Here is a 44,753-nt window from a genome sequence, read left to right on the forward strand (position 1 = left end):
GGCCGCGTGCATGTTGCGCGTACGAGCCAAGGTATCGATCAGCACCAGATGCTTGAACTTGAGCCAGTTACAGACCGTCGAGAACGAGATGTCGGACATAGTGAGCAGCCTTCGGACTTGATAACCCCATGTTATCGATAATTGAGCAGATGTCATTGGAGTTTATCGTGTTGGCTGGCTAGGGTCGGCAGCAAAAGCATAAGAACTTCCGAGGATCGCCCCATGTCAATTCGACTCACCCCTGAAAACACGCTGCCTGCCGACGGCCTCGATGGCACCTTGATTGGCCGCGCATGGGTGCCCGGTCAGGTCGCCGGTCCTTCGCCTGTTGTCCTGCGTCGCGACGGGGTGTTCGATCTGTCCGAGCGCTTTGCCACCCTGAGCGAATTGCTTGAATCCGCGTCGCCGCTCAAGGCCGTGCGCGAGACCCAAGGCGCGCTGATCTGCAGCGTTGAGGACTTGCTGGCCAACTCCGGCACCCACCCAAATGCCAATGCGCCCTTTCTCCTGGCCCCGGCCGACCTGCAGGTCATCAAGGCTGCAGGCGTGACGTTCGCGGCGAGTATGATCGAGCGCGTCATCGAGGAACAAGCGGCAGGCAACCCGACCAAGGCCGAAAGCGTGCGCGCGATCGTGCATGACATCATTGGCGACAACCTGCGCAGCATCCGACCGGGCTCGGAACAGGCGAGCGCCCTGAAAGCGCTGCTGATCGAACAGAAAATGTGGTCGCAGTACCTGGAAGTCGGCATCGGCCCGGATGCGGAAATCTTCACCAAGGCCCCGGTACTCGCCGCTGTCGGTAGCGGCAGTCAGATCGGCATCCACCCCAAATCCGAATGGAACAACCCCGAGCCCGAAGTGGTTCTCGCGGTGAACAGTCGCGGGGAAATTCACGGCGCCACGCTGGGCAACGACGTCAATCTGCGCGACTTCGAAGGCCGCAGCGCCTTGCTGCTGAGCAAGGCCAAGGACAACAACGCGTCGTGCGCGATCGGCCCGTTCATCCGCCTGTTCGACGAAACCTTTTCGATGGACGACGTGCGCAATTGCGTGGTCGACCTGCAGGTCAAAGGCCGTGACGGCTACGTGCTGAAGGGTTCAAGCTCCATGTCGCAGATCAGCCGGGACCCGGAAGACATTGCCGCCCAGACCCTCAACGAAAACCACCAGTATCCCGACGGTTTTCTGCTGTACCTCGGCACCTTGTTCGCGCCCACTGAAGACCGTGACCACGTGGGGGGCGGCTTCACTCACAAGCTTGGAGACGAGGTCAGCATCAGCAGCCGTTTGCTGGGCAGTCTGCACAACGAAGTGACGCATAGCAGCCAGGCCACTTCTTGGACGTTCGGTCTTGGCGCATTGTTCCGTAACCTGACGGCGCGTGGTTTGCTGACGCGGCAGTGAGTCCTGTGACGCAACGCCCCTCCTCGCCGATAACCGGTGCGCCGCGCGATGAGCGTCGCCCGTTACCCCGATAACAAGAGAAACCCGAACCATGTCCGAAGCCCCGAAACGCCCCCTGCGCAGCCAGCAATGGTTTGATGACCCAGACCACGCCGACATGACGGCGCTGTATGTCGAGCGCTACATGAACTACGGCCTGACCCGCGAAGAGTTGCAGTCCGGGCGGCCGATCATCGGGATTGCGCAGACAGGCAGCGACCTGACGCCTTGCAACCGTCACCATCTGGAATTGGCCCAGCGGGTCAAGGCCGGGATTCGCGATGCCGGCGGCATTCCGATGGAGTTTCCGGTCCACCCTATCGCCGAGCAGACTCGTCGCCCCACGGCCGCGCTTGACCGCAACCTGGCCTATCTGGGGCTGGTTGAAATTCTCCATGGTTACCCGCTCGACGGCGTGGTGCTGACCACCGGTTGCGACAAGACCACGCCCGCCTGCTTGATGGCCGCCGCCACCACTGACCTGCCTGCCATCGTGCTCTCTGGCGGGCCGATGCTCGACGGTCGCCACAAGGGTGAACTGATCGGCTCGGGCACGGTGCTGTGGCATGCCCGCAACCTGCTCTCGGCCGGCGAAATCAACTATGAAGGCTTCATGGAAATGACCACCGCGGCTTCGCCCTCGGTCGGCCACTGCAACACCATGGGAACGGCGCTTTCGATGAATGCGCTGGCAGAAGCACTGGGCATGTCGTTGCCAGGCTGTGCGAGCATCCCGGCGCCGTATCGCGAGCGTGGCCAGATGGCCTACATGACAGGCAAACGCATTTGCGACCTGGTGCGCGAGGACGTCCGCCCTTCGCAGATCATGACCCGCGAAGCCTTCGAGAACGCCATCGCCGTTGCCTCTGCCCTGGGTGCATCCAGCAACTGCCCACCGCACTTGATCGCCATCGCCCGGCACATGGGTGTCGAACTGAGCCTGGACGACTGGCAGCGCGTCGGTGAAGACGTTCCACTGCTGGTCAACTGCATGCCAGCGGGTAAATACCTGGGCGAAGGCTTCCATCGCGCCGGAGGCGTCCCGGCCGTGATGCACGAACTGCAGAAAGCCGGGAAGCTGCATGAGGCCTGCCATTCGGTATCGGGCAAGACGGTGGGCGAGATCGTGGCCGCTGCCGTCACCCATGACGCGGACGTGATTCGCTCCTACGAAGACCCGCTCAAGCACCGCGCCGGTTTCATCGTACTCAGCGGCAACTTCTTCGACAGCGCGATCATGAAGATGTCGGTGGTCGGCGAGGCTTTCCGCAAGACCTACCTGTCAGAGCCCGGCGCGGAAAACAGCTTCGAAGCACGGGCAATTGTCTTCGAAGGCCCGGAGGATTACCACGCGCGCATCAACGACCCTTCGCTGGACATCGACGAACGCTGCATTCTGGTGATTCGCGGCGCAGGCACCGTGGGTTACCCCGGCAGCGCCGAAGTGGTCAACATGGCGCCTCCTGCCGAATTGATCAAGCGAGGAATCGATTCGCTGCCCTGCCTTGGAGATGGTCGCCAGAGCGGCACCTCGGCCAGCCCCTCGATTCTCAACATGTCGCCGGAAGCGGCGGTGGGCGGTGGGTTGGCGCTGTTGAAAACCAACGACCGCCTGCGCGTGGACCTCAACAACCGCAGCGTCAACGTGCTGATCAGTGAGGAGGAAATGGCCGAACGCCGCGCCCGGTTCGAGCCGAAGATGCCCGCCTCGCAGACACCGTGGCAGGAACTGTATCGCCAGTTGGTGGGGCAGTTGTCCACCGGCGGCTGCCTTGAGCCGGCCACGTTGCACCTTCGGGTCATCGCCCGAAACGGCGAGCCAAGGCATTCGCACTGAAGATGACAAGGGGCCGGCGCTCAAGGCGCTTGCCCCCGTCCGATGCGGTTCATTTTCACCGCTGCCATGAAAGTGTTGCCGCATCAGGCCGGTGTTTTTCATCGCGGGAGGAGACCAAGATAGGCGCAACTCAAACCTCCCCAGAGAGATCGCCATGAAAGCCATCGCCTTCACCCAGCACGGCCTGCCTATCGAAGACCCAAACGCGCTCAAGGACATGGACTTGCCCAAACCGACGCCCGGCCCTCGGGATCTGTTGGTCGAAGTTCAGGCCATTTCCGTGAACCCGGTCGACACCAAAGTCCGGGCAGGCTCGGCCGCCACCGCCCCTAAAGTCGTGGGCTGGGACGCCGTCGGCGTGGTTCGCGAAACCGGCAGTGACGTGACGCTGTTCAAGGCCGGTGACGAGGTCTTCTATGCCGGGTCCATCGCTCGCCCTGGCAACTACAGCGAATTCCATTTGGTGGACGAGCGCATCGTTGGCCGCAAACCGAAATCCATCGATAACGCCCATGCCGCCGCACTGCCGCTGACCTCGATTACTGCGTGGGAACTGCTGTTCGACCGCCTCGGCGTAAAAGAAGGAGAAGGTGAAGGCGACAGCCTGTTGATCATCGGCGCAGGGGGTGGCGTGGGTTCGATCCTCGTTCAACTGGCCCGCCAACTGACCAAGCTGACGGTGATCGGCACCGCATCGCGCCCGGAAACTCAAGAGTGGGTCAAAGGCCTTGGCGCCCATCACGTCATCGACCACAGCCAGCCGATAGTGGCGCAACTGGAGGCCATTGGCGTCGGCCAGGTCAGCCATGTCGCGAGCCTGACCCACACCGACAGCTACTTTGCGCAACTGATCGAAGCGCTGCGTCCACAAGGCAAACTGGCGCTCATCGACGATCCCAAGACACTCGATGTGGTTCCCATGAAACGCAAGGCGTTGTCGCTGCATTGGGAGCTGATGTTCACCCGCTCGCTCTATGAAACCCCGGACATGATTGCCCAGCATGAACTGCTCAATCGCGTCGCGCAGTTGATCGATCAGGGCGTTTTGAAAACCACCTTGGGCGAGCATTTCGGTGCGATCAATGCTGAAAATCTGCGCCGCGCCCATGCCGTGATCGAAAGCGGCAAGGCCCGTGGGAAAATTGTGCTGGAAAGTTTCTGATCCCATTGTTCACCCGGCGTACAGCATGTGAAGATCGGCACCTTTCTGCGCCGATCCCCTGCAATGTCGGCCCCTTTTTTATCCAGGAATCACGTCATGCAACTCACTGCCATCGCCAAATCCCGCTACACCACCAAAGCTTACGACGCGACCCGCAAGATCCCACAAGAAACCATCGACACCCTGCTGGAGCAACTGCGCCACAGCCCGTCGTCGGTGAACTCCCAGCCTTGGCATTTCATCGTCGCGTCCGACAAGCAAGGCAAAGCCCGCGTTGCCAAAGGCGCAGAGGGCGCGTTCGCGTACAACGAAGCGAAAATCCTCAACGCCTCCCACGTGATCGTGCTGTGCACCCGCACTGAAATGACAGACGAGCATCTGAACGCCGTACTGGCGCAGGAAGAGCTGGATGGCCGTTTCGCCAACCCAGAAGCCAAGGCGGGCCAGGACGGTATTCGCCGTGGCTACGTGAATATGCACAAGTACGACCTGAAAGACGTGCAGCACTGGATGGAAAAACAAACCTACCTGGCCCTCGGCACCCTGCTGCTGGGCGCTGCGTCGCTGGAGCTGGATGCCACGCCGATGGAAGGATTCGACTTCAAGAAACTGGATGCCGAACTGGGCCTGCGCGAGAAGGGTTTCAGCAGCCTGGTCGTGGTTTCCTTGGGCTACCGCAGCGAAACCGACTTCAACGCCAAGCTGCCGAAATCACGTTTGTCGAATGAGGCCGTATTTACCCACCTGTAACAGCCGCCACATGCCCCTGAGGGAGCCGGCTTGCTGGCGAATGCGGTCTGTCAGTCAACGATGATGTGCCTGACCCGACGCTTTCGCCAGCAAGCCGGCTCCCACAGGTATGGCGTCGAATAAAAGGCTTGGGTCTGGCGCGGTCAATGTGGGAGCCGCCTTGGTGGTGAATGCGGTTGACCCGTCAACATAGATCTCCCACAGGTGCGGTACCTGGCGATAAATCGGTGTCTGCGCCCCTCCTCCCCTCTTCCATCCGGCACCTCTCATTTGCCCCAATGCCGTTGCTCTGCTAGTGTCGCGCCGGTTTAACGTCTACCGGGATAGCCGCCATGGCCCGCAAGAAAGCAGCACTGGATTTCGAACAGTCCCTCACGGATTTGCAAACGCTGGTCGAGCGTCTGGAGAACGGCGAGCTGTCGCTGGAAGATTCCCTGACCGCCTTCGAACAAGGTATCCGCCTGACCCGCGAGTGCCAAAGCGCACTGGCCCAGGCCGAGCAGAAGGTGCAGGTGTTGCTGGAGCGTGATGGCGAGCTGGCTGAAGAGCCCTTCGACGCGGAACAGCCCGAATGATCGCCGAGTATCAGGCCCTCAGCCAGGCGCGGGTCAACGCCGCGCTGGACACTCTGTTCGACGCCCCCGCCCCGGAATTGACCCGTCTTTACCAAGCCATGCGCTACAGCGTCACCAACGGCGGCAAGCGCGTGCGCCCGCTTCTGGTTTACGCCGCGTGCGAAGCGCTGGGTGGCAATGCTGAACACGCCGACGGTGCGGCCTGCGCGGTGGAGTTGATCCACGCCTATTCGCTGGTGCATGACGACTTGCCTGCGATGGACGATGACGACCTGCGTCGCGGCCTGCCGACCACTCACAAAGCGTTCGACGAAGCCTGTGCGATCCTGGCCGGTGACGGTCTGCAAACCATGGCCTTCAGCGTCTTGAGCGACAGTAAGCTGACCCCGCAGGACGCCGAAACCCGCCTGAAAATGGTCACCACCCTCGCCCACGCCGCAGGCCCGGCGGGCATGGTCGGTGGTCAGGCGATCGATCTGGGCTCGGTGGGCCTCAAGCTCGACCAGAAAGCCCTGGAGTTCATGCACCGGCACAAGACCGGCGCGCTGATCGAGGCCAGCGTCAGACTTGGCGCTCTGGCCAGCGGTCGTGCCAGCCAGGTCCAGCTCGATTCGCTACAGATTTACGCCCGGGCCATCGGCCTGGCGTTCCAGGTTCAGGACGACATCCTCGACGTTGAAAGCGATACCGCCACCCTCGGCAAGCGCCAGGGTGCCGATATCGCACGAGACAAACCGACCTACCCCGCCCTGCTGGGGCTGGAAGAAGCCAAACATTACGCACTGGAACTGCGCGATCAGGCGCTGGTGGCCCTGCGACCTTTCGACGCGGCGGCCGAACCTCTGCGAGCGCTGGCGCGTTATATCGTCGAGCGGCGTAACTGATCGCCACCCTCCCCATGTAGCAGTCCGGCTTGCCGGCGGCAGCGCTCTCACGGCCGCCACCGCCGGCAAGCCGCGCTGCTATAGCGAATTGCACCGCTCTGGCACGCTGATTTGAGCATCCATCGACTGCTGTTCATGGGCAGGTCGCGATGCATCAGGTAAACTGCCGCGTCTTTTACTTATAACGATTCGCCTGATGCCCACGACGTTCAAAGAGATTCCCCGCGAGCGCCCGTCCACGCCCCTGCTCGACAACGCAGCGACGCCGGACGGCCTGCGCCGGTTAGGTGAAGCCGAGCTCGAAGCCCTGGCTGACGAACTGCGCCTGGAGCTGCTCTACACCGTTGGCCAGACCGGCGGGCATTTCGGTGCCGGGCTTGGCGTCATCGAGCTGACCGTGGCTCTGCACTACGTCTTCGATACCCCCGACGACCGGCTGGTCTGGGACGTCGGCCATCAGGCGTATCCGCACAAGATCCTTACCGGTCGCCGCGAGCAGATGTCGACCCTGCGCCAGAAAGGCGGTGTGGCCGCCTTCCCGCGCCGCAGCGAGAGCGAGTACGACACCTTTGGCGTCGGCCACTCCAGCACCTCGATCAGCGCCGCACTGGGCATGGCCATTGCCAATCGCCTGCACGGCAAGGATCGCAAGGCGATCGCCGTCATCGGCGACGGTGCACTGACCGCAGGCATGGCCTTCGAGGCGCTGAACCACGCGCCGGAAGTCAACGCCGACATGCTGGTGATCCTGAACGACAACGACATGTCGATCTCGCGCAACGTCGGCGGGCTGTCGAACTATCTGGCGAAGATCCTTTCCAGCCGCACCTACGCCAGCATGCGAGAAGGCAGCAAGAAAGTGCTCTCGCGCCTCCCGGGTGCGTGGGAAATCGCCCGCCGCACCGAGGAATACGCCAAAGGCATGCTGGTGCCCGGCACGCTGTTCGAAGAGCTGGGCTGGAACTACATCGGCCCGATCGACGGCCACGACCTGCCGACTCTGATCGCCACGCTGCGTAACATGCGTGACCTCAAAGGCCCGCAGTTCCTGCACGTGGTGACCAAGAAAGGCAAAGGCTTCGCCCCGGCGGAAGTTGACCCGATTGGCTACCACGCCATCACCAAGCTCGACCCGGTCAATGCACCGGCGGCCCCTAAAAAGGCCAGCGGTCCGAAATATTCCGGCGTGTTCGGCCAGTGGCTGTGCGACATGGCCGCTGCTGATGAGCGTCTGGTCGGGATCACCCCGGCGATGAAAGAAGGTTCGGATCTGGTCGCCTTCAGCGAGCGTTTCCCGGAGCGTTATTTCGACGTTGCCATCGCCGAGCAACACGCGGTGACACTGGCGGCGGGCATGGCCTGCGAAGGCTCCAAACCGGTAGTAGCGATCTATTCGACCTTCCTGCAGCGCGGCTACGACCAGTTGATCCACGACGTCGCGGTGCAAAATCTGGACGTGCTGTTCGCCATCGACCGCGCAGGCCTGGTGGGCGAGGACGGCCCGACCCACGCGGGCAGCTTCGATTTGTCGTACCTGCGCTGCATCCCCGGCATGCTGGTAATGACGCCGAGCGACGAGAACGAACTGCGCAAGATGCTCAGCACCGGCCACCTGTTCAATGGCCCGGCGGCTGTGCGCTATCCGCGCGGCACTGGTCCGAACGCGGTGATCGAAGGCGGTCTGGAGCCGCTGGAAATCGGTAAAGGCATCGTGCGTCGCCAAGGCAGCAAAGTCGCCATGCTGGTGTTCGGTGTGCAATTGGCCGATGCGCTGAAAGTCGCCGAAAAGATCGACGCGACCGTGGTCGACATGCGCTTCGTCAAACCGCTGGATGAGGCGCTGGTTCGCGAAATGGCTGCCAGCCATGAGTTGCTGGTGACCATCGAAGAAAACGCCATCATGGGTGGTGCAGGCGCGGCGGTCAGCGAGTTCCTTGCGCGGGAGAACATTCTCAAATCCGTGCTGCACCTGGGCTTGCCGGATGTTTACGTCGAACACGCCAAACCGGCGCAAATGCTGGCCGAATGCGGGCTGGATGCGGACGGGATTGAAGCGTCGATCAGCGCACGCCTGAGCAAAATCTAAAGCCATGATCGTTCCCATGCACTGCGTGGGAACGATCATCATCTCGCTGAACATATGACCTTATCCCGTCTCGCCCTCGCGTTCTCCCTACTGCCAACCACCCAAGCCTTCGCCGATCTCCCGGACCGTGAAAACGCCCTGAAACTCCCCGACGTCCTGATCAGCGCCAACCGTCAAGTCGAACAGCGGGACGCGAGCACCGCCGCCAACACCGTCTTCACCCGCGCCGACATCGAACGCCTGCAACCCACCGGCGTCACCGACCTGCTCAACCGCGTGCCCGGCGTACAAGTAGCGCCGAGCGGTGGTCGTGGCAGCCTGCCGGGGATTTACATTCGTGGCACCAAAGCTGCGCAGAGCCTTGTACTGGTGGACGGCCAGCGCATTGCCAACGCCACCTCCGCTGACAGCGCGTTGCAGTACCTCAACGTCGATCAAGTCGAACGCGTCGAAGTGCTACGCGGCTCTCGGTCAGTGGTATACGGTGCAGACGCCATCGGGGGCGTGATTCAGATCTTCACTCGGCGCGGCGCCGAACAGGGCCTGCAAGCGCGGCTGCACACCGGTTTCGGCAATCGTGGCACGACGCAAAACAGCCTAGGCCTGTCAGGCGGCGACACGCAAACCCACTTCAACCTCAGTACCAGCCTCGATGAAACCGATGGTATCGACCGAACCGGCCCGTCCTTTGCCAGCGACGCCGATCACGACGCCTACCGCAACAAGGCGTATAGCCTGAACCTGAGCCATTGGCTGAACGATGACGTGGAAATCGGTTTCAACGCGCTGAATAACAAAGGCAAGACCGAGTTCGACAACCCGTTTGGCCTGTTCGACCCCGTAACCTTCGACAGCGTGGGACAACAGCCATACAGCGACTTCGAGTTGAGCAGCCTCGGCACCTACCTCGATGCACGCATCAACGAGCATTGGAAAACGCGGCTGGAGGTGGGCCACAGCGAGAACCGCGAGAAGACCTTCGACAAGCTCAGCGACGATCACTACGTATTCAACACCTACCGCGACTCGGTGAACTGGCAGAACGACCTGACGCTGGATGAGCGCAACAGCCTGATGCTCGGCGGCGATTGGTACGAGGATCGGGTCAATAGCAGCACGGCATTCGATGAAGACAGCCGCTGGAACCGCGCGGCGTTCATTCAGCACCGTTTCAAGGGTGACGGCTTTTCCACTGAACTGGGTCTGCGTCATGACCAGAACCAGCAATTCGGTAGCCAGAACACATGGAGCGGTACGCTGACCGTGCCGTTGAACGACGCCAACGATGTGCTGCTGTCCTACAGCGAAGGCTTTCGCGCCCCGACGTTCAACGATCTGTATTACCCGGACTTCAGCAACCCGAATCTCAAGCCCGAGCATTCAAAAAGCTACGAAGTGCAATGGCGCAGCCGCCTGAGCGAGACCAGCAAACTGGAAGCGTCGCTGTACCGCACCGACCTTGAAGACGCGATTGCGCTAGACAGTGACTTCCGCCCACAGAACATCGGCTCAGCGCGAATCAACGGTGTTGAAGCTTCGTTCGAGCAACAACTGTTTGGCTGGACCAGCAAGCTGGGCGCTTCGATCATCGACCCGCGCGACCGCGATACCGGCCACACGCTGAATCGACGCGCGCGTCGAACCCTGAATCTGGACCTCGATCGCCAGTTCGACCGCCTCGGCGTGGGCGCGAGTTGGCAGGCGGTGAGCAGCAGTTACAACGACGAAGCCAATACGCAGAACATCGGCGGTTACGCGCTGCTAGGGCTGCGTAGTAGTTGGAAGGCCAGTGACGAAGTGAGACTGGAATTCAAACTGGATAACGCTCTGGACAAGCGCTACAGCCGCACGTTGTACAGTTTTGATGGCAGCAACTACGGTTATCGCGAAGAAGGCCGCACATGGGTGATTGGCATCACTTGGACGCCCCAGTTGTAACTCCGAATATGGCGGCTTCTGCCGAAGGCGTGGGAGCCGGCTTGCTGGCGAATGCAGAGGGTCAGACACCGCAGCGGTGAATGATATGCCATATTCGCCAGCAAGCCGGCTCCCACGCCCTTTCGGGCAGAATCAAAAGCGGCGCATCAGCGATCAGGGGATAAGGTTTCACACAGCCTGGCCACCGCCTCGATCATCTGCCCACTCGGCCGCTCTATGCCTTTATCCGGCACCACCAACAGACGGGCCTTCAGTGACGGCCAGGCTTTCCAGACAGCGAGTTGAGATGCCGCCCCCGCCACGATCACGTCAGGATTGCGCTGTAACACTGATTCAAGGCTGACCTGCGGCGCAGGCTGACTCAGGTCGGCAAATACGTTGCGCGCCCCACACACGGCCAGAGCATCGCTGATGATCTGCCCGCCACCCACGGTGTACAGCGGCTGATCCCAGACCTGATAAAACACACTGATCGGCACATCCTGGTGATAGCGCTTTCGCAATTCGCTCAGGCGTTGACGAAACACCCCAGCCACCTGCCGCCCCCGCTCGGCACGCCCTAGCCGTTCGCCAATCTGCTCAATCTGATCAGCCAACTGGGCCAGCGAGTGCGGCTCGGCGATAAAGGTCGGGATGTTCAGACGCTGCAACTGGTCACGCTGGGAAGCGCTGACACTGCCCGGCCAAAGCAACAACAGATCCGGGCGCAAGCTCAGCAGGCGCTCCATTTCCAGTTGTCCGTAACGCCCCACTGACATCAATGCTGCTGCACCAGAGGGACGATCGCCGCCATCCAGCACACCGACCAACAGATCGGCAGCATCCAGTTCAACCACGATTTCGGTCAGGGAAGGCGCAAGGCTGATGACACGTTCAGCCGCGCTGGTGTGCCAGACGGTGAACGACAGCAGGCAGGCGATCAGCCGACGCATCAAGCCAACTGGCGAGGGATGCGATACAGGTACAGAAGGACGACGCTGGACAGCGCCAACAACGCGAGCGCTACAGCTTCGAGATTCGCGAGCACCGCCAGCGCCGCTATCCAGGCGGGCAATCCTGCTGCCAGAAACGCCATGCGCCGGTCAGCGGCCAGTTTGAGCCACGCAGCAGGTTCTTCAGGGGTATTGAGGGCCTTGCCGGTGGCCAGCAGTGAGCGCTTGTAGACGCCGAACGGTTTGAGGCTGACGAACATCGAGGCGATGCCCGCGATGAACAGGGGCATGGCGAACACCGACGGGCTGGCCGCTTCGTCGCTGCCGAAAAACATGCAGACCACCAGCAGCGGCGCCAGCGTCAATGCCAGTTGCCGCCACCATGCCAGCGCCAGACGACGGCGCACATTGCCCCGTGTCACGCGGGATCGACCTCGCTTTGATGTTCGTTGCCCATCATGTGTCCGAGCTTGCCTGCCTTGGTCGCCAAGTAGAGCTTGTTGTGCGGGTTCTGACCCGTGTGCAGCGGCACCCGCTCGGCGACCTTGATGCCCATGTCGGTCAGGGCTTTGACTTTGCGCGGGTTGTTGGTCATCAGGCGCAGCGATTTGACGCCCAGATGCTCCAGCATCGGCAGGCAAATCCCGTAGTCACGCTGGTCGGCGGCAAAGCCCAGACGCTCGTTCGCTTCAACGGTGTCTGCACCGCCGTCCTGCAATTCATAGGCGCGGATCTTGTTCATCAGGCCAATACCGCGCCCTTCCTGGCGCAGATACAACAGCACGCCACGACCTTCAGCGGCAATGGCGCGCAAGGCGGCTTCGAGCTGAGAGCCGCAATCGCAGCGCTGGCTGAATAATGCATCGCCGGTCAGGCATTCGGAATGCACGCGGCCCAGTACCGGCGCACCGTCCGAGACATCACCCAGGCTGAGAACAACGTGTTCACGACCGGTTTCCTGCTCCAGAAAACCGTTCATTTTGAAAGTGGCAAAAGGGGTAGGCAGCTTGGAAGCCGCGACAAATACGACGGGCACCGTGTGCTCCTGATCAGTATGAGGACTGGAATTTAGCAAGGCCGCATTGTAACAGCAGGTTCTGGCAGACGCTTAGGCTGAATTGTCGGCCATTCAGATCAGGAAGTTTGATCATTGCCTGACCCCTGTCTTGCTCGGACCATCGTCTGCATCGAACGGATAAGGCTGCTTCCAGTGAGCGAAGACGGGTCGCAGCTTGCCTGAGTGCACCAATTGCGCCACGCGCTGATCGAACAAGTCCCGCAGAAAGCGACCTCGCGCGTTGTCGGCAAAGCTTAGGTACAGCGGGATCGCCATCAAATAGGTCTTGCGAAAGCGCTGAGGCTCTTTGGTTTGAGCGAGGATGAAATCCACTTCCGGCTTGGCGTCGATGTACAGGTCGGCACGGCCATGGTCGAGCATCGTCAGGATATGATCGCGCCGCGCCACCTCATTGAAGTGAACCACATTGGGCAGGTATTGCTGGAAGTCGTAACCGCGCACCCAGGCCAGCCGATAACTGCCCAGAGACTTGAGCGTCGGTGCAGGATTGGAAGCCGGCCCCAGCGCATAGATCTCGTCGGTGTCGTAGTGCCATTTCGGGTAGAGCGTGCCTTCGACCTCATTCTCATAGGCCCCCACCCAGGCATCTGCTTCGCCACGCTGCACCAGACCGACGGCGCGAGTGTAAGGCTCGATCCGCGACGCGACCTTGATACCGGCAGGCTCGAAGATTTCCCGCATCAGGTCCCACCCCAGCCCCGTGCCGTCCGCCTCGGTATAGGCGTTCCATTGCTCGCTGACGAGGACGATGTCGGTCGGTTTTTCGGGCGAAGGCTCGGGATGTGCCAAATCGTCGGCCGCACAAAAGCCTGCGATCAGCATCGACAGGCCCAGCAGCCAATTCATCCCCACGCGCCCCATCGGTCGTTTCCTAAATGACGCCCCACACCCAGACTAGACCCTGCATCGCCAACCACGCAAAGACACCGGCCAAAACGTCATCGAGCATGATGCCGACGCCGCCGTGGACGTGTTTGTCGACCCAGTGGATGGGCCAGGGTTTGAGGATGTCGAAGAAGCGGAACATCAGAAAGCCCGCCAGCAGCCAGCCCCATCCCTCGGGCACCAGCCACAGCGTGATCCACATGCCGACCATTTCATCCCAGACGATGCCTTCGTGGTCATGCACGCGCAGGTCGTCCGCCACTTTGCCGCACAGCCAGAAACCGAACAGCATGGTGATGCCCAGCATCAACCAGTAGCCCCAATCCGGCAGCATCTGCCACAACGGGATGAACGGCACGGCGACCATTGACCCCCAAGTGCCCGGCGCCTTGGGCAAAGTACCCGAGCCGAAACCGAACGCCAGGAAATGCCAGGGGTTGGTCCACACCGATGGCGGAACGTTTTCCGCCGGGACCTGATTAGGATGATCTGTCACCGTGTCTCCCGAAAATGTTGGTAACCCCGAGTCAAAGGCGTGACGTCGCGCCCTTGCTCGTCGATCAATACCACGCCCCGCCCGTCGACCACCTGGCCGATCACGAAAACGGGCCAGCCCGCCTCGACGAGCTCAGCCAGGCATGATGCCGGGAGCGTGAAGGCCAGTCTGTAGTCGTCGCCGCCACTGAGTGCCGCATTCAGCGCCTCGTCAGCATCGAAAAACGCTCGCAGCGCGTCAGACATTGGCACTTTGTCGCGTTCAATTCGCAAGCCTACGCCCGAAGCCGTTGCAATATGCCCACAATCGGCCAACAGCCCGTCGGAGATATCCAGCGACGAGGTCGCCTTGCCCCGCAGCGCCATGCCCAGTTCAAGTTGAGGCTGTGGCGACCAGTAGCGCGCCAGCAGGGCCTGTGTGGTAGACGCCTCGGCACTGCGCTGGTTCAACACCAGCGGCAGCGCACCGGCACCATCGCCCAAAGGCCCGCCAACGCACAGCAGATCACCCGGTTTCGCACCGCTACGCGTCATCGCCAGCCCGATGGGGACCGAGCCGAACACCGTGACCGTCAGGCTCAGCGGCCCACGGGTGGTGTCGCCGCCAATCAGGCGCATCGAGCAGCCTTGAGCCATCTCGTTCAAGCCACGGGCGAACGCTTCCAGCCAGGCGGCGGAAACTTCAGGCAGGGTCAAGGCAAGGGTGAATGCGAGGGGGCTGGCGCCCATGGCCGCCAGATCGCTGGCGGAAACACCAAGGGCACGCTGGCCCAGCAGGAAAGGATCGCAGGCGTCGGGGAAATGCACCCCGGCAACCAGCGTGTCGGTGGAAATCGCCAATTGCTCGCCAGCAGCCACCGACAACAGGGCGCAGTCGTCGCCGATCCCCAATGCGACACCTTCGCCAGGCTGCGCACAGGGCGCAGCGGCGAAGTAGTTGCGGATCAGTTCGAACTCGCCCATGGCGTCAAGCACTCAAGGTTCTGGACAGCCAGACGCCTTAGCGCTTGTTGGCCTTGACTTCAGCATCGCGCAGACGCGGTGCCAGCTTGTCGAGTACGCCGTTGACGAACTTGTGGCCGTCGGTCGAACCGTAGACTTTCGCCAGTTCGATGCCTTCGTTGATGACCACGCGGTACGGCACGTCGATGCGCTTGAGCAGCTCGTAGGTCGAGAGGCGCAGAACCGCCAGCTCAACCGGGTCCAGCTCTTCAAGGGCCAGATCCAGGCAAGGCTTGAGCGCAGTGTCGACTTCGGTCTTGCTGGCGGCCACGCCGTGCAGCAGTTCGCGGAAGTACACGCCGTCAACGTCGGTGAAGTCGTTGTCGACACGGAATTGCGCTTCGATTTCGTTCAGCGAGTGACCTGCCATGTGCCATTGGTAAAGGGCCTGAGTGGCGAGGCCACGGGCCGCGCGACGCTTTTCGCTCTTCGATGGCTTGCCGGCATCGGCCGGGCGAGGTTCACGCGGGTTGAACTGATCGCTGTCGTCGTTAATCACTTGGCCTCCAACTGCGCCAACAGGCTGACCATCTCAAGGGCGGAGAGCGCAGCTTCGGCGCCTTTGTTACCGGCCTTGGTGCCGGAACGTTCGATGGCTTGTTCGATGGAGTCAACGGTCAGTACGCCGAAGGCGACCGGCACGCCGAATTCCATGGAGACTTGGGCCAGGCCTTTGGTGCATTCACCGGCCACGTATTCGAAGTGCGGAGTGCCACCACGGATCACGGCGCCCAGAGCGATGATCGCGGCGTATTCGCTGCGTTGAGCGACTTTCTGCACGACCAGCGGGATTTCGAACGCACCCGGTGCGCGGATGATGGTGATGTCGCTTTCGCTCACGCCATGGCGAACCAGGGCATCAACGGCACCGCTCACCAGGCTTTCCACGACGAAGCTGTTGAAACGGCCAACCACCAGGGCGTAGCGACCTTGTGGGGCGATGAAGGTACCTTCGATGGTCTTCAGGGTCATTCGGCTGAGTCTCGTAATTAAAGAGCAAGCGCGCATCAGGCGCGCGCTTTCAGGGATTTTAGGCCACGAATCGGCGACCGCAGGAACAAAAACCGGGAAAACACGGGGCTTTCACGGCGGCTGACCTGCCGGTCTTTATTCGGAGGGCACGTATTCTACAACTTCCAGATCGAAACCGGATATCGCGTTGAACTTCATTGGCGAACTCATGAGGCGCATTTTGCGAACGCCCAGGTCGCGCAGGATCTGCGAACCGGCGCCGACCGTGCTGTACGTGGTCGGTGTTTTAACCGGTGCGGCACCTGCGGTTTCCCGCACATGGGCCAACACCGCATCGCCATCCAGCGGATGTCCCAGCAACAGAACGACACCGCTGCCCGCCTCGGACACAGCAGCCATGGCGGCGCGCAGGCTCCAGCGGCCAGGTTGCTTGACCATCAACAGGTCGCGCAGCGGGTCCATGTTGTGGACGCGTACCAGGGTAGGTTCTTCCGCACACACCTTGCCCAAGGTCAGGGCCAAGTGAACGTCGCCTTCGACGGAATCTCGGTAGGTCACCAGGTTGAACTGGCCCTGTTCGGTATCCAAAGGCTGCTCGGCAATCCGCTGAACGGTACGTTCGTGGATCATTCGGTAATGAATCAGGTCGGCGATGGTGCCGATCTTGATGTTGTGCTCGGCGGCAAACGCTTCCAGTTCAGGGCGACGGGACATGGTGCCGTCGTCGTTCATGACTTCACAGATCACACCGGTTGGCTCGAAACCGGCCATGCGCGCCAGATCGCACGCAGCTTCGGTGTGGCCGGCGCGGGACAGCGTGCCACCGGCCTGAGCCATCAGCGGGAAGATGTGACCGGGGCTGACGATGTCTTCAGCTTTCGCATCCTTCGCGGCAGCGGCCTGAACAGTGCGCGCACGGTCGGCAGCGGAAATACCAGTGGTCACACCTTCGGCGGCCTCGATGGACACGGTGAATTTGGTGCCGAAACCCGAACCGTTGCGTGGTGCCATCAGTGGCAGTTTCAGGGTTTCACAACGCTCGCGGGTCATCGGCATGCAGATCAGGCCGCGGGCATAACGCGCCATGAAGTTGATGTGCTCAGCCTTGACGCACTCGGAGGCCATGATCAGATCGCCTTCGTTCTCGCGATCTTCGTCATCCATGAGGATGACCATCTTGCCTTGGCGAATGTCTTCCACCAGTTCTTCGATGCTATTGAGCGCCACGCGGCACCCCCTTCAATTCAGGATTTGAGGTAGCCGTTGGCGGCCAGAAAGCTTTCAGTGATGGTGCCGCCCTGGGCAGGCGTCGGGTCGGCGGCCTTGTCACCGAGCAGCAAGCGCTCCAGGTAACGTGCCAGCAGGTCCACTTCCAGGTTGATCTTACGGCCCGGGCGGTAGTCGCCCATGATGGTTTCGGCCAGCGTGTGCGGCACGATGGTCAGCTCGAACTCGGCGCCATTGACGGCGTTCACGGTCAGGCTGGTGCCGTCGACGGTGATCGAGCCTTTGTGCGAAATGTACTTGGCCAACTCGCGTGGAGCGCGCATGCGGAACTGGATCGCACGGGCGTTCTCTTCGCGGGACAGGACTTCGCCGACGCCGTCGACGTGACCGCTGACCAGATGGCCGCCCAGGCGGGTGGTCGGGGTCAGAGCTTTTTCAAGATTGACGCGGCTGCCGGTCTTCAGATCGACGAAGGCCGTCACGTCGAGGGTTTCGCGGCTGACGTCAGCCCAGAAACCGTCGCCTGGCAGCTCAACGGCGGTCAGACACACGCCGTTGACCGCGATGCTGTCGCCGAGTTTGACGTCAGACAGGTCGAGCTTGCCGGTCTCTACATAAACGCGGACATCGCCGCCTTTGGGAGTGATGGCGCGGATGCTGCCGATGGATTCGATGATGCCGGTAAACATGGGTCCTCCAGGAGAACAGGGCCAGCGCTGAAAGCGAAAGCCGGAATTATACGCTCGCGCTCGGCGTCGGAATTGCAATAACGCGCCAGTCATTACCGATTGCGCGCATTTCGACGATTTTCAGCTCCAGCGACTCGCTCATTTGCGCCAGCGGCAAATCCAGCAATGGACGTGCAGAAGAGCCCATGAACTTGCCTGCGACGAAAATCTGAAATTCATCGACCAGCCCCAACCGCGTGAATGCGCCCGCCAGCTTGGGACCCGCTTCGACCAGTACGTCGTTGACACCACGGGCAGCCAGCTCAACCAGCAATTTACGCAGATCGACATGGCCACCGCTGCTCGGCAACGCCAGCAATTCATGGCCTTCGGCGGTGTAGCGCTCACGCGCGGAAGCGGCGGCACAGGTGGCGACCAGCGCGCTGCCCGCCTTGAAAAACGGCGCATCCAGCGGCACGCGCAAACGGCCATCGATCAGCACGCGCAATGGCGGGCGGGTAACAGCCAGCGCAGTGAGTTCTGCGTTCAGGCCCAACTCGTCAGGGCGCACGGTCAAACGAGCATCGTCGGCCAGCACGGTGTCAGCGCCGGTCAGCACCACACTCGACTGCGCCCGCAGACGTTGCACCGCCGAGCGCGCTTCAGGGCCTGTGATCCACTGGCTCTCGCCGCTGGCCATGGCCGTGCGGCCGTCGAGGCTCATCGCCAATTTGACCCGCACGTAAGGCAGGCCATGTTCCATGCGTTTGAGAAAACCTTTGTTGAGCGCCCGCGCTTCGCTTTCCAGCACGCCGCTCTGCACCGCAATCCCGGCGCTCATCAGGCGCAACAAACCGCGCCCGGCGACATCGGGGTTGGGGTCCTGCATCGCCGCAACCACACGACCGACACCGGCATTCACCAGCGCATCGGCGCATGGCGGGGTGCGGCCGTGATGGCTGCACGGTTCAAGAGTGACGTAAGCGGTGGCACTTTTTGCCTTGTCGCCTGCCTGACGCAGCGCGTGGACTTCGGCATGAGGCTCGCCCGCCCGCACGTGCCAACCTTCACCGACAACTTCACCATCACGCACGATGACGCAGCCCACCCGTGGATTTGGGTGCGTCGAGTAGACGCCCTTGCGCGCCAGTTCCAGCGCTCGCGCCATGTAGAAGGCGTCGAGCACACTTTGCTCTGTGGAGGGCATGCTCACTCTTTAACCGGCTCGCGGGCCAGTCGGTCGATTTCTTCGCGGAATTCGTTGAGGTCCTGAAACCGCCGGTACACCGACGCAAAGCGGATGTAGGCCACTTCGTCGAGCTTTTGCAACTCGGCCATGACCAGTTCACCGACGATCAAGGATTTGACCTCGCGCTCGCCCGTCGCCCGCAGCTTGCTCTTGATGTGGGCCAGTGCCGCTTCCAGACGCTCGACGCTGACCGGGCGCTTTTCCAGTGCCCGCTGCATACCGGCGCGCAGCTTTTCTTCGTCGAAGGGCTGGCGGCTGCCGTCTTGCTTGATCAGCCGAGGCAGGACCAGTTCGGCGGTTTCAAACGTGGTGAAACGCTCGCCACAGGCCACGCATTCACGGCGACGGCGAACCTGATCGCCTTCAGCAACAAGGCGCGAATCGATGACTTTGGTGTCGTTGGCACCGCAAAAGGGACAGTGCATGGTGGCAGGCAACAAAAAAAGGGAGGGCCATGGTAGCGCATCCCGCTCGCAAGACAAGCCTCGACCTTTGAGGTATATAGACGCGCATTCAGGCAGCGAAAGCGCTCGCCCTCAGCGATACTGCGCCTGTCCCCGTTTCTGTTTTTTGCTGGAGCCGTTCATGACGCTACGTTTGCTTGCCGTATTCAGCCTGGTCGGCCTGCTTGCCGCCTGTAGCACCCCAGAACCGCCCAAGGCCACGGCCCCGGCCAAACCTGCACCGAACGCCATCAAGCTGCCAGAAGGCCCCGGCCCGCTGTTGCCTTATCAACGGGAAATCAGCGGCCAGTTGTTGGGCGTGCCTGCGGGCGCCGAGGTCGAGTTGGCGCTGCTGGTGATCGACGAGCGTAATCGCCCTCAGAAGCTGCTGAGCAGCACTAAGTTGACGGGCAACAACCAGTCGCTGCCGTTTCAGTTGCGCTTTAATCCCGAGGCCTTCCCCGAGGGGGCGCGGGTCGAGTTGCGTGGCCGCGCCAGCCAGTCCGGCCAGTTGATTCTGCATCTGCCTTCAGTGTTGATTGCACGACCTGACACCCAATCGGTGGGGCAACTGCAACTTTTCAAAATGCCATGACGCCTCCGTTTCATCTGCAATCGGCGTTGAGCGACCTGCTGGGCGATGCCCGGCTGGTTGCCGAGCCGTTGCCAGGTGCCGATCTCAAACTGTGGCTGATCGATGCGGACAACATGGATCGCGCTTTCAGCCCTGAAGAGACCCGGCGCATCCTCGAAGAGCCACCTTACTGGAGCTTTTGTTGGGCCAGTGGTCTGGCACTGGCGCGGTTTCTGGCTGAGAACCCGCATTGGGTCGAGGGCAAACGGGTACTGGATTTTGGCGCAGGCTCCGGCGTGGCAGGCATTGCAGCGATGAAGGCCGGAGCACTGGAGGTGGTGGCCTGTGATCTTGACCCTGTCGCCATTGCGGCGTGCAAAGCGAATGCGCAGCTCAACGGTGTCACGCTCAGTTACTCAACGGACTTTTTTGCAGAAGATGATCGCTTCGATCTGATTCTGGTGGCCGACGTGCTCTACGACCGCGCCAACCTGCCGCTGCTGGATCAGTTTCTGACACGCGGGAAAGAGGCATTGGTGGCTGACTCCCGGGTTCGCGATTTCCAGCACCCGGATTATCAGCGATTGGGGATTCTCGAAGCGCTCACCCTGCCGGATCTGGCGGAGCCGTGGGAGTTTCGCAAAGTCAGCCTGTATCACGCGATGCGATAGAACGCGCACTTCTCACCCGGCCGTATTGCGACAGGTCATTACCACACCCGCTTCCGGCAATGGCCGCCGCCCTTTATAGTTGGCGCCATTGAGCCTTTTTTCGAGACGTGTGATGAGCCAGGAAACGCCGTACATCTTCGATGTGACCACTGCCACTTTCGATCAGTTGGTCATCGAGAATTCCTTTCACAAACCCGTGCTGGTGGACTTCTGGGCAGAATGGTGCGCGCCGTGCAAGGTGCTGATGCCGTTGCTCAAGCAAATCGCCGAGAGCTACCAGGGTGAGTTGTTGCTGGCCAAGGTCGATTGCGATGCCGAGCAGGAAATCGTCGGGCGATTCGGTATTCGCAGCCTGCCAACCGTAGTGCTGTTCAAGGATGGCCAGCCAGTGGACGGTTTCGCCGGTGCTCAGCCCGAGTCCGAAATCCGCAAGCTGCTCGAACCCCATGTGCAAATGCCACCGCCTGCCGAAGCCGATCCGTTGAAGACGGCTCAGGCAATGTTCGCCGAGAGCCACTTCGCCGAAGCCGAAGCCGTTCTGCAAACGATTCTGAGCGAGGACAACACTAACGCCGCTGCGCTGATTCTGTACGCACGCTGCCTGGCTGAGCGTGGCGAATTGATGGAAGCCCGCACAGTGCTGGACGCAGTCAAAGGTGACGAACACAAAGCCGCATTGGCGGGCGCGAAGGCCCAACTGACGTTCCTCGGTGAGGCGAAAGCCTTGCCGGATGCTGCCGAACTGAAATCCCGTCTGGCGCAAAATCCGCAAGACGATGAAGCGGCCTATCAACTGGCGATCCAGCAGTTGTCCCGCCAGCAATATGATGCGGCGCTGGAGGGCTTGCTCAAGTTGTTCAGCCGTAATCGCAGCTACAACGAAGGCCAGCCGCACAAGACGCTGCTGCAGGTGTTTGACCTGCTGGGTAACGACCATCCGCTGGTGACGACGTACCGTCGCAAGTTGTTTGCGGCGTTGTACTAACGCCACGATTGGACGCCTAACCACATCCCTCTGTGGGAGCGAATTCACTCGCGAAAATCGTACAGCCGATAGAGATATTTCGGATGTGCCACCGCCTCGCGAATGAATTCGCTCCCACAGAAGATTGCGTTTCTGCCCTGAAAATCACTCCACCCAGTAATACTCCGGCGCATCGCCATGGCTTTCGACCCTGACGTTGGCGCTATGGCGCATGCGCACCATCAGGCGCTTGCCTGCCGCTGTACTCCCTGCCAGCCCTTCCAGTTGCCCCAGCAGGTCCGGCCCGCTCATGTGCCCGGCTTTGCGCAGCAAATCCTGCGCGATATCCCACGCTGCGTCGTTGCGAGCGGCGGCTGGTTTCGCCACTGCCCCGGTTTCTGGCTGGCTGCTCTGTGGCTGAACGTTTAAATGCATACCCAGCTTCGCCCAGTCGCTGTCATCCATTTCCACAGTCAGATCCACCGGCAGATCGCCGACGGTTCCACGAATTCGCAACATGATGTCTGTCCTCTGTTTGGCGATGTGACATGCTCCCACAACCCCTGTGCCCACTCCTACAGCGAAGTGCGTGGCAAAAATTTAAGAAACGCAGCGAGACATTGTTATAAGATCACATAACAACTTCTAATCCCTCCCGGAGCTTCCCCATGCGTCGTCTGCTACTCGCCTTGCCTTTCGCTCTGCTTCCCCTCGCCATCGCCCATGCCGCCGACGAACATGATCACGATCATGAACACGGCAGCCTGGGCGCGCATGTGCACGGGGTTGCGCGTCTGGACATGGCGCTGGACGGCCGTACGCTGGAGTTCGAGCTGGACAGCCCGGCCATGAACATCGTCGGCTTCGAACACGCCGCCACCACCGACGCCGACAAAATGAAGCTGGCGCTGGCCCGCGAAAGTCTGCTCAAGCCGCACGGCCTGTTCAGCATCCCTGAGGCCGCGGGTTGCTCGGTCACCAAAGCCAAGCTGGAAAGCCCGCTGTTCGGTGACAAGGACGATGACCACGACGACGGCGATGCCGACGAGCATGAACACGAGCACAGCGAGATCCACGGTCACTACCAGTTCAACTGCACCACACCCGCTGTCCTGAACAAACTGGACCTGACCCAACTGTTCACCACGTTTCCGGCCACTCAGACCATCCAGGTCCAGTTGGTGACGCCGAAGCGCCAGATGGGCGCTGAAGTGCGTCCGAGCAATCCGGTCGTCAAGTTCTGAACATGGCTCACGCTCTGATCGAACTCTCCGAATTGGGCTTCGCCTGGCCGGGTCATGCGCCGTTGCTGGATATTCCGGCGTTTCGCCTGGAGCCGGGCGAGACGCTGTTTCTCAAAGGCCCCAGCGGGAGTGGCAAAACCACGTTGCTGGGCTTGTTGGGTGGGGTGCAGAAGCCCAATCGCGGCAGCATTCGGTTGCTCGGCCAGGAGCTGACCCAGCTCTCGGCTAGCGCCCGGGATCGCTTTCGCGTTGACCACACGGGTTACATCTTCCAGCAGTTCAACTTGCTGCCGTTTCTTTCGGTGCAGGAAAACGTCGAACTGCCCTGTCACTTCTCGAAGCTGCGTGCTGAACGGGCCACACAACGTCACGGCAGTGTCGATCAGGCCGCCGTAACGCTGCTCGCCCACTTGGGTTTGAAAGACCAGCAACTGCTGGAACGCCGTGCCGATTCGCTTTCCATCGGCCAGCAACAACGGGTTGCCGCTGCACGTGCGCTAATTGGTCAGCCCGAGCTGGTGATCGCTGACGAACCGACCTCGGCGCTGGATGCCGATGCGCGGGAAGCCTTCATCCATCTGCTGTTCGCTGAGTGCCGCGAGGCCGGTGCCAGCTTGTTGTTCGTCAGCCACGATCAAAGCCTGGCGCCGCTGTTCGACCGCAATCTGTCGCTGGCCGAACTCAACCGCGCCGCCATCGCCCCCGAGGTTTGAGATGTATCTTCTTCGCCTGGCGCTGGCCAGCCTCGCCAACCGCCGCTTCACCGCGTTTCTCACGGCCTTCGCCATCGCCCTCTCCGTCTGCCTGTTGCTGGCCGTGGAACGGATGCGCACCGAAGCGCGCGCCAGTTTCGCCAGCACCATCAGCGGCACCGACCTGATCGTCGGCGCCCGCTCCGGCTCGGTGAACCTGCTGCTGTATTCGGTGTTCCGTATCGGCAACGCCACCAACAACATTCGCTGGGACAGCTTCGAACATTTCGCCAACAGCAAACAGGTGAAGTGGGCGATCCCGATTTCGTTGGGCGACAGCCATCGCGGTTATCGGGTGATGGGCACCAACGAATCGTATTTCGAGCATTACCAGTACGGCCGCCAGCAGCATCTGGAAATCGCCGATGGTCGTCCGTTCGCCACAGACCCGTTCGAAGTGGTGCTCGGCGCCGAAGTGGCCGAAGCGCTGCATTACAAACTCGGCGACAAGCTGGTACTGGCCCACGGCGTGGCAACGGTGAGCCTGGTCAAGCACGATGACAAGCCATTCACCGTCGTCGGTATTCTCAAGCGTACCGGCACCCCGGTGGACCGCACGCTGCACATCAGCCTAGGCGGTATGGAAGCGATTCACATCGACTGGCACAACGGCGTTCCGGCGCAAGGTGCAGGCCGCATCAGCGCGGATCAGGCACGCAACATGGACCTGACGCCCACGCAGATCACCGCCTTCATGCTGGGCCTTAACAGCAAGATTTCCACCTTCGCGCTGCAACGGGAGATCAACGAATTCCGCGGCGAGCCGATGCTGGCGATTCTGCCGGGCGTGGCCTTGCAGGAACTGTGGAGCCTGATGGGTACGGCGGAAAAAGCGCTGTTCGTGATTTCGCTGTTCGTGGTCCTGACCGGCCTGATCGGCATGTTGACGGCGATTCTGACCAGCCTCAACGAGCGCCGCCGGGAGATGGCCATTCTGCGCTCGGTGGGCGCACGGCCTTGGCACGTCGCGAGCCTGCTGATCCTCGAAGCCTTCGCCCTGGCGTTCGCGGGCGCAGTCACCGGTCTGGCGCTGCTGTACATCGGCATCGCGTCGGCTCAGGGTTACGTGCAGGCCAATTACGGGCTGTACTTGCCGCTGTCGCTGCCGAGCGCTTATGAATGGACACTGCTGGGGGGCATTCTCGGCGCCGCGCTGCTGATGGGCACAGTGCCCGCCTGGCGCGCGTACCGTCAGTCGCTGGCCGATGGCCTGTCGATTCGTTTGTGAGGGGTGGGGTGATGCGCAGGTGGTGGCTGGTGTTGGCGGTGTTGTTCGCAAGTGCGTCGTGGGCGCAGGACCTGCGCGTACTGACGTGGCAGGAAATGATCCCGCCTGATGCGCCGCCTGTGAAGCTGGTGACAGCACCGATTCACGACCTGTCGAAAATGGCGGACACCTTGTCGATGGAGTCCGCACCCGCCGCGCATCAACTCGCCCCCCATGCCCCGGTGGTGAAGTCGCTGGATGGGCAGATGGTGCGTCTGCCGGGTTACATCGTGCCGCTGGAAGTCAGCGAAGAAGGCCGCGTGACCGACTTCCTGCTGGTGCCGTATTTCGGCGCCTGTATCCACGTCCCACCACCCCCGCCGAACCAAATCGTCCACGTCACCAGCGAGCTGGGCGTCAAGGTCGACGAACTGTATCAGCCGTACTGGATCGAAGGGCCGATGCAGGTCAAATCCACCACCACGGACCTGGCCGACGCCGGGTATCAGATGGAGGCGGACAAAATTCTGATTTATGAGCTTCCCGATCAGTAGCTAGAGATGTTCCTCAGCCGTCCTCCCTCATCGCGAGCAAGCTCACTCCTACATTGATCGCATTCCCCTGTAGGAGTGAGCCTGCTCGCGATGACGATATTCCAGGCAAAGAAGTTCAGCGTTTCGACTCGTCGATCAGCTTTTCATTGAGCTGCATCAAATAACCGCATCTGCACTGTTCGTAACATGGGGGCATCCCTTTTAAACGCCCTTACGGAGCCCCCCATGAACAAGTACCTGCTCGGCGCATCGTGCCTTGCACTCGCCTTTGGCATTCCCGTTGCCGCTCAAGCTCACCAGGCCGGTGACATCATCGTTCGCGCCGGGGCCGCGACCACCGCTCCGAATGAAGACAGCGGCAATCTGAAGTTCGACGGCGTCAAAGCGCCAGGCACCAAGGCAACGTTGGACAGTGACACCCAACTGGGCCTGACCTTCGCCTACATGCTGACCGACCACGTCGGCGTCGAACTGCTGGCTGCGACCCCGTTCCAGCACACCGTCGCGTTGAAGGGCCTGGGCGCCGGTCTGGATGGGAAGCTGGCAGACGTCAAGCAACTGCCGCCGACGCTGTCGTTGCAGTACTACCCGATGGACGCCAACTCCAAGTTCCAGCCGTACGCGGGCCTGGGCGTCAACTACACCTGGTTCTACGACGAAGACCTGAGCAGCAATCGCAAAGGCCAGGGTATGAGCAATCTGAGCCTGAAAAACTCGTGGGGCTGGGCCGGTCAGGTGGGTATGGATTACATGCTGACCGACAAGATCATGGTCAACGCCGCCGTGTGGTACGTGGACATCGACACCCAAGCCACACTGGACGGCCCTTCGGCACTGGGCGTGGGCCGCACCAAAGTCAACGTCGATGTCGATCCGTGGGTGTACATGGTCGGTTTCGGTTACAAATTCTGATCGCCTCACCACCAAACGGACGCGATTACTGTGGGAGTCGGCTGGCTGCGGGCGGCTCCCACAGGGAAAGCGTTACCAGCAACAAATACCGCGCCAGAAACAACACGCATGAAAAGGCCCCGATCATCGGGGCCTTTTTGCGTTTCAGTGATCAGCGCCCCAGCAGACGCGCCAACCCGAGATTTAACGGCGTCGGTTGCGGCACGTTGAACCGCGCCAGCAAGCGTTGATTGTCTGCCCGAGAGTGTTTGATATCCCCCGAGCGCGCAGGCAAATAACTCACAGGCGGTAATTTACCCACCACCTGACCGAACGCAGTCAGCAGTTCATTCAACGATGTAGTGGCATTGAGGCCCACGTTGATCGCCCCCTCTTCAACCGCAGGCTTTTCCAGCCCTTGCACCACGATGTCGACCAGGTCTTCAACGTAGAAGAAGTCCCGCGTCTGCTCGCCGTCGCCAAACACCGAAATCGGCAGGCCCTTCTCGGCACGCTCGGCAAAAATGCTGATCACGCCTGAGTAGGGCGACGACGGGTCTTGCCGCGGCCCGAAAATATTGAAGAAACGAAAGATCACCGGCTCCAGCGCGTGCTGACGGCGGTAGAAATCCAGGTAGTACTCGCTGGCCAACTTGTCCGAAGCGTAGGGGGTCAACGGCGCTTTCGGGGTGTCTTCGGTGATGGCCTGGCCTTCGCCGTTATTGCCATACACCGCTGCGCTGGACGCAAACACCACGCGTTTGATCCCCGCCTGACGCATCGCTTCACAGACATTCAACGTGCCGATGAAATTGCTCTGATGCGTCTTGACCGGGTCGTCCACCGACGCCTGCACCGAGGCCACAGCCGCCAGATGCGCGACCGCCTGACATCCCGCTGCCGCATGCGCCACCAGCGCAGCGTCCGCAACGTCACCCACAATCAACTCGACCCGAGGATTGTCCAGAGGCAGGTTGCTGCGTTTACCGGCGGACAGATCATCGAGTACGCGCACCGCGTAACCCTTGGCGAGCAGTGCGTCGACCAGGTGCGAGCCGATGAAACCGGCACCGCCGGTGATGAGGACAGGAGCATCAGACATGACGGTAATAGCGGTCCAATAAGCTGGGCAAACCGGCACGCCATGCGCGGGGCTTGATACCAAAGGTGTGAAGGATTTTCTTGCACGTGAGCACGGCGTTCTGTGGCTCATCGGCAGCATCAGGGCTCGCGGCATGGGCCTGAGCGGTGGGCGCTTCGATCGCCAGTTGCCGCATCAGCCGTGCTTCGGTCAACACCGCCTGCCCCAGCGCCAGCGGCGTGGTGGCTTCGTGACCGGCGTAATGATACGTGCCCCACAGCGGAGCGGCGCAATCGAGCTGTTTGAGTACCGAAATGATCACCCGCGCCGCGTCATCGACCGGCGTCGGATTGCCACGGCGGTCATCCGCCAGAAACAGCTCTCCCGCTGTTTCAGCACGAGTGAGGAAACGCCCGAGCACGCCATCGGCGCTGTCATCGAGCAGCCAACCGAAGCGCACCAGCACATGCTGCGGGCACGTTGCACGCACGCTTTGCTCGATGCGCCACAGCGCCTGACCACGTACGCCCAGCGGCACAGGCTCGTCTTTTTCACTGTACGCAGTGGCCCGCGAGCCATCGAACACGCGATAGCTGGAAGGTTGAACCAGAATGATGTTGTGGTGCTGGCACAGCTCAGCCAGACGCTCGACAGAGCGTTCCTGGGCATCCAGCCGCTCTGCGCTCACGCTCTGCGACTGAAACCAGTCGTAGTAATAAGCAAGGTTGATCAAAGCATCCGGGCGGGTGTCATCGAGCAGTTGCGTCAGGCTTGCCGCATCCCAACCGTCTTGCGGTGGACGCGGTGCGAGGAAACCAATGTCCTCCTCGGCACCCAGACGGATCAACGCCTGCCCAAGGGCATTCCCGCCGCCCAACAGCATAAGGCGCATTCGCATAGAGTCAGCAGGCTCGGTCTTGGATTCAATTAGAAAAACAGGTGAAAAACGGTCGCAAACATAACACGTCCTGTGGATAAGCCCCAAGGGGTGTACGGGTACGGCTTGCCGATCACCGGGCCTTGCATCTGCTGCGCAGCGCCCGCATAAATTCAGTCATGAACCTTCCCCAGACTCCAGACCCGGTGCTTGACGCCTTTCACCCAGCCGTCAGCGCCTGGTTCAACGCCACGTTCCCGGCTGTGACCACCGCTCAAGCTCAAGCGTGGCCGCTGATCAAGCAGCGTCAATCCACGCTGATCGCTGCCCCCACCGGTTCGGGCAAGACCCTCACAGCGTTTCTGGCAGTGATCGACGACTTGGTGCACCAAGGCCTGGAAATGGGTGGGCAACTCCCCGATCAGACCTTTGTGGTCTACGTTTCGCCTCTCAAGGCGCTGTCCAATGACATCCAGATCAACCTTCAAAACCCACTGACCGGGATTACGGAACAGCTTGAAAACCGCGGCCTGCCAGGGCTGCACATCACCACCGCCGTGCGCACCGGCGACACCCTGCAGAAAGACCGTAACGCGATGCGCAAAACCGCGCCGCATATTCTGGTCACCACGCCCGAATCGCTGTACGTGCTGCTGGGTTCTGACTCAGGCCGACGCATGCTGTCGAACACGCACACCGTCATCGTGGATGAAATCCACGCCATCGCCGCCAGCAAACGCGGCAGCCATCTGGCCTTGAGCCTGGAGCGCCTGCAAGCATTGTGTGGCCAGCCGCTACTGCGGATTGGCCTTTCGGCAACGCAGAAACCCATCGAGCAGGTTTCACGCTTTCTGGCAGGCAGCGATCCGGTCAGTCGGCCCTGCGCCATCGTCGACATCGGCCATGCTCGCCCTCGCGATCTGACGATTGAAGTACCGCCCGTGCCGCTGACCGCCGTGATGGCCAATGATGTCTGGCAATTGGTCTACGACCGCCTCGCTGAACTGGCGCGGGAACATCGGACCACGCTGATTTTTGTCAACACGCGCCGCCTGGCCGAACGCATGGCGCGGCACCTGAGTGAGCGACTGGGCAAAGAGGCGGTCGCTGCCCATCACGGCAGTCTGGCCAAGGAACAGCGGCTGGACGCCGAGCAACGGCTCAAGCGGGGCGAATTGCAGGTGCTGATTGCCACGGCGTCGCTGGAACTGGGGATTGATATCGGCGATGTCGACCTGGTGTGTCAGATCAGTTCCCCACGCTCTATCGCCGCTTTTCTGCAACGTGTCGGACGCTCAGGCCACTACGTGGGCGGCACCCCGAAAGGCCGGTTGTTTGCCACCTCCCGGGACGACCTGATCGAGTGCGCCGCGCTGCTGGATTGCGTGCGTCGGGGCGAACTCGACACGTTGCTGATCCCCAAGGCTCCGCTGGACGTACTCGCCCAGCAGATCATCGCCGAGGTCAGTTGCCAGGAGTGGGAAGAGCAGGCGCTGCTGGACATGTTTCGCAAAGCTTCGCCCTACGCTGACGTGCACGAAAAGCACTATCACGCCTTGCTGGCCATGCTCGCCGAAGGCTACAGCGGACGACAGGGCGTGCGCGCCGCGTATCTACACCGCGATGCAGTCACGCGCACCCTGCGCGGGCGACGAGGCAGCAAGCTCACAGCGGTTACCAGCGGCGGGACGATTCCCGACAACGCCGACTACAGCGTGATCCTCGAACCTCAAGCGCTGAACATCGGGACAGTGAACGAAGACTTTGCGGTGGAAAGCATCGCGGGGGATATCTTTCAATTGGGCAATACGTCGTATCGAATTCTGCGCATCGAATCCGGCCGCGTGCGCGTGGAAGACGCCCAAGGCGCGCCGCCAAATATCCCGTTCTGGCTCGGCGAAGCGCCTGGGCGCAGCAACGAGTTGTCATTCGCGGTGGCGCGCTTGCAGGCTGACATCAGTCAGCGTTTAGACGAGCACCCCGGCCAGCTCAGGCCCTGTATTGATTGGCTGATGGACACACTGGGATTGGGGGCCGATAGCGCGGAACAGCTGGTGGAATACCTGGCGCGGGCGCACTCGGCTCTGGGGGCTTTGCCCTCTCAAGACACGCTCGTCATGGAGCGCTTTTTTGACGAATCCGGCGGCACGCAACTGGTCATCCACACCCCGTTCGGCAGCCGCATCAATCGCGCCTGGGGCCTGGCGCTGCGCAAACGCTTCTGCCGTACCTTCAACTTCGAATTGCAGGCGGCGGCCAGTGAAGATGCCATCGTCCTGTCGCTGTCCACCACCCACAGCTTCGCACTGGAGGAGGTCTGGCGTTATCTGCACGCCAACAGCGCTGAGCACATTTTGATTCAGGCGGTGCTCGATGCCCCATTGTTCGGCGTGCGCTGGCGCTGGAACGCAGGCGTGGCGCTTGCCCTGCCGCGTTATGCCGGAGGCCGCAAAGTCGCGCCCCAATTGCAGCGCATGAAGAGCGAAGACTTGATCGCCACGGTGTTCCCGGACCAAATCGCGTGCCTGGAAAATCTGGTCGGCGAGCGAGAAGTTCCCGACCATCCCCTCGTCGAGCAGACCCTTGACGATTGCCTGCACGAAGCCATGGACGCCGAAGGTTGGCTGACCTTGCTGCGGCGCATGGAAAAAGGCGAGGTACGCCTGATCAGCCGCGATTTGCCTGCCCCCTCTCCTCTGGCCGCCGAGATTCTCAACGCCAAGCCCTACAGTTTTCTAGACGATGCACCTTTGGAGGAACGACGCACACAAGCGGTCCTCAACCGTCGTTGGAGCGACCCGGAGTCGTCCGCTGATTTGGGCGCATTGGATGCCGAAGCCATTCTTGCGGTCGCCGAAGAGGCCTGGCCGCAACCACAGAGCCTGGACGAAATGCACGAAGCGTTGATGAGTCTGGGCTGCGTCAGCGGATTTGAAGCGCGCGATCAGAAAGGCTGGATGCAATGGCTGGAAAGCCTGGCCCGCTCGGGCCGCGCCACGCGGTTGCAGGTCTCGCCAGATCAGGCAATCTGGATCGCCCTTGAGCGCTTGTCCTGTCTACAGGCAATTTATCCCAGCGCGGAAATGCATCCACCGCTGACGGCGCTTCCAGGCTTCGACGAACAATGGAATGAAGAAGAAGCGCGAGTCGAACTGGTGCGTGCGCGTCTGAGCGGCTTTGGCCCGTTGACGGTCTCGGCTGTCGCTGAGCCGTTGGCCTTGTCGCCAACCGACATTGCACAAGCGCTGGCACAGCTGGAAAGCGAAGGCTACGTGCTCCGTGGCCGCTTCAGCCCCGGCGCCAGCGAAGAGCAATGGTGCGAACGACATTTGCTGTCACGCATTCATCGCTACACCGTCAAACGGCTGCGCAGGGAAATCGAGCCGGTATCGCTGCAGGACTTCGTGCGCTTCTTGTTCGATTGGCAACACCTGTCTGCGTCGACACAAAGTCAGGGCAAGGCCGCATTGCCCGAAGTGGTCGATCAACTGGAAGGCTACTCCGCGGCTGCGAGCGCGTGGGACAGCGAGATTCTTCCGGCGCGATTGAAGGACTATTCCTCACACTGGCTTGATGAGCTGTGTCGGTCTGGCAAAGTCGTGTGGATGCGCCTGACCAGCCGTAACAAAGTGAGCAATGCCGCGCTGAAGAGCACACCCATCGTGCTGTTGCCTCGTCCGCAGGTAAAACGATGGAGCGGCCTGACTGAACAGCCTGCGCCGACCGAGCTGTCGTTGCGTGCACAGCGGGTGCATGAGGTGCTGTCGACTCAGGGCGCGATGTTCTTCGATGAACTGACCAGCGAAGCGCACCTGTTGCGCACCGAACTGGAAAACGCACTACAGGAACTGGTCGGCGCCGGTCTGGTGAATGCCGACAGTTTTGCGGGATTACGTGCGTTGATCACTCCGGCCAGCAAGCGCGCCGCTCACACCAGTCGACGCAACCGAGGGGCGTTCATCGGCGGAATGGACGATGCGGGACGTTGGGCCTTGCTGCGTCGCGCCCCTGCCAATCCCTCTTCAAGACCCGATAGCGATACCCTGGAGCATGTCGCGATGGCCCTGTTGCGTCGTTACGGCGTAGTGTTCTGGCGCCTGCTGGAGCGCGAAGCGGACTGGCTGCCAAACTGGCGCGAATTGCTGCGAACGTTCCATCGGCTGGAAGCGCGTGGGGACATTCGAGGAGGAAGATTCATTGCAGGGTTGGCGGGCGAGCAATTCGCCTTGCCGGAGGCGATCCCGTTGCTGCGTGAAGTTCGCAAACGGCCGCTGGACGGGAGTCTGACAGGGGTCAGCGGCGTCGATCCCCTGAACCTGGCAGGCACATTGCTGCCCGGCGCAAAGGTCCCGGCAGTGGTCGGCAATCGGTTGGTATATCGCGACGGTGTGCCCATCGCAGCCATCATTGCGGGAAAACCGCAGTACTGGGGTGAGCTGGAAGCCGGTGTGATGTTGCAGGTGCGCGACCGGTTATTCAGATGACACTGATCGAATTTGTAGGAGCGCGCTTGCTCGCGAATACGTCGGCACATCCTGCATCGTTGGCGTCTGATGCGCCGTCATCGCGGGCAAGCGCGCTCCTACAAAGGGATTACCTAAACCGGGCTTTCCGAGCCGTCCTTGTTCACCACCGTCGTCTTGCCCGGCAACGAATGCTGCTCGTCCCCCTCCTCCATCTGCGAAAACTGTCCACTGTGCGGACTCATCACCAGTTGTGGATAAGTTTGCGCAAAGCGTACGTCCGTGGACTTATCCACAAGTCGCTTGAGTTTGTCGTTGAACGCACGGCTTACCGCGTACTGACCACCTGACGACGTGCGGAACTGCGCCGTGATGACGATGCCGTTCATGTCCATGCGATCCAGACCGAACACCTCCAGCGGCCCTTGCAGCTTGCTCGCCAGCAGAAAGTCGTCGGTGATGGCCTGCCCGGCTTCGCGAATCAGCGAGGTCGCTGAATCCACATCCGAGTCGTAAGTGAACTGGAACGAGAAGAACGCATAGGCGAACTGGCGCGATTGGTTGGTGACGGCCTTGATCTGGCCGAACGGCACCGAATGCACAAACCCCTTGCCGTCGCGCAGGCGCAACGTGCGGATGGTCAGGCTCTCGACCGTTCCCGCGTGGCCAGAATCCAGCACTACCCAGTCGCCGATGGAAATGGTGTCTTCGATGATGATGAACAGGCCAGTGATCACGTCCTGCACCAGTTGCTGCGAACCGAAACCGATGGCCAGCCCCACCACCCCGGCCCCCGCCAGCAACGGCGCGACGTTGATCCCCAGATTGGCCATCGTCGTGATCGTGCAGATGACCACCAGAATGATTTTGATCGCGTTGCGCAACAGCGGCAGGATGGTTTTCACCCGCGTACTGGGCTGGCGGGATGAGCGGGAATTGGTAGGCGGTTTTAGGGCTTCCTGAATTGCCGTGTCCATCACGACCCAAAGTAGCCAGGTCACCAGGAAGATCAGGCCAATGCTGCTCAACGAATCGCTGATCACCTTGCCGAGCGCGTTGCGCTGGGCGAATTCAAATAACGAAAAGCCCCAGATCCGCCCCAGCAGCTCAATAAATCCTACCGCCAATGCGATACGCAGCACGGCATGCAAAAGGCTCAACAAACGCTCTTTGTAGACCCGGCCTGTGCGCGCCTCAGCAGGTTTGAACATGTGCTGGAACAGCGTGCTGAGAAACACCGTCCCGATCAACAGCACTGTGGTCAGCACGGCACAGCGCAACGCTTCCTGGCTGTCCTCGCCCGCGCCGATCAGGTTGACCGCCGAAACCAGAATCATCAACAGAATGGGCAAATGCCACAGACTGGAAAAAATCTTCAGCGTCTGTTGCAAGGCCGGTTGCGAAAGGCGCGCGTTCAAAGGGCGATTTCGGATCAAGTGCGCCACAGGACGACGCATGCGAATCACCACAATGCAGAACATCACCGAGGCCATCAGCCCGGTGAACGCCGCGACGCTGGTCGTCACGTTGCCGCCGAATTGTCGGGAAATCTGCGGGCTGGTCAACGCGTCGCTCAGGGCCGCAAAAAAACCGACGATGAACAGCGGATGCGGCGCATATTCGCGAATGATCCGAACCGCCGGGCGTTTATGCCCGGAGTTGAACAGCACGATCACCGACATCAGCACCGACGTCGAAAAGATACCGCTGCTGGTGGAATACGCCAGACACAGCGCCAGCGCCCGGCCAATGGACAGCGGCATGAAATGGCTGACGTAGAGCGTCAGCGGCAGGCAGATCAGCGCGGGAACGGTGAAGGGCAAAACGTAGCTCAGCACGCCCTCTACGCGTTCGCGCTTTTTCATCAGCCTGTGCCGTGTGATCCGGTTGGCGATAAAGCGGCCGATTCGGTTCAACAGTAGAAAAGACCCGATCCACACCACCGACAGAATCAGGAAGTCACCCACCATCGCCCAAGGCGAACGAGTGGATGGCTTGTTGACCAGCGCCCCCAACTCATCGGCCGCTCGGTCGGCGCGCAAACGCCAAGAGTCGAGCAGGTGGTCGTCCAGATCCAGCTTGTCCTGCACGCTGTCGATGCTGGAACTGATAGCGCCGAGCAAACCGCCTTTGACCAGAATCTCTGGCTTGGCGGGCTCTCCTGTTGAATCAGAATTGGCAGGTGCGCTTGACTGAGCGGTACTCGCGGCAGGCGCATCGGCTGCCTGAGCGTTAAAGCTGCCGACACCGAGCATCAGATACAGCAGCAAGACGGTTTTGAAATTCGACAAAACGCAGGTCACTCCCTTTCAGTCATGAAGGACGGCGAAATCAAGGCCCAACTGAACTGATCGAAATTTGCCGCGCAAGTTCGGCCCTTTCGGCAGACGTCATAAGCGCGCCCCCTGCACCGAACCCAGAAAAGACGTTTTTTTGAAAAGCGCCTTGACTACGGAGAACGATCGTTCTACCTTAAATCCCATGAACATACCGACAACCGATACACGCGAGAAAATTCTCGCAACCGCCGAGCAACTCATCTATCAGAACGGAATTCATGCCACCGGCATGGACCTTTTGGTGAAGACTTCCGGCGTCGCCCGAAAAAGCATCTACCGTTACTTCGCCACCAAGGATGAAGTGGCCGCCGCCGCGCTTAACGCTCGCGATGTGCGCTGGATGAATTGGTTCAGAACCGAATCCGACAAGGCAGAAACGCCCGAAGCGCGCATTCTCAATATGTTTTCGGTACTCAAAGGCTGGTTCGAATCCGATGGATTTCACGGCTGTGCGTTCATCAACACCGCCGGGGAAGTAGGCGATCCGAATGACCCAATTCGCCTGATCGCCAAGCTGCACAAACAGAAGTTGCTCGACTACACGCAGGGATTGACCGAACAACTGAACATCGAGCAACCGTCGGCGTTGGCCAGACAGTTGCTGATTCTCATGGAAGGCGCGATCACCACCGCCCGCGTCATGGGCGATTACAGTGCCGCCGACAGCGCAAGGGATGTTGCGCAGCTGCTGCTGAAACAGGCCACCTCACCGTAACGGCCTGCGCTTCAAGAACGCTCTACTCACTGCCGTATCCAATTGTCCTGGAGGCCTCGCCATGTCCAACGCTCAGACTCGCCCGCCACTTCCCCCGTTTACCCGTGAATCGGCCATCGAAAAAGTCCGCCTGGCGGAAGATGGCTGGAACAGTCGCGACGCAGAGAAGGTATCGCTGGCCTACACCCTCGATACGAAATGGCGCAACCGCGCCGAGTTCGCCACTAATCGCGAAGAAGCGAAAGACTTCCTGACCCGCAAATGGAAGAAAGAACTCGATTACCGCTTGATCAAAGAATTGTGGGCCTTCACCGACAACCGTATCGCCGTGCGTTATGCCTACGAATGGCACGATGACTCAGGCAACTGGTTCCGCTCCTACGGCAACGAAAACTGGGAATTCAACGAAGACGGCCTGATGCACCGTCGCTTCGCCTGCATCAACGACATGCCGATCAAAGAATCGGAGCGCAAATTTCACTGGCCGCTGGGACGTCGTCCTGATGATCACCCGGGGCTGACGGAGTTGGGGTTGTAATCGTCCCCGTCGCACCTGACCTTGTAACAATCCGGCCTGTCGACGGTGGCTGACTCGAAATCTCCACCGCCGAAAAAAGCCGGACTGTTACAGATCCCATTCAGGTATTCGTTTTTTCAAACACCCTCACTCAATCACTCGTCAGTCTACATCCGCGCACCATAGCCCCCCAGATTCAGCCGCACGTGACTCGACTGACCGGGCTCCTCCAGTCTGAGCCCCCACCGTGCATAGGTCGCTTCCTCGATAGCGCGTAAGCGCTCTACTGGAAACCGGCCAACGCTTGGAAATACAGACAGCCAATCCGCGAAAGCACAGCATTTTCTTCGGGACGGAGAGGAGTAGTTGAAGGCTGCGCCTTGAGGTGTTGGCTGGAAAAATCCAAAAAGCGTACATCGACAAACGCCTGGCGGATGGCGCGGATCGTTTTGCATAAGGCTTCGCCCAAACAAGAAAGCCCTCGACAGCCAGGCTGCCGAGGGCTTAGTTCAACACTTATGACGCCTGGTTCTTATCAGAACGGGATATCGTCATCAAAGCTGTCGAAATCAGGAGCCGGTTGTGGCGCCTGTTGCGGAGCCGGACGCGATTCACGCTGAGGCTGCGGCGCTGGCTGAGGGCGCGACTGTTGTGGGCGAGGTGCGGAATTCTGATAACCGCCACCACCTTGACCTTGTTGAGCGTCACCCTGTGGACGGCCGCCCAGCAATTGCATGGTGCCTTGCATGTCGACGACGATCTCGGTGGTGTAACGCTTGATGCCGTCCTTTTCCCACTCACGCGTCTGCAATTTACCTTCGATGTAGACTTGCGAGCCTTTACGCAGGTATTCGCCAGCGATCTCAGCGACCTTGCCGAACATCGAAACGCGGTGCCACTCGGTCTTCTCGACCTTCTGGCCCGTCTGCTTGTCGGTCCACTGTTCGCTAGTTGCCAGACTCAGATTGGTCACGGCATTACCGTTAGGCAGGTAGCGAACTTCGGGATCCTGGCCGCAAGTACCTACCAATATGACTTTGTTAACCCCACGGGCCATAACGTTCTCCTAGGCTTCACACGTTTCCGACGCTGGATTGACCACTTCGTCGAAAGACGCCCGATCCAACAGTTCTTTGTCAAATTTGATATAGATGGCGCCCTCATCGGCCACCACCACTGCATCTGTGACTCCACGTACGGCCAGCACACGATCGGCCAGGCCAGTGTCGCGTTGAGCCTCGGGCGACAACGGCAGGCGAAGGCTGGTCACGTACGGAGGTTCGCGCATGGTAACAGCAAATGCCAGCCAGATGGCGGCCAGTGCCGCACCGCCGAGGAACACCACATCCAGCCCGCCGTGCTGAAACAGCCAGCCGCCGAGGATGCCACCCGCCGCGGAGCCGAGGAACTGGCTAGTGGAGTAGATCCCCATCGCCGTGCCCTTGCCGCCTGCCGGGGACACCTTGCTGATCAATGAAGGCAACGACGCTTCCAGCAGGTTGAAGGCCGTAAAGAAGACGACCGTACCGATAACGAGTGCCCGAAGCGTATTACCGAACTCCCAGAAAAACAGCTCGGTGAGCATCAACACCAGCACAGCGCCGAGCAGGATACGCTTCATCTGGCGTTTCTTTTCGCCATAAATGATGAACGGAATCATCGCGAAGAAAGAGATCAGCAAAGCAGTCAGATAGACCCACCAATGCTGTTCTTTTGGCAGGCCAGCCTTTTCGACCAGTGCCAGTGGCAACGCAACGAAGCTGGACATGAGCATGGCGTGCAACGCGAAAATGCCCAGATCCAGACGCAACAGGTCTGGATGACGAAGCGTCGCCCCCAACGCCTGCTTTGCCAGGCCGGATTCGCGGTGCTGCAACGTCACGGTGGATTTGGGCACGACGAACGCGATGATCAGGATGCCGATCAGTGCCATGCCACCGGTGGCGAGGAACAGACCGGACAGACCGAACGCGCTGGTCAGGATTGGACCGACAACCATCGCAACGGCGAAAGACACGCCAATGGTCATACCGATCATGGCCATCGCTTTCGTCCGGTGCTGTTCGCGGGTCAGGTCAGACAACAACGCCATCACCGCTGCGGAAATCGCACCAGCGCCTTGCAGAATGCGCCCCGCTATGACACCCCAGATCGAGGTCGACTGCGCGGCCAACACACTGCCCAAAGCGAATATCACCAGCCCAAGGTAAATCACCGGTCGACGGCCGATACGATCGGAAATGATGCCGAACGGAATTTGCAGAACGGCTTGAGTCAGGCCGTATGCGCCAATGGCCAGGCCAATCAGTGCAGGGCTTGCGCCAGCCAGGTCCATGCCGTAGGTGGCCAGAACCGGCAGCACCATGAACATGCCCAGCATACGGAACGCGAACACCAGCGCCAGACCGCCCGCCGCGCGGGTTTCGCTGCCACTCATGCGCTCGCTGTGAGAATCGTGCATGGAAGAACCTCATGTGAACCGGCGGCGATTCTACCAGTCCCATCGATGTACAGCACATACGACGCTTTGCCGCGTATCGCAGGAATTTTCTTTTTCCCCGGTGAGGCATCGTACATCTCAATAGTGTGCATCCATCCAGTATTTGGCCGTATACTCCTGCGTTTTACGCCCGCCGTGCGAGGCCACCTTGGACAAGATCCTGATTCGTGGGGCTCGAACCCACAACCTTAAGAACATTGACCTTACCCTGCCACGCGACAAGCTGATCGTGATTACCGGGCTTTCCGGGTCCGGCAAATCCTCGCTGGCGTTCGACACTCTGTACGCCGAAGGTCAGCGCCGCTATGTCGAATCTCTTTCGGCGTACGCCCGGCAGTTTCTGTCGATGATGGAAAAGCCGGACGTTGACACCATCGAAGGCTTGTCGCCTGCTATCTCCATCGAGCAGAAATCGACATCGCACAACCCGCGCTCGACGGTCGGAACGATCACTGAGATCTATGACTACCTGCGTCTGCTGTATGCCCGCGTGGGTACACCCCGCTGCCCGGATCATGACATCCCGTTGGAGGCTCAGACCGTCAGTCAGATGGTCGATCTGGTGTTGGCCGAACCCGAAGGTCGCAAACTGATGCTGCTGGCGCCCGTGGTGCGCGAACGCAAAGGTGAACATCTGGCCGTGTTTGAGGAACTGCGCGCTCAAGGTTTCGTCCGCGCACGGGTCGACGGCACACTCTGCGAACTGGACGAGCTGCCAAAACTCGATAAACAGAAGAAGCACTCGATCGACGTTGTGGTCGACCGTTTCAAGGTGCGTGGCGATTTGCAGCAGCGTCTGGCCGAGTCCTTCGAAACTGCCCTGAAACTGGCCGATGGCATTGCGCTGGTCGCGCCGATGGACGACGAACCGGGCGAAGAGATGATTTTCTCGGCGCGCTTCGCGTGCCCGATCTGCGGCCACGCGATCAGTGAGTTGGAGCCGAAGCTGTTCTCGTTCAACAACCCGGCAGGTGCCTGCCCGACGTGCGACGGCTTGGGTGTGAAGCAGTTCTTCGATGCCAAACGGCTCGTCAATGCGGATCTGACGCTGGCTGAAGGCGCAATACGTGGCTGGGATCGGCGCAACGTGTACTACTTTCAGATGTTGGGCTCGCTGGCCCAGCATTATGGCTTCAGCCTGGAAGTACCGTTCAAGGAGCTACCAGCCGAGCAGCAGAAAATTCTGCTCAACGGCAGCGGCAATCAGAACGTCGACTTCCGCTACCTGAACGATCGTGGCGATATCGTGAAGCGGGCTCACCCCTTCGAAGGCATCGTGCCGAATCTGGAGCGCCGTTATCGCGAAACCGAGTCAGCGACCGTTCGTGAAGAATTGGCCAAATTCCTCAGCACCCAGCCATGCCCTGATTGCCGCGGCACTCGCCTGCGGCGCGAGGCACGCCACGTGTGGGTCGGCGACAAGACGCTACCCGCCGTAACCAGCCTGCCCATTGGCGATGCCACGGATTATTTCGGTGATCTCAAGCTCACCGGTCGACGCGGTGAGATTGCCGACAAGATTCTCAAGGAAATCCGCGAGCGCTTGCAGTTCCTGGTCAATGTGGGCCTGGATTACCTGACGCTGGATCGCAGCGCGGACACGCTGTCCGGCGGTGAAGCGCAACGCATCCGCCTGGCCAGCCAGATCGGTGCTGGTCTGGTCGGTGTGATGTACATTCTCGACGAACCCTCCATCGGCCTGCACCAGCGCGACAACGACCGACTGCTCGACACCCTTCGTCACCTGCGCGACATCGGCAACACGGTAATCGTGGTCGAGCACGACGAGGATGCAATTCGTCTGGCGGACTACGTGGTCGACATCGGGCCAGGCGCTGGCGTCCATGGGGGCAGCATCGTTGCCGAGGGGACACCGCAGGAAGTCATGGCACATCCAGAGTCACTGACGGGCAAATACCTGTCTGGTCGCGTGAAGATCGAGGTGCCCGCCAACCGCACCCCACGCAATAAGAAACTCTCGCTAAAACTCAAAGGCGCCCGCGGAAACAACTTGCGCAACGTGGATCTGGAAATTCCAATTGGCCTGTTGACGTGCGTTACAGGCGTCTCGGGCTCTGGCAAATCGACACTGATCAACAACACGTTGTTCCCGCTCAGCGCAACGGCACTGAACGGCGCAACGACACTTGAAGCCGCAACTCACGACAGCATCGACGGCCTGCAGCACCTGGACAAAGTCGTTGATATCGACCAAAGCCCAATTGGCCGCACACCCCGCTCGAACCCAGCGACCTATACCGGACTGTTCACGCCTATCCGCGAGCTGTTCTCAGGTGTGCCTGAATCGCGATCTCGGGGTTACGGCCCAGGTCGGTTCTCGTTCAACGTAAAGGGCGGGCGCTGCGAAGCATGCCAAGGCGACGGTCTGATCAAGGTCGAAATGCACTTCCTGCCAGACATTTACGTGCCTTGCGACGTGTGCAAGAGCAAACGCTATAACCGGGAAACTCTGGAGATCAAATACAAAGGCAAGAGCATCCATGAGGTGCTGGAGATGACGATTGAAGAGGCGCGCGCCTTCTTCGATGCAGTACCAGCTTTGGCACGTAAGCTTCAGACACTCATGGATGTAGGGCTTTCCTACATCAAGCTGGGGCAATCGGCGACAACACTGTCAGGCGGCGAGGCTCAACGGGTAAAACTCTCCCGTGAACTCTCGAAACGGGATACTGGCAAGACGCTGTATATTCTCGATGAACCCACCACCGGTTTGCACTTTGCCGATATTCAGCAATTGCTGGACGTGTTGCATCGCTTGCGTGATCACGGCAATACCGTGGTCGTCATCGAGCACAATCTAGACGTGATCAAGACGGCTGACTGGCTGGTAGACCTAGGGCCGGAAGGCGGCTCAAAGGGCGGTCAGATCATCGCCACTGGGACGCCAGAGCAGGTCGCGGAAATGAAACAGTCCTACACTGGGCATTACCTTAAACCGCTGCTGGAGCGTGATCGAGCCTAATGGCGTGATCATGACTTAGATAATAAAAAGCCCCTGCCATAACGGAAATGACAGGGGCTTTTTATTAAGTCGAAATCAGAACTGCGATTGCAGGTAGTTTTCCAGGCCAACGGACTTGATCAGACCCATCTGCTTTTCGAGCCAATAGGTGTGATCTTCCTCGGTGTCGGCCAACTGCAGGCGCAGAATGTCGCGACTGATGTAATCCTTGTGCTGCTCGCAAAGCGCGATGCCTTTACAGAGCGCTGCGCGAACCTTGTATTCAAGGCGAAGATCACTGGCAAGCATCTCGGGAACCGTTGTGCCCACATCCAGATCGTCCGGACGCATACGGGGCGTGCCCTCAAGCATCAGAATCCGGCGCATCAGTGCATCGGCGTGCTGCGCCTCTTCTTCCATCTCGTGGTTGATACGCTCATACAGTTTGCTGAAACCCCAATCTTCATACATCCGAGAGTGGATGAAATATTGGTCGCGCGCAGCCAGCTCGCCGGTCAGCAGCGTGTTGAGGTAATCGATGACGTCCGGGTGGCCTTGCATCGCCGTGAATCTCCTTCGTGAAAGACAATAGTTTGAACCAACATCTGCTTGAGGTCATCTTCTCAGAGGCAGAAAAACGAAGAAAAACCGCTATTTTCTGACATCTTATATCGAAAATGCTGCTAAATGAGGAGAGTTCTGTTTATCACTCGCGATCAGCGCAATGTTCACGTAGTTCAATTGATAACGTGTTGTATTCAGCAAAATGCCAAAAACAAAAAACCGGGCACTAGGCCCGGTTTTTTGTAAAGACTGACGTCTTATTCAGCAGCTTCTACCGAGCCACCGACTGGACGATCAACCAGTTCGACGTACGCCATTGGCGCGTTGTCGCCAGCGCGGAAACCGCACTTCAGGATACGCAGGTAGCCACCTTCACGGGTTGCATAACGCTTGCCCAGATCGTTGAACAGCTTACCAACGGCTTCTTTCGAACGAGTACGGTCGAAAGCCAGACGGCGGTTAGCAACGCTGTCGTTTTTAGCCAGAGTGATCAGCGGCTCGGCGACGCGGCGCAGTTCTTTGGCTTTCGGCAGAGTAGTTTTGATCAGCTCGTGCTCGAACAGCGACACCGCCATGTTTTGGAACATGGCCTTACGGTGAGAGCTGGTACGGCTCAGGTGACGTCCACTTTTACGATGACGCATGGTTCATTCTTAAGACTTGCAGGCGGCCAGTTGTCGAGGCGCATGCCGAGGGAGAGACCACGAGAAGCCAGAACGTCCTTGATTTCAGTCAAGGATTTCTTGCCCAGGTTCGGAGTCTTCAACAGTTCCACTTCAGTGCGCTGAATCAGATCACCGATGTAGTAAATGTTCTCCGCCTTAAGGCAGTTGGCCGAACGTACGGTCAGTTCCAAATCGTCAACCGGACGAAGCAGGATTGGATCAATCTCGTCTTCCTGCTCGACCACCACAGGTTCGCTATCACCTTTGAGGTCGACGAACGCAGCCAACTGCTGTTGCAGGATGGTTGCAGCGCGGCGGATAGCCTCTTCAGGATCCAGAGTACCGTTGGTTTCCAGATCGATAACCAGTTTGTCCAGGTTGGTACGCTGTTCGACACGGGCGTTTTCCACCACGTAGGCGATACGGCGAACCGGGCTGAACGAAGAATCCAGCTGCAAGCGACCAATGCTGCGGCTTTCATCTTCATCGCTTTGACGCGAGTCTGCTGGTTCATAACCGCGACCACGAGCTACAACGAGCTTCATGTTCAGGGCGCCATTCGACGCCAGGTTAGCGATTACGTGATCGGGGTTAACGATCTCGACATCATGATCCAGCTGAATATCGGCAGCGGTAACCACCCCCGAACCCTTCTTCGACAAGGTCAGCGTAACTTCGTCTCGACCGTGCAGTTTGATAGCCAGGCCTTTCAGGTTCAACAGGATTTCAATGACGTCTTCCTGTACACCTTCGATTGCACTGTACTCATGGAGTACACCGTCAATCTCGGCCTCGACTACTGCACAGCCAGGCATGGAGGACAACAGGATGCGGCGCAGCGCGTTGCCCAGGGTATGGCCAAAACCACGCTCGAGAGGCTCGAGAGTGATCTTGGCGCGGGTTGGACTGACTACCTGCACATCAATGTGACGAGGTGTCAGAAACTCATTTACCGAAATCTGCATGGATGCACCTATTTTCTAGCCCTTACTTGGAGTAGAGCTCGACAATCAGGCTTTCGTTGATGTCGGCGGACAGATCACTGCGAGCTGGAACGCTTTTGAACACGCCAGATTTTTTCTCAGTGTCTACTTCTACCCATTCTACGCGGCCACGTTGGGCACACAGATCGAGTGCCTGGACAATACGCAGTTGGTTCTTCGCTTTTTCGCGAATAGCAACGACGTCACCAGCACGAACCTGGTAAGACGGAACGTTAACGGTTTTGCCGTTCACGCTAACCGACTTGTGCGATACCAGCTGGCGCGATTCGGCACGAGTCGAACCAAAGCCCATGCGGTATACAACGTTGTCCAGACGGCATTCGAGCAATTGCAGCAGGTTCTCACCAGTAGCGCCTTTCTTGCTGGCAGCTTGCTTGTAGTAACCGCTGAACTGACGCTCAAGAACACCATAAATACGACGGACCTTTTGCTTTTCACGCAATTGAGTACCGTAGTCGGACTGGCGGCCGCGGCGCTGACCGTGGATACCAGGTGCTGCTTCAATGTTGCACTTCGATTCGATAGCGCGCACGCCGCTCTTCAGGAAGAGATCGGTGCCTTCGCGACGAGCGAGTTTCCC

Annotated in this window: 42 protein-coding genes and 1 pseudogene (1 of these 43 cut by a window edge); 20 read left to right on the forward strand and 23 right to left on the reverse strand. The window is 60.1% G+C overall.

Translation table 11 applies throughout. The annotated features are described in order from the left end of the window. Window positions 1-99, reverse strand: partial view of a LysR family transcriptional regulator gene (locus ACI2KB_RS10935; RefSeq protein WP_404634273.1) — the 5' portion only. The gene continues 843 nt to the left of window position 1, outside the view; only the first 99 of its 942 coding nucleotides appear in the window; its start codon is at window positions 97-99; the stop codon falls past the left edge of the window. Between the two features lie 123 nt (window positions 100-222). On the opposite strand from ACI2KB_RS10935, the gene ACI2KB_RS10940 reads away from it, so the two are divergent. From ACI2KB_RS10940 to ACI2KB_RS10975, 8 genes are all read left to right on the forward strand, one after another. Beyond that, on the forward strand, window positions 223-1,407 hold the full coding sequence (locus tag ACI2KB_RS10940; RefSeq protein ID WP_404634275.1) for a fumarylacetoacetate hydrolase family protein: 1,185 nt from the start codon (window positions 223-225) through the stop codon (window positions 1,405-1,407). A 91-nt stretch (window positions 1,408-1,498) separates the two neighbouring features. Continuing rightward, the gene (locus ACI2KB_RS10945) at window positions 1,499-3,283 is read left to right on the forward strand and encodes an IlvD/Edd family dehydratase (RefSeq protein WP_404634277.1); all 1,785 of its coding nucleotides are present in this window, start codon (window positions 1,499-1,501) and stop codon (window positions 3,281-3,283) included. A 154-nt stretch (window positions 3,284-3,437) separates the two neighbouring features. Next, window positions 3,438-4,445 carry a zinc-binding alcohol dehydrogenase family protein gene (locus ACI2KB_RS10950; protein WP_404634279.1) on the forward strand — a complete coding sequence of 336 codons (1,008 nt, stop codon included), beginning with the start codon at window positions 3,438-3,440 and terminating at the stop codon, window positions 4,443-4,445. Window positions 4,446-4,541: 96 nt separating this feature from the next. Beyond that, window positions 4,542-5,195 carry an oxygen-insensitive NAD(P)H nitroreductase gene (nfsB, locus tag ACI2KB_RS10955; RefSeq protein WP_404634281.1) on the forward strand — a complete coding sequence of 218 codons (654 nt, stop codon included), beginning with the start codon at window positions 4,542-4,544 and terminating at the stop codon, window positions 5,193-5,195. Window positions 5,196-5,527: 332 nt separating this feature from the next. Next, window positions 5,528-5,770, forward strand: coding sequence for an exodeoxyribonuclease VII small subunit (locus ACI2KB_RS10960; protein WP_062384761.1), 243 nt, complete (start codon window positions 5,528-5,530; stop codon window positions 5,768-5,770). After that, the gene (gene ispA, locus ACI2KB_RS10965) at window positions 5,767-6,654 is read left to right on the forward strand and encodes a (2E,6E)-farnesyl diphosphate synthase (RefSeq protein ID WP_404634283.1); all 888 of its coding nucleotides are present in this window, start codon (window positions 5,767-5,769) and stop codon (window positions 6,652-6,654) included. Before ACI2KB_RS10960 ends, ispA begins: the two co-directional genes overlap by 4 nt. 196 nt (window positions 6,655-6,850) lie before the next feature. Further along, on the forward strand, window positions 6,851-8,740 hold the full coding sequence (gene dxs / locus ACI2KB_RS10970; RefSeq protein ID WP_404634285.1) for a 1-deoxy-D-xylulose-5-phosphate synthase: 1,890 nt from the start codon (window positions 6,851-6,853) through the stop codon (window positions 8,738-8,740). A gap of 54 nt (window positions 8,741-8,794) precedes the next feature. Continuing rightward, window positions 8,795-10,678, forward strand: a complete 1,884-nt coding sequence (locus ACI2KB_RS10975) for a TonB-dependent receptor domain-containing protein (RefSeq protein WP_404634287.1) — start codon at window positions 8,795-8,797, stop codon at window positions 10,676-10,678. 146 nt (window positions 10,679-10,824) lie between these two features. Here the strand turns inward: ACI2KB_RS10975 and ACI2KB_RS10980 are convergent, their stop codons facing one another. The 12 genes from ACI2KB_RS10980 to nrdR form a co-directional block, all read right to left on the reverse strand. Further along, window positions 10,825-11,610: a cobalamin-binding protein gene (locus ACI2KB_RS10980; protein ID WP_404634289.1), complete on the reverse strand. Its 786-nt coding sequence runs from the start codon at window positions 11,608-11,610 to the stop codon at window positions 10,825-10,827. Continuing rightward, window positions 11,610-12,032 carry an MFS transporter gene (locus tag ACI2KB_RS10985; RefSeq protein ID WP_404634291.1) on the reverse strand — a complete coding sequence of 141 codons (423 nt, stop codon included), beginning with the start codon at window positions 12,030-12,032 and terminating at the stop codon, window positions 11,610-11,612. Before ACI2KB_RS10985 ends, ACI2KB_RS10980 begins: the two co-directional genes overlap by 1 nt. Next, window positions 12,029-12,646, reverse strand: coding sequence for a GTP cyclohydrolase II (gene ribA, locus ACI2KB_RS10990; RefSeq protein ID WP_404634293.1), 618 nt, complete (start codon window positions 12,644-12,646; stop codon window positions 12,029-12,031). Before ribA ends, ACI2KB_RS10985 begins: the two co-directional genes overlap by 4 nt. Before the next feature lie 111 nt (window positions 12,647-12,757). Then, window positions 12,758-13,534 (reverse strand): substrate-binding periplasmic protein, encoded by a 777-nt coding sequence (locus tag ACI2KB_RS10995; protein WP_404634295.1) that lies wholly within the window; start codon window positions 13,532-13,534, stop codon window positions 12,758-12,760. Window positions 13,535-13,559: 25 nt separating this feature from the next. Further along, window positions 13,560-14,069 carry a phosphatidylglycerophosphatase A gene (locus ACI2KB_RS11000; protein WP_404634297.1) on the reverse strand — a complete coding sequence of 170 codons (510 nt, stop codon included), beginning with the start codon at window positions 14,067-14,069 and terminating at the stop codon, window positions 13,560-13,562. Next, the gene (gene thiL / locus ACI2KB_RS11005) at window positions 14,066-15,031 is read right to left on the reverse strand and encodes a thiamine-phosphate kinase (protein ID WP_404634371.1); all 966 of its coding nucleotides are present in this window, start codon (window positions 15,029-15,031) and stop codon (window positions 14,066-14,068) included. Before thiL ends, ACI2KB_RS11000 begins: the two co-directional genes overlap by 4 nt. A gap of 37 nt (window positions 15,032-15,068) precedes the next feature. Further along, window positions 15,069-15,569, reverse strand: coding sequence for a transcription antitermination factor NusB (gene nusB / locus ACI2KB_RS11010; protein ID WP_404634299.1), 501 nt, complete (start codon window positions 15,567-15,569; stop codon window positions 15,069-15,071). Next, on the reverse strand, window positions 15,566-16,042 hold the full coding sequence (gene ribE, locus ACI2KB_RS11015; RefSeq protein ID WP_108239524.1) for a 6,7-dimethyl-8-ribityllumazine synthase: 477 nt from the start codon (window positions 16,040-16,042) through the stop codon (window positions 15,566-15,568). Before ribE ends, nusB begins: the two co-directional genes overlap by 4 nt. A gap of 135 nt (window positions 16,043-16,177) precedes the next feature. Beyond that, window positions 16,178-17,269, reverse strand: coding sequence for a bifunctional 3,4-dihydroxy-2-butanone-4-phosphate synthase/GTP cyclohydrolase II (gene ribBA / locus ACI2KB_RS11020; RefSeq protein WP_404634301.1), 1,092 nt, complete (start codon window positions 17,267-17,269; stop codon window positions 16,178-16,180). A 17-nt stretch (window positions 17,270-17,286) separates the two neighbouring features. Continuing rightward, entirely contained in the window at window positions 17,287-17,958 is a 672-nt protein-coding gene (locus ACI2KB_RS11025; RefSeq protein ID WP_062384719.1) for a riboflavin synthase, read from the reverse strand. Window positions 17,959-18,004: 46 nt separating this feature from the next. Then, the gene (ribD, locus tag ACI2KB_RS11030; protein WP_404634303.1) at window positions 18,005-19,144 is read right to left on the reverse strand and encodes a bifunctional diaminohydroxyphosphoribosylaminopyrimidine deaminase/5-amino-6-(5-phosphoribosylamino)uracil reductase RibD; all 1,140 of its coding nucleotides are present in this window, start codon (window positions 19,142-19,144) and stop codon (window positions 18,005-18,007) included. A gap of 2 nt (window positions 19,145-19,146) precedes the next feature. Next, entirely contained in the window at window positions 19,147-19,611 is a 465-nt protein-coding gene (gene nrdR / locus ACI2KB_RS11035; protein ID WP_167362104.1) for a transcriptional regulator NrdR, read from the reverse strand. A gap of 160 nt (window positions 19,612-19,771) precedes the next feature. On the opposite strand from nrdR, the gene ACI2KB_RS11040 reads away from it, so the two are divergent. From ACI2KB_RS11040 to trxA, 3 genes are all read left to right on the forward strand, one after another. Further along, on the forward strand, window positions 19,772-20,224 hold the full coding sequence (locus ACI2KB_RS11040; RefSeq protein WP_404634305.1) for a YbaY family lipoprotein: 453 nt from the start codon (window positions 19,772-19,774) through the stop codon (window positions 20,222-20,224). Then, window positions 20,221-20,874 carry a class I SAM-dependent methyltransferase gene (locus ACI2KB_RS11045; RefSeq protein ID WP_404634307.1) on the forward strand — a complete coding sequence of 218 codons (654 nt, stop codon included), beginning with the start codon at window positions 20,221-20,223 and terminating at the stop codon, window positions 20,872-20,874. Before ACI2KB_RS11040 ends, ACI2KB_RS11045 begins: the two co-directional genes overlap by 4 nt. Window positions 20,875-20,986: 112 nt before the next feature. Next, complete coding sequence (gene trxA / locus ACI2KB_RS11050; protein ID WP_404634309.1) at window positions 20,987-21,859, forward strand: thioredoxin; 873 nt, start codon at window positions 20,987-20,989, stop codon at window positions 21,857-21,859. Between the two features lie 144 nt (window positions 21,860-22,003). Here the strand turns inward: trxA and ACI2KB_RS11055 are convergent, their stop codons facing one another. Next, a complete protein-coding gene (locus ACI2KB_RS11055) occupies window positions 22,004-22,357 on the reverse strand; it encodes a hypothetical protein (protein WP_404634311.1) in 354 nt (117 codons plus the stop codon). 149 nt (window positions 22,358-22,506) lie between these two features. Here ACI2KB_RS11055 and ACI2KB_RS11060 point away from each other — a divergent pair, with 149 nt between their 5' ends. The 5 genes and pseudogenes from ACI2KB_RS11060 to ACI2KB_RS11080 all read left to right on the forward strand — a co-directional run bounded on the left by ACI2KB_RS11060 (window position 22,507) and on the right by ACI2KB_RS11080 (window position 26,507). Then, window positions 22,507-23,082: a DUF2796 domain-containing protein gene (locus ACI2KB_RS11060; protein WP_404634313.1), complete on the forward strand. Its 576-nt coding sequence runs from the start codon at window positions 22,507-22,509 to the stop codon at window positions 23,080-23,082. Window positions 23,083-23,084: 2 nt separating this feature from the next. Next, window positions 23,085-23,794 (forward strand): annotated as a pseudogene (locus ACI2KB_RS11065) (ABC transporter ATP-binding protein); the annotation flags it as partial. Between the two features lie 2 nt (window positions 23,795-23,796). After that, the gene (locus ACI2KB_RS11070; protein WP_404634315.1) at window positions 23,797-25,062 is read left to right on the forward strand and encodes an ABC transporter permease; all 1,266 of its coding nucleotides are present in this window, start codon (window positions 23,797-23,799) and stop codon (window positions 25,060-25,062) included. Between the two features lie 11 nt (window positions 25,063-25,073). Next, on the forward strand, window positions 25,074-25,595 hold the full coding sequence (locus ACI2KB_RS11075) for a DUF3299 domain-containing protein (protein WP_404634317.1): 522 nt from the start codon (window positions 25,074-25,076) through the stop codon (window positions 25,593-25,595). A gap of 225 nt (window positions 25,596-25,820) precedes the next feature. Continuing rightward, the gene (locus tag ACI2KB_RS11080; protein WP_404634319.1) at window positions 25,821-26,507 is read left to right on the forward strand and encodes an OmpW family outer membrane protein; all 687 of its coding nucleotides are present in this window, start codon (window positions 25,821-25,823) and stop codon (window positions 26,505-26,507) included. A 151-nt stretch (window positions 26,508-26,658) separates the two neighbouring features. On the opposite strand, the gene ACI2KB_RS11085 is transcribed toward ACI2KB_RS11080, so the two are convergent. Both ACI2KB_RS11085 and ACI2KB_RS11090 read right to left on the reverse strand, forming a co-directional pair. Beyond that, on the reverse strand, window positions 26,659-27,588 hold the full coding sequence (locus tag ACI2KB_RS11085; protein WP_404634321.1) for an NAD-dependent epimerase/dehydratase family protein: 930 nt from the start codon (window positions 27,586-27,588) through the stop codon (window positions 26,659-26,661). Further along, window positions 27,581-28,465: a sugar nucleotide-binding protein gene (locus ACI2KB_RS11090; RefSeq protein WP_404634323.1), complete on the reverse strand. Its 885-nt coding sequence runs from the start codon at window positions 28,463-28,465 to the stop codon at window positions 27,581-27,583. The genes ACI2KB_RS11085 and ACI2KB_RS11090 overlap by 8 nt, the downstream gene beginning before the upstream one ends. A 158-nt stretch (window positions 28,466-28,623) precedes the next feature. On the opposite strand from ACI2KB_RS11090, the gene ACI2KB_RS11095 reads away from it, so the two are divergent. Further along, window positions 28,624-32,928 (forward strand): DNA glycosylase AlkZ-like family protein, encoded by a 4,305-nt coding sequence (locus ACI2KB_RS11095; protein WP_404634325.1) that lies wholly within the window; start codon window positions 28,624-28,626, stop codon window positions 32,926-32,928. A gap of 113 nt (window positions 32,929-33,041) precedes the next feature. Here ACI2KB_RS11095 and ACI2KB_RS11100 read toward each other — a convergent pair whose 3' ends face one another. Continuing rightward, on the reverse strand, window positions 33,042-35,162 hold the full coding sequence (locus tag ACI2KB_RS11100) for a mechanosensitive ion channel family protein (protein WP_404634373.1): 2,121 nt from the start codon (window positions 35,160-35,162) through the stop codon (window positions 33,042-33,044). 226 nt (window positions 35,163-35,388) lie between these two features. Between ACI2KB_RS11100 and ACI2KB_RS11105 the strand changes: the two genes are divergently transcribed. Both ACI2KB_RS11105 and ACI2KB_RS11110 read left to right on the forward strand, forming a co-directional pair. Then, window positions 35,389-35,961, forward strand: a complete 573-nt coding sequence (locus tag ACI2KB_RS11105) for a TetR/AcrR family transcriptional regulator (RefSeq protein ID WP_404634375.1) — start codon at window positions 35,389-35,391, stop codon at window positions 35,959-35,961. 61 nt (window positions 35,962-36,022) lie between these two features. Next, on the forward strand, window positions 36,023-36,499 hold the full coding sequence (locus tag ACI2KB_RS11110; protein WP_404634327.1) for a DUF1348 family protein: 477 nt from the start codon (window positions 36,023-36,025) through the stop codon (window positions 36,497-36,499). Between the two features lie 514 nt (window positions 36,500-37,013). On the opposite strand, the gene ACI2KB_RS11115 is transcribed toward ACI2KB_RS11110, so the two are convergent. After that, window positions 37,014-37,535, reverse strand: a complete 522-nt coding sequence (locus ACI2KB_RS11115; RefSeq protein WP_274134910.1) for a single-stranded DNA-binding protein — start codon at window positions 37,533-37,535, stop codon at window positions 37,014-37,016. 9 nt (window positions 37,536-37,544) lie between these two features. Next, window positions 37,545-38,939 (reverse strand): MFS transporter, encoded by a 1,395-nt coding sequence (locus ACI2KB_RS11120; protein ID WP_404634329.1) that lies wholly within the window; start codon window positions 38,937-38,939, stop codon window positions 37,545-37,547. 187 nt (window positions 38,940-39,126) lie between these two features. On the opposite strand from ACI2KB_RS11120, the gene uvrA reads away from it, so the two are divergent. Further along, window positions 39,127-41,961, forward strand: a complete 2,835-nt coding sequence (uvrA, locus tag ACI2KB_RS11125) for an excinuclease ABC subunit UvrA (protein ID WP_404634330.1) — start codon at window positions 39,127-39,129, stop codon at window positions 41,959-41,961. A gap of 75 nt (window positions 41,962-42,036) precedes the next feature. Here uvrA and bfr read toward each other — a convergent pair whose 3' ends face one another. The 4 genes from bfr to rpsD all read right to left on the reverse strand — a co-directional run. Continuing rightward, window positions 42,037-42,501 (reverse strand): bacterioferritin, encoded by a 465-nt coding sequence (bfr, locus tag ACI2KB_RS11130; protein ID WP_404634331.1) that lies wholly within the window; start codon window positions 42,499-42,501, stop codon window positions 42,037-42,039. A 260-nt stretch (window positions 42,502-42,761) separates the two neighbouring features. Then, entirely contained in the window at window positions 42,762-43,148 is a 387-nt protein-coding gene (gene rplQ / locus ACI2KB_RS11135) for a 50S ribosomal protein L17 (protein ID WP_404634332.1), read from the reverse strand. Beyond that, a complete protein-coding gene (locus ACI2KB_RS11140) occupies window positions 43,118-44,134 on the reverse strand; it encodes a DNA-directed RNA polymerase subunit alpha (protein WP_404634333.1) in 1,017 nt (338 codons plus the stop codon). The genes rplQ and ACI2KB_RS11140 overlap by 31 nt, the downstream gene beginning before the upstream one ends. A 22-nt stretch (window positions 44,135-44,156) precedes the next feature. Beyond that, window positions 44,157-44,753, reverse strand: a 597-nt coding sequence (gene rpsD, locus ACI2KB_RS11145; RefSeq protein ID WP_404634334.1) for a 30S ribosomal protein S4, incomplete at its 5' end; no start/stop codon positions are given.

Source organism: Pseudomonas sp. NPDC088444 (genome assembly GCF_044900175.1).
GTDB lineage: Bacteria > Pseudomonadota > Gammaproteobacteria > Pseudomonadales > Pseudomonadaceae > Aquipseudomonas.

Excerpts from the sequence above, each read along its gene's own strand:
- ACI2KB_RS10940 (WP_404634275.1), top strand. The coding sequence starts at position 223 with ATGTCAATTCGACTCACCCCTGAAAACACGCTGCCTGCCGACGGCCTC.
- ACI2KB_RS10945 (WP_404634277.1), top strand. The coding sequence starts at position 1,499 with ATGTCCGAAGCCCCGAAACGCCCCCTGCGCAGCCAGCAATGGTTTGAT.
- ACI2KB_RS10950 (WP_404634279.1), top strand. The coding sequence starts at position 3,438 with ATGAAAGCCATCGCCTTCACCCAGCACGGCCTGCCTATCGAAGACCCA.
- nfsB (WP_404634281.1), top strand. The coding sequence starts at position 4,542 with ATGCAACTCACTGCCATCGCCAAATCCCGCTACACCACCAAAGCTTAC.
- ACI2KB_RS10960 (WP_062384761.1), top strand. The coding sequence starts at position 5,528 with ATGGCCCGCAAGAAAGCAGCACTGGATTTCGAACAGTCCCTCACGGAT.
- ispA (WP_404634283.1), top strand. The coding sequence starts at position 5,767 with ATGATCGCCGAGTATCAGGCCCTCAGCCAGGCGCGGGTCAACGCCGCG.
- dxs (WP_404634285.1), top strand. The coding sequence starts at position 6,851 with ATGCCCACGACGTTCAAAGAGATTCCCCGCGAGCGCCCGTCCACGCCC.
- ACI2KB_RS10975 (WP_404634287.1), top strand. The coding sequence starts at position 8,795 with ATGACCTTATCCCGTCTCGCCCTCGCGTTCTCCCTACTGCCAACCACC.
- ACI2KB_RS10980 (WP_404634289.1), bottom strand. The coding sequence starts at position 11,610 with ATGCGTCGGCTGATCGCCTGCCTGCTGTCGTTCACCGTCTGGCACACC.
- ACI2KB_RS10995 (WP_404634295.1), bottom strand. The coding sequence starts at position 13,534 with ATGAATTGGCTGCTGGGCCTGTCGATGCTGATCGCAGGCTTTTGTGCG.
- thiL (WP_404634371.1), bottom strand. The coding sequence starts at position 15,031 with ATGGGCGAGTTCGAACTGATCCGCAACTACTTCGCCGCTGCGCCCTGT.
- ribE (WP_108239524.1), bottom strand. The coding sequence starts at position 16,042 with ATGACCCTGAAGACCATCGAAGGTACCTTCATCGCCCCACAAGGTCGC.
- ACI2KB_RS11025 (WP_062384719.1), bottom strand. The coding sequence starts at position 17,958 with ATGTTTACCGGCATCATCGAATCCATCGGCAGCATCCGCGCCATCACT.
- ribD (WP_404634303.1), bottom strand. The coding sequence starts at position 19,144 with ATGCCCTCCACAGAGCAAAGTGTGCTCGACGCCTTCTACATGGCGCGA.
- nrdR (WP_167362104.1), bottom strand. The coding sequence starts at position 19,611 with ATGCACTGTCCCTTTTGCGGTGCCAACGACACCAAAGTCATCGATTCG.
- ACI2KB_RS11040 (WP_404634305.1), top strand. The coding sequence starts at position 19,772 with ATGACGCTACGTTTGCTTGCCGTATTCAGCCTGGTCGGCCTGCTTGCC.
- ACI2KB_RS11045 (WP_404634307.1), top strand. The coding sequence starts at position 20,221 with ATGACGCCTCCGTTTCATCTGCAATCGGCGTTGAGCGACCTGCTGGGC.
- trxA (WP_404634309.1), top strand. The coding sequence starts at position 20,987 with ATGAGCCAGGAAACGCCGTACATCTTCGATGTGACCACTGCCACTTTC.
- ACI2KB_RS11055 (WP_404634311.1), bottom strand. The coding sequence starts at position 22,357 with ATGTTGCGAATTCGTGGAACCGTCGGCGATCTGCCGGTGGATCTGACT.
- ACI2KB_RS11060 (WP_404634313.1), top strand. The coding sequence starts at position 22,507 with ATGCGTCGTCTGCTACTCGCCTTGCCTTTCGCTCTGCTTCCCCTCGCC.
- ACI2KB_RS11070 (WP_404634315.1), top strand. The coding sequence starts at position 23,797 with ATGTATCTTCTTCGCCTGGCGCTGGCCAGCCTCGCCAACCGCCGCTTC.
- ACI2KB_RS11075 (WP_404634317.1), top strand. The coding sequence starts at position 25,074 with ATGCGCAGGTGGTGGCTGGTGTTGGCGGTGTTGTTCGCAAGTGCGTCG.
- ACI2KB_RS11080 (WP_404634319.1), top strand. The coding sequence starts at position 25,821 with ATGAACAAGTACCTGCTCGGCGCATCGTGCCTTGCACTCGCCTTTGGC.
- ACI2KB_RS11085 (WP_404634321.1), bottom strand. The coding sequence starts at position 27,588 with ATGTCTGATGCTCCTGTCCTCATCACCGGCGGTGCCGGTTTCATCGGC.
- ACI2KB_RS11090 (WP_404634323.1), bottom strand. The coding sequence starts at position 28,465 with ATGCGAATGCGCCTTATGCTGTTGGGCGGCGGGAATGCCCTTGGGCAG.
- ACI2KB_RS11095 (WP_404634325.1), top strand. The coding sequence starts at position 28,624 with ATGAACCTTCCCCAGACTCCAGACCCGGTGCTTGACGCCTTTCACCCA.
- ACI2KB_RS11100 (WP_404634373.1), bottom strand. The coding sequence starts at position 35,162 with ATGCTCGGTGTCGGCAGCTTTAACGCTCAGGCAGCCGATGCGCCTGCC.
- ACI2KB_RS11105 (WP_404634375.1), top strand. The coding sequence starts at position 35,389 with ATGAACATACCGACAACCGATACACGCGAGAAAATTCTCGCAACCGCC.
- ACI2KB_RS11110 (WP_404634327.1), top strand. The coding sequence starts at position 36,023 with ATGTCCAACGCTCAGACTCGCCCGCCACTTCCCCCGTTTACCCGTGAA.
- ACI2KB_RS11115 (WP_274134910.1), bottom strand. The coding sequence starts at position 37,535 with ATGGCCCGTGGGGTTAACAAAGTCATATTGGTAGGTACTTGCGGCCAG.
- ACI2KB_RS11120 (WP_404634329.1), bottom strand. The coding sequence starts at position 38,939 with ATGCACGATTCTCACAGCGAGCGCATGAGTGGCAGCGAAACCCGCGCG.
- bfr (WP_404634331.1), bottom strand. The coding sequence starts at position 42,501 with ATGCAAGGCCACCCGGACGTCATCGATTACCTCAACACGCTGCTGACC.
- rplQ (WP_404634332.1), bottom strand. The coding sequence starts at position 43,148 with ATGCGTCATCGTAAAAGTGGACGTCACCTGAGCCGTACCAGCTCTCAC.
- ACI2KB_RS11140 (WP_404634333.1), bottom strand. The coding sequence starts at position 44,134 with ATGCAGATTTCGGTAAATGAGTTTCTGACACCTCGTCACATTGATGTG.